The organism is Streptomyces aurantiacus JA 4570, from assembly GCF_000414115.1.
Classification (GTDB): domain Bacteria; phylum Actinomycetota; class Actinomycetes; order Streptomycetales; family Streptomycetaceae; genus Streptomyces; species Streptomyces aurantiacus_A.
The window spans coordinates 57,672-111,255 of the sequence record NZ_AOPZ01000316.1 but is presented as its reverse complement, the minus strand read 5'-3'; the positions used below and the strand labels follow the sequence as shown (position 1 = coordinate 111,255).

The 53,584-nt window shown below is 70.7% G+C and carries 48 protein-coding genes and 1 pseudogene (1 of these 49 running past the window's edge); 24 read left to right on the top strand and 25 right to left on the bottom strand.

What is annotated here, in order from left to right; translation table 11 throughout:
* Together STRAU_RS27875 and STRAU_RS44760 are read right to left on the bottom strand one after the other, a co-directional pair.
* Nucleotides 1-6,652: type I polyketide synthase (locus tag STRAU_RS27875; protein ID WP_259300000.1), on the bottom strand; the 6,652-nt coding region annotated here is incomplete at its 3' end.
* 237 nt (nt 6,653-6,889) lie between these two features.
* A pseudogene (locus STRAU_RS44760) lies at nt 6,890-7,696 on the bottom strand (GNAT family N-acetyltransferase); the annotation flags it as partial.
* 392 nt (nt 7,697-8,088) lie between these two features.
* Between STRAU_RS44760 and STRAU_RS27870 the strand changes: the two are divergent.
* Together STRAU_RS27870 and STRAU_RS27865 are read left to right on the top strand one after the other, a co-directional pair.
* A complete protein-coding gene (locus STRAU_RS27870) occupies nt 8,089-8,844 on the top strand; it encodes a thioesterase II family protein (protein WP_016643751.1) in 756 nt (251 codons plus the stop codon).
* 121 nt (nt 8,845-8,965) lie between these two features.
* Entirely contained in the window at nt 8,966-10,348 is a 1,383-nt protein-coding gene (locus STRAU_RS27865; RefSeq protein ID WP_016643750.1) for an amidase, read from the top strand.
* A gap of 431 nt (nt 10,349-10,779) precedes the next feature.
* On the opposite strand, the gene STRAU_RS27860 is transcribed toward STRAU_RS27865, so the two are convergent.
* From STRAU_RS27860 to STRAU_RS39255, 5 genes are all read right to left on the bottom strand, one after another.
* Complete coding sequence (locus STRAU_RS27860) at nt 10,780-11,499, bottom strand: SGNH/GDSL hydrolase family protein (RefSeq protein ID WP_016643749.1); 720 nt, start codon at nt 11,497-11,499, stop codon at nt 10,780-10,782.
* Nucleotides 11,496-11,963: a cupin domain-containing protein gene (locus STRAU_RS27855; protein WP_037662345.1), complete on the bottom strand. Its 468-nt coding sequence runs from the start codon at nt 11,961-11,963 to the stop codon at nt 11,496-11,498. The genes STRAU_RS27860 and STRAU_RS27855 overlap by 4 nt, the downstream gene beginning before the upstream one ends.
* Nucleotides 11,964-12,045: 82 nt before the next feature.
* Nucleotides 12,046-12,882, bottom strand: coding sequence for an AraC family transcriptional regulator (locus tag STRAU_RS27850; protein ID WP_037662343.1), 837 nt, complete (start codon nt 12,880-12,882; stop codon nt 12,046-12,048).
* 294 nt (nt 12,883-13,176) lie between these two features.
* Nucleotides 13,177-13,425: a hypothetical protein gene (locus STRAU_RS27845; protein ID WP_037662308.1), complete on the bottom strand. Its 249-nt coding sequence runs from the start codon at nt 13,423-13,425 to the stop codon at nt 13,177-13,179.
* A gap of 179 nt (nt 13,426-13,604) precedes the next feature.
* Nucleotides 13,605-14,237 carry a TetR/AcrR family transcriptional regulator gene (locus STRAU_RS39255; protein WP_016643745.1) on the bottom strand — a complete coding sequence of 211 codons (633 nt, stop codon included), beginning with the start codon at nt 14,235-14,237 and terminating at the stop codon, nt 13,605-13,607.
* 151 nt (nt 14,238-14,388) lie between these two features.
* Here STRAU_RS39255 and STRAU_RS27835 point away from each other — a divergent pair, with 151 nt between their 5' ends.
* The 5 genes from STRAU_RS27835 to STRAU_RS27815 all read left to right on the top strand — a co-directional run bounded on the left by STRAU_RS27835 (nt 14,389) and on the right by STRAU_RS27815 (nt 20,875).
* The gene (locus STRAU_RS27835) at nt 14,389-15,597 is read left to right on the top strand and encodes an MFS transporter (RefSeq protein WP_016643744.1); all 1,209 of its coding nucleotides are present in this window, start codon (nt 14,389-14,391) and stop codon (nt 15,595-15,597) included.
* Nucleotides 15,598-16,012: 415 nt separating this feature from the next.
* Nucleotides 16,013-16,747: a formylglycine-generating enzyme family protein gene (locus tag STRAU_RS27830; RefSeq protein ID WP_016643743.1), complete on the top strand. Its 735-nt coding sequence runs from the start codon at nt 16,013-16,015 to the stop codon at nt 16,745-16,747.
* Nucleotides 16,748-17,163: 416 nt separating this feature from the next.
* Nucleotides 17,164-18,354 (top strand): lipase family alpha/beta hydrolase, encoded by a 1,191-nt coding sequence (locus tag STRAU_RS27825; protein WP_016643742.1) that lies wholly within the window; start codon nt 17,164-17,166, stop codon nt 18,352-18,354.
* A 572-nt stretch (nt 18,355-18,926) separates the two neighbouring features.
* Nucleotides 18,927-20,453: a carboxylesterase/lipase family protein gene (locus STRAU_RS27820; RefSeq protein WP_037662305.1), complete on the top strand. Its 1,527-nt coding sequence runs from the start codon at nt 18,927-18,929 to the stop codon at nt 20,451-20,453.
* Between the two features lie 20 nt (nt 20,454-20,473).
* Entirely contained in the window at nt 20,474-20,875 is a 402-nt protein-coding gene (locus tag STRAU_RS27815; RefSeq protein WP_037662303.1) for a helix-turn-helix domain-containing protein, read from the top strand.
* Here STRAU_RS27815 and STRAU_RS27810 read toward each other — a convergent pair.
* Both STRAU_RS27810 and STRAU_RS27805 read right to left on the bottom strand, forming a co-directional pair.
* A complete protein-coding gene (locus STRAU_RS27810) occupies nt 20,872-21,270 on the bottom strand; it encodes a DUF6463 family protein (RefSeq protein WP_037662301.1) in 399 nt (132 codons plus the stop codon). The genes STRAU_RS27815 and STRAU_RS27810 overlap by 4 nt on opposite strands.
* Nucleotides 21,267-21,866, bottom strand: coding sequence for a DUF2867 domain-containing protein (locus STRAU_RS27805; protein WP_016643738.1), 600 nt, complete (start codon nt 21,864-21,866; stop codon nt 21,267-21,269). The genes STRAU_RS27810 and STRAU_RS27805 overlap by 4 nt, the downstream gene beginning before the upstream one ends.
* Before the next feature lie 107 nt (nt 21,867-21,973).
* Here STRAU_RS27805 and STRAU_RS27800 point away from each other — a divergent pair, with 107 nt between their 5' ends.
* Nucleotides 21,974-22,543 carry a TetR/AcrR family transcriptional regulator gene (locus STRAU_RS27800; RefSeq protein WP_016643737.1) on the top strand — a complete coding sequence of 190 codons (570 nt, stop codon included), beginning with the start codon at nt 21,974-21,976 and terminating at the stop codon, nt 22,541-22,543.
* An 18-nt stretch (nt 22,544-22,561) separates the two neighbouring features.
* Here STRAU_RS27800 and STRAU_RS27795 read toward each other — a convergent pair whose 3' ends face one another.
* A complete protein-coding gene (locus tag STRAU_RS27795; protein WP_203227469.1) occupies nt 22,562-24,196 on the bottom strand; it encodes an amidase in 1,635 nt (544 codons plus the stop codon).
* Between the two features lie 783 nt (nt 24,197-24,979).
* On the opposite strand from STRAU_RS27795, the gene STRAU_RS43950 reads away from it, so the two are divergent.
* Nucleotides 24,980-25,102 carry a hypothetical protein gene (locus STRAU_RS43950; protein WP_016643735.1) on the top strand — a complete coding sequence of 41 codons (123 nt, stop codon included), beginning with the start codon at nt 24,980-24,982 and terminating at the stop codon, nt 25,100-25,102.
* Between the two features lie 78 nt (nt 25,103-25,180).
* On the opposite strand, the gene STRAU_RS39250 is transcribed toward STRAU_RS43950, so the two are convergent.
* Nucleotides 25,181-25,939, bottom strand: coding sequence for an MmyB family transcriptional regulator (locus tag STRAU_RS39250; protein ID WP_052029314.1), 759 nt, complete (start codon nt 25,937-25,939; stop codon nt 25,181-25,183).
* A gap of 321 nt (nt 25,940-26,260) precedes the next feature.
* Here STRAU_RS39250 and STRAU_RS44490 point away from each other — a divergent pair, with 321 nt between their 5' ends.
* Nucleotides 26,261-27,970 (top strand): dihydroxyacetone kinase subunit DhaK, encoded by a 1,710-nt coding sequence (locus STRAU_RS44490; RefSeq protein ID WP_016643733.1) that lies wholly within the window; start codon nt 26,261-26,263, stop codon nt 27,968-27,970.
* Nucleotides 27,971-28,484: 514 nt separating this feature from the next.
* Entirely contained in the window at nt 28,485-28,907 is a 423-nt protein-coding gene (locus tag STRAU_RS27775; protein ID WP_052029313.1) for a hypothetical protein, read from the top strand.
* Between the two features lie 312 nt (nt 28,908-29,219).
* On the opposite strand, the gene STRAU_RS27770 is transcribed toward STRAU_RS27775, so the two are convergent.
* The 3 genes from STRAU_RS27770 to STRAU_RS27760 all read right to left on the bottom strand — a co-directional run bounded on the left by STRAU_RS27770 (nt 29,220) and on the right by STRAU_RS27760 (nt 32,139).
* A complete protein-coding gene (locus STRAU_RS27770) occupies nt 29,220-30,203 on the bottom strand; it encodes an AraC family transcriptional regulator (protein WP_158692137.1) in 984 nt (327 codons plus the stop codon).
* A gap of 213 nt (nt 30,204-30,416) precedes the next feature.
* Nucleotides 30,417-31,622 (bottom strand): helix-turn-helix domain-containing protein, encoded by a 1,206-nt coding sequence (locus STRAU_RS27765; protein ID WP_259299998.1) that lies wholly within the window; start codon nt 31,620-31,622, stop codon nt 30,417-30,419.
* Between the two features lie 283 nt (nt 31,623-31,905).
* Entirely contained in the window at nt 31,906-32,139 is a 234-nt protein-coding gene (locus STRAU_RS27760) for a DUF1963 domain-containing protein (RefSeq protein ID WP_016643729.1), read from the bottom strand.
* 403 nt (nt 32,140-32,542) lie between these two features.
* Between STRAU_RS27760 and STRAU_RS27755 the strand changes: the two genes are divergently transcribed.
* Nucleotides 32,543-32,968 carry a DUF6299 family protein gene (locus STRAU_RS27755; protein WP_037662298.1) on the top strand — a complete coding sequence of 142 codons (426 nt, stop codon included), beginning with the start codon at nt 32,543-32,545 and terminating at the stop codon, nt 32,966-32,968.
* An 82-nt stretch (nt 32,969-33,050) separates the two neighbouring features.
* Here STRAU_RS27755 and STRAU_RS27750 read toward each other — a convergent pair whose 3' ends face one another.
* The 4 genes from STRAU_RS27750 to STRAU_RS27735 form a co-directional block, all read right to left on the bottom strand.
* Nucleotides 33,051-33,482 carry a VOC family protein gene (locus STRAU_RS27750; RefSeq protein ID WP_016643727.1) on the bottom strand — a complete coding sequence of 144 codons (432 nt, stop codon included), beginning with the start codon at nt 33,480-33,482 and terminating at the stop codon, nt 33,051-33,053.
* A gap of 142 nt (nt 33,483-33,624) precedes the next feature.
* On the bottom strand, nt 33,625-34,116 hold the full coding sequence (locus tag STRAU_RS27745; RefSeq protein ID WP_037662296.1) for a DinB family protein: 492 nt from the start codon (nt 34,114-34,116) through the stop codon (nt 33,625-33,627).
* Between the two features lie 217 nt (nt 34,117-34,333).
* The gene (locus tag STRAU_RS27740; RefSeq protein ID WP_016643725.1) at nt 34,334-35,089 is read right to left on the bottom strand and encodes a PIG-L deacetylase family protein; all 756 of its coding nucleotides are present in this window, start codon (nt 35,087-35,089) and stop codon (nt 34,334-34,336) included.
* A gap of 40 nt (nt 35,090-35,129) precedes the next feature.
* Nucleotides 35,130-36,116: a trypsin-like serine protease gene (locus tag STRAU_RS27735; RefSeq protein ID WP_016643724.1), complete on the bottom strand. Its 987-nt coding sequence runs from the start codon at nt 36,114-36,116 to the stop codon at nt 35,130-35,132.
* 100 nt (nt 36,117-36,216) lie between these two features.
* Between STRAU_RS27735 and STRAU_RS27730 the strand changes: the two genes are divergently transcribed.
* Nucleotides 36,217-37,833: a GMC oxidoreductase gene (locus STRAU_RS27730; protein WP_106968066.1), complete on the top strand. Its 1,617-nt coding sequence runs from the start codon at nt 36,217-36,219 to the stop codon at nt 37,831-37,833.
* 68 nt (nt 37,834-37,901) lie between these two features.
* Here the strand turns inward: STRAU_RS27730 and STRAU_RS27725 are convergent, their stop codons facing one another.
* Nucleotides 37,902-38,909, bottom strand: a complete 1,008-nt coding sequence (locus STRAU_RS27725) for an ArsR/SmtB family transcription factor (protein WP_037662294.1) — start codon at nt 38,907-38,909, stop codon at nt 37,902-37,904.
* A gap of 172 nt (nt 38,910-39,081) precedes the next feature.
* Here STRAU_RS27725 and STRAU_RS42530 point away from each other — a divergent pair, with 172 nt between their 5' ends.
* Nucleotides 39,082-39,444, top strand: coding sequence for a hypothetical protein (locus STRAU_RS42530; RefSeq protein ID WP_158692136.1), 363 nt, complete (start codon nt 39,082-39,084; stop codon nt 39,442-39,444).
* A gap of 539 nt (nt 39,445-39,983) precedes the next feature.
* Here STRAU_RS42530 and STRAU_RS27720 read toward each other — a convergent pair.
* On the bottom strand, nt 39,984-40,427 hold the full coding sequence (locus STRAU_RS27720; RefSeq protein WP_016643720.1) for a MarR family winged helix-turn-helix transcriptional regulator: 444 nt from the start codon (nt 40,425-40,427) through the stop codon (nt 39,984-39,986).
* Between the two features lie 104 nt (nt 40,428-40,531).
* Between STRAU_RS27720 and STRAU_RS27715 the strand changes: the two genes are divergently transcribed.
* Nucleotides 40,532-40,924, top strand: a complete 393-nt coding sequence (locus STRAU_RS27715) for a nuclear transport factor 2 family protein (RefSeq protein ID WP_016643719.1) — start codon at nt 40,532-40,534, stop codon at nt 40,922-40,924.
* An 85-nt stretch (nt 40,925-41,009) separates the two neighbouring features.
* Here STRAU_RS27715 and STRAU_RS27710 read toward each other — a convergent pair whose 3' ends face one another.
* Nucleotides 41,010-41,405 carry a DUF6223 family protein gene (locus tag STRAU_RS27710; protein WP_016643718.1) on the bottom strand — a complete coding sequence of 132 codons (396 nt, stop codon included), beginning with the start codon at nt 41,403-41,405 and terminating at the stop codon, nt 41,010-41,012.
* Between the two features lie 232 nt (nt 41,406-41,637).
* Between STRAU_RS27710 and STRAU_RS27705 the strand changes: the two genes are divergently transcribed.
* Both STRAU_RS27705 and STRAU_RS27700 read left to right on the top strand, forming a co-directional pair.
* Entirely contained in the window at nt 41,638-42,765 is a 1,128-nt protein-coding gene (locus STRAU_RS27705) for a sensor histidine kinase (RefSeq protein WP_037662291.1), read from the top strand.
* Nucleotides 42,762-43,424: a response regulator gene (locus tag STRAU_RS27700; protein WP_016643716.1), complete on the top strand. Its 663-nt coding sequence runs from the start codon at nt 42,762-42,764 to the stop codon at nt 43,422-43,424. Before STRAU_RS27705 ends, STRAU_RS27700 begins: the two co-directional genes overlap by 4 nt.
* A gap of 67 nt (nt 43,425-43,491) precedes the next feature.
* On the opposite strand, the gene STRAU_RS27695 is transcribed toward STRAU_RS27700, so the two are convergent.
* Together STRAU_RS27695 and STRAU_RS27690 are read right to left on the bottom strand one after the other, a co-directional pair.
* Nucleotides 43,492-44,553 (bottom strand): hypothetical protein, encoded by a 1,062-nt coding sequence (locus tag STRAU_RS27695; RefSeq protein WP_037662289.1) that lies wholly within the window; start codon nt 44,551-44,553, stop codon nt 43,492-43,494.
* A gap of 277 nt (nt 44,554-44,830) precedes the next feature.
* Nucleotides 44,831-45,769, bottom strand: coding sequence for a LysR family transcriptional regulator (locus tag STRAU_RS27690; protein WP_037662286.1), 939 nt, complete (start codon nt 45,767-45,769; stop codon nt 44,831-44,833).
* A 73-nt stretch (nt 45,770-45,842) separates the two neighbouring features.
* On the opposite strand from STRAU_RS27690, the gene STRAU_RS27685 reads away from it, so the two are divergent.
* The 3 genes from STRAU_RS27685 to STRAU_RS27675 all read left to right on the top strand — a co-directional run bounded on the left by STRAU_RS27685 (nt 45,843) and on the right by STRAU_RS27675 (nt 48,042).
* On the top strand, nt 45,843-46,025 hold the full coding sequence (locus STRAU_RS27685) for a hypothetical protein (protein WP_016643713.1): 183 nt from the start codon (nt 45,843-45,845) through the stop codon (nt 46,023-46,025).
* Between the two features lie 10 nt (nt 46,026-46,035).
* Nucleotides 46,036-47,430: a CynX/NimT family MFS transporter gene (locus STRAU_RS27680; RefSeq protein WP_016643712.1), complete on the top strand. Its 1,395-nt coding sequence runs from the start codon at nt 46,036-46,038 to the stop codon at nt 47,428-47,430.
* Nucleotides 47,431-47,571: 141 nt separating this feature from the next.
* Entirely contained in the window at nt 47,572-48,042 is a 471-nt protein-coding gene (locus STRAU_RS27675; RefSeq protein ID WP_016643711.1) for a DoxX family protein, read from the top strand.
* Here the strand turns inward: STRAU_RS27675 and STRAU_RS27670 are convergent.
* Both STRAU_RS27670 and cynR read right to left on the bottom strand, forming a co-directional pair.
* Nucleotides 48,014-48,961, bottom strand: coding sequence for a bile acid:sodium symporter family protein (locus tag STRAU_RS27670; RefSeq protein ID WP_016643710.1), 948 nt, complete (start codon nt 48,959-48,961; stop codon nt 48,014-48,016). The two genes, STRAU_RS27675 and STRAU_RS27670, sit on opposite strands and share 29 nt — an antisense overlap.
* A 105-nt stretch (nt 48,962-49,066) precedes the next feature.
* A complete protein-coding gene (gene cynR, locus STRAU_RS27665) occupies nt 49,067-49,960 on the bottom strand; it encodes a transcriptional regulator CynR (RefSeq protein WP_016643709.1) in 894 nt (297 codons plus the stop codon).
* A gap of 137 nt (nt 49,961-50,097) precedes the next feature.
* On the opposite strand from cynR, the gene STRAU_RS27660 reads away from it, so the two are divergent.
* The 4 genes from STRAU_RS27660 to STRAU_RS27645 all read left to right on the top strand — a co-directional run.
* A complete protein-coding gene (locus STRAU_RS27660; RefSeq protein ID WP_016643708.1) occupies nt 50,098-50,700 on the top strand; it encodes a carbonic anhydrase in 603 nt (200 codons plus the stop codon).
* 118 nt (nt 50,701-50,818) lie between these two features.
* Nucleotides 50,819-51,289 (top strand): cyanase, encoded by a 471-nt coding sequence (gene cynS / locus STRAU_RS27655; protein ID WP_016643707.1) that lies wholly within the window; start codon nt 50,819-50,821, stop codon nt 51,287-51,289.
* A gap of 81 nt (nt 51,290-51,370) precedes the next feature.
* A complete protein-coding gene (locus STRAU_RS27650) occupies nt 51,371-52,108 on the top strand; it encodes a polysaccharide deacetylase family protein (RefSeq protein WP_037662284.1) in 738 nt (245 codons plus the stop codon).
* A gap of 255 nt (nt 52,109-52,363) precedes the next feature.
* Nucleotides 52,364-53,584: the 5' portion of an ABC-F family ATP-binding cassette domain-containing protein gene (locus STRAU_RS27645; RefSeq protein ID WP_016643705.1), read on the top strand. 429 nt of this gene lie beyond the right edge of the window; 1,221 of the gene's 1,650 nt are visible here — the first part of the coding sequence; the start codon lies at nt 52,364-52,366; its stop codon lies off the right edge, out of view.

Sequence of the window (53,584 nt, the reverse complement as noted above, 5' to 3'; positions counted from 1 at the left end):
GGGGGGCGGGAACCGCCACTGCCGGTGGCGCCGTCGCGGCCGTGGCGGCCGCGGCCGCCGAGCGCGGCGTGGCAGGCATCCGGTGCTCCTCCGGTTCCGCCCGCGGTGCCGTCGGCGCGGTCTCGGGTATCCAGTGCCGCTCGCGTGCGAACGGGTAGGTGGGGGCGCTGATCCGGCGCGGGGCGTGGGCCGCCGTGGCGTGCAGGGCTTGCCAGTCGGGCGCCGCGCCGCGCGACCACAGTTCGAGGAGCTCGACCGCCTTGCCGCGCCGCGCCAGCGTGGCCACGGTCTCGGCGAGTTCCTCGGCGGGGACGATGGCGAGCGCCTTGCGGTCCCGCTTGGCGTTGCCGCGGCAGACGCCCTCGACCGAGGCGTCGCCGCCCAGGTGCCGCTCCAGCTTCTCGGCGAGCGCGGCGAAGGAGTCGGCGACGACACCGAGCCGCTCGTCCATGGCCTCACGGCCGGTCTGCAGGGTGTACGCGAGGTCCGCGGGGGTCACGTCGGTCGCGCCGTCGCCGGCGGCTGCCCGCTCCCGGGCGAAGCGCAGCAGTTCCTGGGCGTAGGCGCGCAGCCGCTCGGCGTCCTTCGCGGAGAGCGGGAACACCTGCGGGCCGCGTCCGGCCGGGGCCGGGCGCCGGTCGGCGTGCTCGGCCACGATCAAGTGCGCGTTCGCGCCGCCCGCGCCGAAGGAGGAGACTCCGGCGACCCGGGGGTGCCGGCGGCCGTCGACGACGGGCCGCTCCCAGTCGCGCAGTTCCTGGTTGACGACGAACGGGGTGCGGGTGAAGTCGATGGCGGGGTTGAGCGTCGACGAGTGCAGGGAGGGGGCGATCCGGCCGTGCTGGAGCTGGAGGAGGACCTTGGTGAGCCCGGCGATGCCGGCGGCGCTCTCGCAGTGCCCGATGTTGGACTTCGCCGAGCCGAGGTAGCAGCGCGTCCCTTCCCCGGCGCCACCCGTTCCCTCCGTGCCGTTGGGGCCCTGCGGGGAGTCCGTGCCGTTGGGGCCCTGTCGGGAGGCGGCGGCGAATGCCTGGGTCAGTCCGGTGATCTCGATGGGGTCGCCGAGCTTGGTGCCGGTGCCGTGCGCCTCGACGTAGCTGATGGTCCGCGGGTCGACGCCGGACTCGCTCAGGGCCTCCCGGATGGCGGCCTGTTGGGCGCGCGGGTTGGGCACGGTGTAGCCGTTGGTGCGACCGCCGTGCGACACACCGCTGCCCTTGATGACGCCGTAGATGTGGTCTCCGTCGCGCTCGGCGTCACGCAGCGGCTTGAGCAGGACGACGCCGACGCCCTCGCCCGGGATGTAGCCGTCGCCGCCGACGCCGAAGCTCTCGCAGTGACCCTTGCTGGAGATGAACTGACCTGCGCTCAGGCCCAGGTACTTGTTCGGGTGGACGGTGACGTTGACGCCTCCCGCGAACGCCAGCTTCGTGCGGCCGCGGCGCAGATCGCGGCAGGCCAGCTCCACGGCCGTGAGCGAGCTCGAGCACATGGTGTCCACGGTCATGCTGGGGCCGTGCAGGTTCAGCACGAAGGAGACGCGGTTCGCGACGCTCGCGTAACTGCTGCCGAGAGCGTGGGGGTTGCCACGACCGGCGCCCTCGCCCGGGAACAGCAGCTGGTACTGCCCCCACATCACCCCGGCGTACACGCCGACCTGCCCGGCACCGCCGTCACCCGTGGCGCGCGCGAGCCGCTCACGGGTGTACCCGGCGTCCTCCATGGCCGTCCAGGCGTGTTCCAGGAACAGCCGCTCCTGCGGGTCCAGGTAGTCGGCCTCGTGGGGCGCGATGTTGAAGAACAGCGGGTCGAAGCGGTCCACCTCGGCGATGAAGCCGCCCCACTTGCTGTAGTGCCGCCCGGGCACGGTGCGGTCCCGCTCGTAGTGCTCCCGCCAGTCCCAGCGGTCTTCGGGGACCTCGACGACGCAGTCGCGTCCGGCGCGCAGGTTGTCCCAGAACTCCCTGACATCACGGGCTTCGGGGTAGCGGCCGGACAGGCCGATGACGGCGATGTCGAGGGCGGTGCTCCCGCCCTCGGCCCGGCCGGGCTCGTCCTCGACCCGGCCGTGGCCGTGCGCCGGTTCGGCGACCGGCGCCGCGGGCGGTGTCGGGTCGGGTCGCCGTGCCGCCCCCTGCCCGGGGCCGGTGGCGAACAGTGCCTCCAGGGCGGGCCGGTGATCGGCGAGGAAGTAGCCGGAGAGTTCCGTGAGGGTGTGGTACTCGAACAGCAGCGTCTTCGGCAGGGAGCCGAACGTCTTCTCCAGTCCGGCCGTCAGCTCGGTCGCGAGGATCGAGTCCATGCCGTACGAGCCGAGGGGCTCGCTGTCGTCCACCTCGCCCGGCGGCAGCTGGGTGAGGCGGCACAGCTCGTCCTTGAGGAAGGCCACCGTGCGGGCGCTCAGGGCGTGTTGGTCCGGGACGGTGTGCGTCCGCTCGACCGACTCGGTAGCGGGCGCGGACACCTCTTCCGAGGGAACCGCTCGCGCCAGCGCACCTGCCGCGGGGACGGCAGGCGCGGACTCCCCTGCCGCGGGGACGGCACGCGCTGACCCCCCGTCGAGAAGCGTCACCCCGGCCTCCGGGTCTCCGGCCCACACGACCACGTGGGGCTCGCCGCACTCCAGGGCGCGGTGGAACGCGTCGACACCGGCCTGGGTGGCGAGCGGCAGGAGTCCGCTGCGCAGGCGCAGGGTCTTGCGCGTCGCCTCGTCCGCGCCCATGCCGCCGCTGTGCCACAGCGGCCACGCGACCGACAGGGTGCGTCCGCCGCGCTCGCCCGCGTCGACACGGGCGCCGCGCTGCCGCGCGAACTCGTCGAGGTAGGCGTTGGCCACGGCGTAGTCGCCTTGTCCCACGTTGCCCGTCGCGCCCATGACGGACGAGAACAGCACGAAGAAGTCCAGGTCGACGTCCTGGGTGGCCTCGTCGATGGCGTGGCAGCCGTCGAGCTTGGGGGCGAGGACGCGGCGGAACTCGGCGACGGGCTTGCGCTGGAGGAAGCTGTCGTGGATCACGCCTGCCGCGTGCACGACGCCGTGCAGCGCCCGGTGACGCTCGATCAGGTCGGTGACCAGCCGCGCGGTGGCGGCTCGGTCCGTGACGTCCAGTACGTGGTACTCGGCCCGCGCGCCCGCGGCGCGCAGGGCGTCCAGCTCCGCCTCGATCGCCGGGCTCAGCGGGGACCGGCCCGTCAGGCACAGCACGGCTCCCGGTGCGCGGCGGGCGATGTCCGCGGCGAAGATCCGGCCGAGGCCCCCGGCACCGCCGGTGATGAGGTACACGCCGTCGGTGCGCCACGGCACGGGCGGCGCCGGTGGCGCGGTGGGCTCGGCGAGGGGCTCCCAGCCGAGCACCCTGCGGACCTCGCCGTCGTGGCGGATCCGCTGCTCGTCCGTACGACGGCTCTCCGCGTCGAGGGTCTGGGCGAGGAAGGCCGCCGACGCGTCGGCGGGCACCGCGACGAGCTGCCCGACGAGGGCGGGATTCTCGAGGCGGGCGGTCCGCAGCAGGCCGGACAGGGCCTGGTGGACCGCCTCCGCGCCGTCCGCGGGCGTCAGCACCTGCAGGAGCACCGGGCCCGCCGGCCTGCCGAGCAGCAGCCCCTGCACGGCGCGGAGCAGCTCGACCGCGTAGGTGGCCAGGGCGTCCGTGACGGGAGCCAGGGAGGGAGTCGTTCCGGGCTCCAGGAACGTCACGTCGGGCGCGAGGGCGCGCAGTTCGTCGAGCCGGTCGTCGAATCCGCAGGCCAGCACGAGCCGCGCCGTGTGCTCGCCCTCATGACCCGCCCCGTCCCCGAGGGCGCTCTCGCGCCATACCGGCCGGAACAGTGTCACGTCGTGCGTGGCCCCCGTCTCGGCGGACCCCGCGGTCTCGCGGAGGGAGTAGCCGCGCAGCTGCGCGAAGATCCTTCCCTGTGTGTCGCAGAGGTCGAGGTCCCAGCGGCGCACCTGGCGCGAGGCGCTCGGAGCCTCACGTATCCACGCGTGGGCGGAGCGCGGGGTGGGCCCGTGGACGTCGATGCGGTCGAGGGCGAAGGGCAGGGCCGTACCGCCCGGTCCGGTGGCGTCGATGTGCGGCGCGAACGCCGCCTGGAGAGCGCCGTCGAGCATGCTGGGGTGCAGCACGTAGTCGCCGAGCGTGTCCGCCACGGCGTCCGGGACGGCGAGTTCGGCGAGGAGTTCGCCGTCGCCCAGGCGGATGCCGCGGAGCGCCCGGTGCGCGGCGCCGTAGTCGAGTCCCGTGGCGCGCAGGGCGGCGTAGAAGTCGTCGATGTCGACTGTCGCGGTGTCGGTGCGGGACGTGAGGGCGTCGAGGTCGAGGGCCCGGGGCGGCGCGATCCGCGGGCGCGACGCCGCGCCGCGTGCGTGGACGACGTCCGTCGTGCCGGAAGTCTCCGTGTCGGTGCCGGTGGTGGTTTCGGGTCCGGCGCCGCGGGCGGCCGCGGCGCGGATCTCGAAGGCGACCGGGCCGTCCGGCGCCTCCGTCACGATCGTACGCACGGTCCGTGGCCCGTCCTGGACGGCGACGGGTCGCGACCACACCACGTTCTCCAGGCGCAGCACCGCGGCCTGCCCCTGCCCGTCCGCGCCCGTGACGTCGGCGGTGGGCAGCGTCCGGCTGACGGCCTCGCGCGCCATCTCCAGGGAGACGACGGCGGGCAGCACCGGCTCACCCGCGACACGGTGGTCGCGCAGGAAGAACTCGTCGGTGGTCAGGGTGGTGGTGAAGCTCGTCGCGCCGTCCGCCTCCGGCGTCGCCGCCCGTCGGAGCAGGGGGTGGTGGGGCGCGGGGGCCGCACCCGACTGGTCCGGTGCGGTGCCACCGCGTGACCGGTCACCGGCCGCCGGCTCGTCGTCGATCCAGTAGTGGTCGCGGTCGAAGGCGTGTGTGGGCAGCGGGACGCGGCGCGGCGACGGACCGCCGTCGTGGCGGGCCCGCCAGTGGCGGGCCCGCCAGTCGATCTGCGCGCCGCGCACCCACGCGGCCAGCACGTCCTCGGCCGCCGCGTGCGGGGCGACCTCGGGCACCGCGTCCCGCCGGGCGCGGCCGCGCACAATGTGGGTGGACGCGCCGTCGCCGGTGACGACGGCGTCCAGCAGCGCGGTGAGCGAGGCGACGTCTGTCGGCAGCAGGCCGAGCCGCTCGGGCAGTTCCTCCCGGCCGACCTGTGTGGTGTACGCGATGTCCCGCAGGTCGGCGTCGGTGGGCCGTTCCTGTCGGAGGTGGTCGAGCAGCCGTTGGGCCTGGCGCAGCAGTTGGGGCGTGTTCCGGGCGGACAGGACGACCATCGGGCGCAGTGCCTCGGAAGCATCCGCGCCCGGGACACCGCCCCCGGCGCCGCGGCGGTCGTCGTCGGACCCCGCGGCCACGGCCGTGGTCGCCGTCGCGGATCCGGTGAACTCGCCCACGACGACATGGGCGTTGCTGCCTCCCGAGCCGAAGCTGCTGATCCCGGCGAGGCGGGTGGCACGCCCGTCGAGGTCCCAGTCGGAGAGCCGGGTCACCACGGAGAAGGGCGAGGCGTCCAGGTCGATGTGCGGGTTGGGGCGTTCGTAGTGCAGCGTGGCGGGCAGCTTCCGGTGCTGGAGTGCCAGGACCGTCTTCACCAGGCCGGTGATACCGGCGGCCGCCTCCAGGTGCCCCAGGTTCGTCTTCACCGAGCCGAGCGCGCACGGCGCGTCGCTGCCGGCGAACGCCTTGGTGAGCCCCTGGACTTCGATGGGGTCACCCAGAGCAGTGCCGGTGCCGTGCGCCTCGACGTAGCCGATGTCGCGTGCGCTCACGCCCGCGTCGGCGAGGGCCGCCTCGACCAGGCTCGCCTGGAGGGCGGCGCTGGGCACGGTGAGGCCGCCTGCCTGGCCGCCGTGGTTGGTGGCGCTGCCCTTGATGACGGCGTGCACCGGGTCGCCGTCGGCGAGCGCGGCAGCGAGGGGCTTCAGGAGCAGGGCGACGCCGCCCTCCGAGCGGACGTAGCCGTCGGCCGACGCGTCGAACGTCTTGCAGCGGCCGTCGGGCGACAGCATGCCCGCCTGGTGGTAGGCGATGCTGGCGGCGGGGTGGGCCAGCACGTTGACGCCGCCGACCAGGGCCGTGTCGCACTCCCCCGTCCGCAGCGCGCGCAGCGCCGTGTGCACGGCCACCAGCGAGCTGGAGCACGCCGTGTCCAGCTGCACGCTGGGGCCGCGCAGATCGTAGAAGTACGAGACGCGGTTGGCGATCACGGCCATGGAGGTCGCCAGGCCGCTGTGGGCCCGCACGGGCAGCCGCCGGGTGTCCATGATCCGCTGGTAGTCCGAGCCGCTCGCGCCGACGAAGACACCCGTCCGCGTGCCCGCGATCGCGCTCGGCGGGTAGCCGGCGTCCTCCAGGCAGGCCCAGGTCAGTTCCAGCATCCAGCGCTGCTGGGGGTCCATGTGCCGCGCCTCGTACGGGGTGACGCGGAACAGGCCGGCCTCGAAGGCCCCGGCGTCGGTGACGAATCCGCCGCGGTCGATGCCGGGGTGGGTGGCCGGGCCGGTGCCGTCGGGCCACTCCCAGCGTCCTTCCGGCAGCGCCCCGATGGCGCTGCTCCCGGAGGCGAGCAGCCGCCACAGTCCGGCGCGGTCCTCGATGCCGCCGGGCAGCCGGCAGGCCATGCCGATGATGGCCACGTCCCGGGATGTGTTGGGGCCCCGGGGCGTGTCGGCCCTGCCGGACGTGCGGGGTGTGACCAACCTCTCGGGCTCAACGGCCCCTGGTGCGGGCGCTGTCGACACATCCCCTGTCTGGCTGGTTTCGCGCGCCGCCTCGTCCCTGAGGTCCGTCAGGCGGGAAATGATCAGCGTGCCGGTGTTGTGCTCGAAGAAGAAGAGAGGCGGGAGGGAAATTCCGTAACTGGATTCGATCTTTTCCTGAAGATCCAGCAGGCCCGCGGAGTCGAATCCCAGCTCGAACAACGGGCTTTGAAGTGGGTCCTCGACGCCTTCGCGGTCACGGCCGATTATCTCGTCGAAGAAATCTTGTATTTCCTCGGCGAGTTGCCCGGCGGGAGGAATGGCCACGGGCGCGGACGCCTCTTCGCCGGCCAGGAGCCGCACGCGTTCCTGACGCCCCGGCAGATCATAGGCGACGAGCACGCCGTTTCCCTCATTTACCAGATCAGCGGGCCGATATCCCGGGACGAGACCCTTGATCTCGGCACCGTGAAGCTGGTGCATGCGCAGCACGGTGTCCAGGCAGCGCCCCCGCGCGTTCGTCGCGCGCACGTACTCGGCCGGCTCGAACCCGGGGTGCCTGTCGAGGTCACGAAACCGCGTCACACCCACCGCGGTTCGCACCGCTTCTTGCTCCCCGGCCCATGTCAGCAGATGTTCCAGCAGGGTGTCGCCGAAACGGAAGCTCTGCTTCGATGGGTCGACGTTCAACGACAACACATGGGCGACCGGACCGTCGGGGCGGTGCAGACGGTCGGCGGTGTCGAACGAGACGGCGTACAGACCCTCCGGGCTCTCGATGCGCTGGGAGTAGACGACACCCTGGACCGCGCCGTCGGACTCGACGACGAACTGGCCCACCGGATGCGAGAAAAGGCGTTGCCGGATGACTTCTTCGGAGATCCGCAAACGCTCCGGCCAGCACAGCTCCTCAAGTTCGAGAAGCCGGGGTATATCAGAGAGGCGGGCGTGGCGAATGACACCATTGTGCTGCTGAACCATGTGTACGTACGCCCCGTCCCCCGAGCACCGGCGTTCCTCATCGTCGAACGGTCGTCCACTTACTCGCCGACGACTGTCCGCAACATTGAGGTAGGAATGGGCCGAACGTCAAGCTGTGATTGACGCACCTCGTCTGCTACCCCCTGCCCCCACTTGTCCGGAATTCACGTAGAAGTGCGGACCGAGCGGGTACGAGCTGCGGAGACGGCGACGCGCGCCAGTCGTTACAGTGGCTCGAAATATACCCCAGCGCACGAGACCCCCCTCCGGTGCCGAACCGTGTGCGGCGGGAGCTTAGAGTAGCCCCCGATCGACCATCAGTGACACACAATGGGCACACGACGTACACAAACGTCACCGAGGCAACACGAAGAAGAGGCAGAGGCAGCACGATGGCATCGACCGGCAGCGCCTGGATCCGGCGGTTCCATCCGGCCCCGGACGCGGACACCCGGCTCGTCTGCTTCCCGCACGCCGGCGGCTCGGCGACGTTCTACTTCCCCTTCTCCGCGGCGGTTTCACCCGCGGTGGAGGTCCTGGCCGTGCAGTATCCGGGGCGCCAGGACCGTCTGCGCGAACCGTGCGTCACGGACATTCCGACCCTGGCGGACCTCGTCACCGAGGCGCTGCTGCCCTGGGCCGACCGGCCGCTGACGTTCCTCGGGCACAGCATGGGGGCGACCTTGGCCTTCGAAGTGGCCCGGAGACTGGAGGCGCGGGGCGTCGTCCTGCTCGGTCTCTTCGCCTCCGGGCGCCGGGCGCCGTCACGTCAGCGCGAGGAGAGCGTTCACGTGCGCGACGACCAGGGGCTCGTGGAGGAGCTGCGGCGGCTGAGCGGCACCCACACGGAACTGCTGGACGACGAGGCCGTCCTGGCCATGGTGCTGCCGGCCATGCGCGGCGACTACCGTGCCATCGAAACCTACCGCTACCAGCCGGGACCGCCCCTGAACTGCCCGGTCCTCGCCCTGACCGGCGACGACGATCCCCTCGTCGACGTCGCCGAGGCCCGAGCCTGGGCGCAGCACACGGTGGCGCCGTTCCGCTTGCGGGTACTGCCCGGTGGACACTTCTTCCTGAGCGAACACATCGAGACGGTCGCCCTGGAGATCACCGACCACCTCGACGCCGTGGCCCAGCGCCGCTGACCGGCCCGGCCACCGCACGACCGCACGACCGCACGACCGCAACCGCACGACCGCACGACCGCACGGACAGACCAAGGAGCTGGGACCTCTGAAGCTCGACGAGTACGCGTCCTTCGACGCGGTGGGGCTGCGTGAACTGATCCGGACGCGCGAGGTGACCGCGGCCGAGGTCGAGGACTGTGCCCGGCGCGCGCTGGAGCGGGCGCACGACGAACTCAACGCCCTGACCCAGCCGCCGTTCGACCCGTCCCTCGCCCACGAGCCGGACGGACCGCTCGGTGGGGTGCCTTTCGTCATCAAGGACAGCGGCCCCTTCGCCCAGGGCGTGCCGTTCACCATCGGCAGCCGGGCCATCAACGGCGCGTACGCCCACGTCGACCACGATCTGATGGCCCGGTTCCGGGCCGCCGGACTCGTGGCGCTCGGGCAGAGCACCGCGCCGGAGTTCGGGCTGAGCTTCGCGACCGAGTCGGTGCGCTACGGCCCGACGCGCAACCCCTGGGACCCGAAGCGCGGCGTGGGCGGGTCGAGCGGCGGGGCGGCCGCCCTGGTCGCCGCCGGCGCGGTGCCGTTGGCCCACGCCAGTGACGCGGGGGGATCGATTCGCGTCCCGGCGGCGTCCTGCGGCCTGGTCGGCCTGAAGCCGGGCCTCGGGCGTACGCCGTGCGGGCCGGCCAGCGGCGAGATCGCCTTCGGTCAGCTGGTGGAGTTCGCCGTCACCCGCACCGTTCGCGACACGGCGCACCTCCTGGATGCCGTCGGCGCACCCACCGTCGGCGACAAGTACCAGGCGCCGGGGCCCCCGCGCCCGTACGCCGAGGCGATCCGCACCGATCCCGGTCGGCTGCGAATAGCCCTGACGACCGAGCCCTGGACGGGCGGCACCGTGAACGGCCAGGTCGCCGCCGCGGCGGTCACGGCGGGCCAGGTCCTGGAGTGGATCGGCCACGCGGTGACCGAGACCCGTCTCGATGTCGACGGCGAAGCGGTCGTGGAGGCCGCCATGCTGACGGTCGTCACCACCGGCGGCGCCGTGCTGCGCGGGACGCCCCGCAGGCCCGACCCCTCGAAGCTGGAGGGCGTGTCCCGGCGTGTGCTCGCCGAGACGGAGGAGTTCACGCTGCTCGACGTGATGAAGGCGACGGAGGCCCAGAACGCGGTGACGCGGGCGGTCGGCCGGTTCTTCCAGGAGTACGACGTGCTCGTGACGCCGACACTCGGCCGGCTGCCCGCACCGCACGGCACCCTCAATTACGACCATTCCGGGCACACGGGGCGTTCGTGGCTGCGCCGCCTGTTCACGTACGGCCCCTTCACCGCCACCTTCAACGTGTCCGGCAACCCGGCCATCAGCCTTCCGCTCGGCCAGAGCCGCGAGGGCCTGCCGATCGGCGTCCAGCTCGTCGCCGCACACGGCCGCGAGGACCTGCTGCTCCAGGTGGCCGCGCAACTGGAACAGGCAGTCCCCTGGGCGGACCGCACCCCACCGCTCTACGTCGGCTGATCCCGCCTACGCCGGCTGATCCCGCACGCCCAGCCCTGGACAGCGGGACAGACAACGGCACTCGAGCGGAAGCCAAGCAGACCTCCACCCACCCCCGACACCCTCATAACCACCCACCGGCACCACCCCGGCAACACACCGCCACACCCGGCAACACACACCAGGCACCACCGGATACCGGCAACCCCGGACACCGCGCACACCACCGCCTCCGGCCCCCACCGCGACCCGGCAGGACCGGAGGCACACACCCCTCGCTGGCTCAGCACCGAAGAGAGCCCCTGAACAGGTGCCTGACGACATCGTCTACCTCGACGAGATCTCCGCCGAGTTGACGACAGCATGGTCAGCCCATGACACCGCCACCGGGCAAGCGAGCGAACACAACCAACCGACTGCGGATCGCCAATGCCCTCCAGCGCGCGAACGGGCTACGCGCTCGGGGTCGACAGGCAGGTGTCGATGACCTCGGCGACAAGGGCGGCACCGCGGCTGTTCTGGTGGATGTGGTCGGTCGTGAGCACGAGGCCTCGGCGCCGCGAGATCGTGTCGAGGCTGCGGCGCAGCACGGCGTGCCGGACGAGGACGCCGACGCCCGCCGCGGGTGTCAGCTCCCGGTATGGGATCGACGGCGGGTCCGCTTGGCGTAGTTCCTCGATCTGGCGTTCGTGGAGAGGGAGGTAGGCCGCCTCGTAGGTGGTGGCAACCTCGGCGATCATCCGGCTGTACGCCTTCGATGCCTGCGCCGCCGCTCCGTCGAGTTGTTGGCCGAGGACCGGGAGCGACAGCAGACCGATCCTCGCGTCGGTCTCCTTTCGCAGCCGTTCGACGACGGCTCCCAGGCACTGCTGGAACCAGCCGGCCGACGGGCGCTCGGGGAGTTGTTTGCGCTTCATGGCCCGCTCGACGGGGTAGCCGGCGAGGCTCGCTCGGGCGTCATTGGTCCCGATCAACACAGTGATCACGTCGGGCGGGTCCGCGACGACGGCATCGAGGCGCCGCGAGAGGTTGTAGGCGAAGTCGCCGTTGGCGCCGAAGCGGGCGAGCCGCACGTCGCCGGGAGGGTGGCGTCGTTCGAGAAGATCCAGGTAGTCGACGCTGAGCTGCGCGCGGGTGAGGCTGTCGCCGAGGCACGCGATGCGTGTCGTCACGGCGCTTGCGGGCCGGGCGTGCCGACGTGCTCGGCCGGGCGGGCGTCGGTCCGGGGACGGTGGTCGGTGCCGAGGCCGGCGGTGATGGTCAGGATGGAGGCCGGCCCCGCCATGTCGACCGCGTGCCATGCCCCGGCCGGGTTGACGGTGGCCTCGCCCGGCCCGAGCACAACGCGGTCGGGCACCCCGTCCACGTCGCGGGTGACCGTCACTGACCCGCTGAGGCAGACGACCAGTTCGTCGCCGGCGGGGTGACGCTCCCAATGGTCGCCGGGGCCGTCGCCGTCGAAGATCGTCACCATCCGTCCCTCGGCGCCGTCCGCCGCGACCGCGGCGCTGTACGCCTGGAGCACCTCCGGGTCCCAGGCGAAGCCCTCGACGGGTTTCGCTCTCGATCCCAGCCCGAGGTGCACGGGGGTTGTCCGCAGGTCGATGGCGTTGCGTTCGTGGTTGACGAGTCTCATGCCGACGATCGTCACAGGGCGGCATCGGGTGGTCTTGAAGAAAAGGGAACGGAAGCTGACGCGACGGGCAGCCGGTCGGCGACTACCCGGTCCCTAGGAGGACTTCGCCGCGACGCCAGGCCGTCGGCGATCGGCCCGTGAACTCGCGCCAGTCCCGAACGAGATGGGCCTGGTCGGCGTAGCCGGAGACGGTCGCCACATCGGCCCACGGGAGCGGGCCGGGCGCCGTCGCCAGTTCGTGCGCGTGCTCGAACCGCAGAACTCGGGCGAAGGTCTTCGGCGACAGGCCCACCTCACCGCGAAACCGCTCGGTGAGGTACCGACGGCTCCAGCCCAGTTCTGCGGCGACCGCCCCGACCTGGACGCGGCCCCGCGCGGCGACGAGGCGGCGCCATGCCTCGGCAACCTCGGGGCCCACCCGGGGCACGCGGTCGTCGCCGGCGGCGCGGCCGACGGCTCGCAGGAGCAACTCGTCCAGCGCGGCGAACCGCGCGACCCATGTCGTCGCCGCTCGGACCCGGTCGACCAGTTCGACGCCGAGCGCTCCGAGAAGCTCGTCGAGTGGGACCAGTCGGTGGGCCAGCACAGCGGCGGGCATGCCGTAGACGGCCCGAGCCCCGAGTGGTGTCAGTGACACCTGCACGCCTTGCTGGCGTCCGTCGTGGTGAATCGCGACGGACCGGCGCATCAGCCCGCCGGCCACGCTGCCGAATCGGGTGACCGGTGACCCGTCGTCGACGCCCGCCGCCACCTCCAAAGGGTCGGACAGGCTGATCACCGCAGTGAGCACGCGGCCCGGCGGACCACAGTGCACCCCCGCCGGGAACCCGCGAAGGTCGAAACCGACATACGAGCTGACGTACCGCCGCAAGGCGGGCGCCGGACGTGCATCGATCCTGGTAGCCGAATGGTCCTCCACCCTCGTCAGTGTACGAACCGGCGAGCCCGGCAAGACCACCACCGGGCCGAACTCACCGCGCTCGCCGACCACTTCACCGCCCGCGGCCTGGTCCGGGCGTGGGCGATGCACGCCCGACGCCTGGTCAGGGACCACGAACGGCTGCCTGGCTGCGGCGAACTCCCGCTCCGAGCGCACCTGCCCGAGGTTCCACGTACCGTGACCGGACGAGGGTGATGAAGCCCGCCGGCACCGAGCCCTGCTGCCACGTCCCACGTGCCCCTGCACAGGTCAGATGGCCGACGTACGCGCAGGTCACATCACGCCACGGCTGATCAGCCATTTCGTGAGTTCTCCAGGGCGCAGCAGCGGGAGCTGCCCGTGCCACCGGTGCCAGTCCAGCCCTCCGCCCAGATGGTGGGACAACACACCCAGCACGATGCCGAGTTCACCCCGGACCGTGAACCTGACGTCTCCCAAGCACATGCAGGTGAAGGGCTCGGCGGTCAGGTCGACCTCCAAGAGCCCAGCCAACTCGGCGATCTCAGCGACAGCCCCCACCATGACGGACCGCTCACCTTGCTGAGGTTCCCGAGGAGCTACTTCGATGGAGCGGGCGGACGCCCACAGAGCATCCACGTGTCTCAGAGCGATGGAAGCCATGCCGTCTCCTTGGGCTATATCCCGCGGACTCAGAGGTCGGTGAAGACGCCGACCTTCACCCCTGGGCCGACCGGTCCGGGTCAGGCCGGTTGCGGCAGCGCCACATAGTCGTGGTCGCCCAGTGCGCGGTGCATCAGTTCCAGGACGACCGCGGTCACCTGAGCCTCGTCGAGGTCGGAGTCGCTCTGGGCGATGAGGTCGTCGAGCAGGCCGTCGGCCGCGTGGTAGGCCATGCGGAAGGCATGACGGGTGTCGAGGGCCTGGAAGGCTTCGGCCTGGGTGCCCTGGTCCACGTAGTCGCACATGAGGTCGATGGCGCGCTGGTTCGCCTGGCGGCACAGTTCGAGGGCCTTGGCGTTGGCCGAGCCGTAAACAATGCGGTGGAGCTCGGCGTTCTTGACGGCGTGTCCGATCAGGGCGCTCATCACCCGGTCGATCGTCGGCCACCAGGCGGCGCCCTCGGCGAGGATCTCCTGAGCGGTGGAGACGATGGCGTCGACGTACTGCTCCCACAGGGCGCCCAGCAGGTGGTCCTTGGACTCGAAGTACAGGTAGAAGGTGCCCTTGCCGATCTCTGCCGCGTCGGCGAGCTCGGAGATGGTTGCCCGCTCGAATCCCGTGGTGGCGAACACCCTCTCCCCCGCGCGCAGGATGTCGTCCCTGCGGTCGTCGGGGCTCTTGGTGACCCGTTTGCGTCGCGCCTTCGCCGGCATGCCCACCTCCGTCCGACTTGCTCTGTCCCCTCCAGCATATCTGACCGGTGGTCAGTCACCACATTGACTGACCACCGGTCACTTGGTTGACTGACCGTCGGTCATTGGTGTCAGATGCCGCAATCCACTTGCGAGAGGATCCGAGGACGAGATGACGACGGAACGACTGGCGGCCCCCGTCAGCACGAAATCCACCGTGGGCAGTCCAGGCCGCTTCTGGGCAACCGCCTACACCCTGCTCTTCCTGCTGACCGGCACGAACCTGCCCACGCCCCTGTACCGCGGCTACCAGCAGTCGTTCGGGTTCTCCCCGCTGATGGTCACGATGATCTTCGCGGTGTACGTGGCCTCGCTGATCCCCTCCCTGTTGATCGCGGGACCGCTGTCCGACTCCATCGGGCGCCGCAAAGTCGTACTGCCGGCATTGATCCTGGCCGCGCTCGGCTCCCTGGCGTTCGCGCTCGCGGACAACATCGGCTGGCTCTTCGCCGCCCGGCTACTGCAAGGCATGGCCGTAGGCGCTGCTTCCGGTGCGCTCACTGCCGCCCTGAGCGAGCTCGAGCCCAACGGCGACCGGCGGCGCGCCGCTCTGGTCTCCACCGTGGCCTCCGTCGGCGGCCTCGGCGCCGGCCCCCTGATCGCCGGCCTGCTCGCTCAATACGCACCCTGGCCCTACGTCCTGCCGTTCGCAGTGGAGATCGTGCTGCTGGTCCCGGCCGCCATCGCCATGGCGACCCTGCCCACGGCCCGGCCCACCACCAAGTGGCGGCCGCGCCGCCCCTCCATCCCGGCCGGCATGCGCGGCGTGTTCGTCTCCTCCGGCACCGCCAGCTTCCTGGCCTTCTCGGTGATCGGACTGTTCCTGGCCCTGGTGCCGACCTACGTCACCAAGCTGTCGGGCAGTACCAACCTCGCGCTCGCCGGCGTCGCAGTCGCCCTGATGCTCGCCTGCTCGGTCCTCGCCCAGATCACCGCCTCGGGCCGCGAGGCCCTCGGCATCCAGATCACCGGGCTGGTCCTGCTCGCGATCGGCCTGCTGCTGCTCGCCGTGGCCGGCGGCGTCGGCTCGCTGCCCCTGCTGCTCGTGTCCACGGTCGTCGGCGGCGTCGGGCAGGGACTGGCCTTCCTCGGCGGCATCACCGAGATCAACCGCGTCGCCCCCGAGGGCCGCCACGCGGACGTGATCTCCACCTTCTACGTCGTCGTCTACCTCGGCGTCGGCGTCCCCGTCATCGCCGTCGGCTTCCTGGCCACCGTGACCGGCCTGCTCACCGCGGTCCAGCTCTTCGCCTCCGTCGTGGCCGCGCTGTGCCTGCTGGACATGGCCGCGCTGACCCGTAAGCGCCGCCAACTCGCCTGAACTTTCCGACTCCGAACCACTTTGCACAGGACTGCGGATGGCGGCTGTGCCACATCGCCCTGGCCGACCGGATCATCGCCACCGCGGCCCGCGAGCAGATCAACGGGCACACCGCCACCGTGGACAACCAGCCGTCCATGGACCCCAACCGAATCGCGGTAATGATCAACACCACCACGCACGCCCAGCGCCCCCCAGCACATCCCCGGTCACCGCGATGCCCTGACCCAGGCTCCGACCGCCTGAGCCTCCGACTGGTACACGCAAACATGCACCGCTCGTTATGCCGGAGCACAGCTGATCCGTGGCCCGACGCCCTGGTTCCAAGGTCGCTGTCGAGGTGGGTCCATCGACCGATGTCCGCCCCGAGCCCCTAGGTGATCATGAGGTTGTCCGTTCGAGCCGAGGAGGAGCCATGCGGGTGGAGCAGGTGGACTGGGCGGAGGTTCCGGCGGGCTTGCTGCGTCGGGGTACGCCGGTCGACGAGGTGGCGGCTGTGGCCCGCCGCTATGCGGACACCGGGGTGCCGGCGGAGTGGTACATGAAAGAAGCTCCGCGCGCGGAGATCCACATCCCGGCGTTCCGGATCGCCCGCACCCCGGTCACAGTCGGCCAATGGGCACTCTTCGCAGCGGCCACCGGCCGACCGGTCCCACAGACGCCTGTGGACCACCCCGTCATCGGGGTCGCCTGGGAGGCGGCGACGGCCTACTGCCTTTGGCTCGGGGAGCGACTCGGCCTCGGCGTGCGGCTGCCCACGGAAGACGAGTGGGAGCGAGCCGCGCGGGGCGACGACGGTCGGGAGTTCCCGTGGGGCGAGGAGTACCGCACCGGCCTGGCCAATCTGGTGGACCTCGGCATCGGCACCACGATGCCGGTCGGGTCCTTCCCCGAGGGCGCCAGCCCTTTCGGGGTGCTGGACATGGCGGGCAACGCCGACGAGTGGACCTCTACCCTCTACGCTCCCTACCCTGGCGCGCCCGCCGGGGTGCCGAGCAGCGAGGACTGGGCCTTCGACCGGCACATCACCCGGGGCGGCTCGTTCCGCCACGACCGGGACCTGGCCCGGTGCGCCCGCCGCCACGGCGCCTATGAGCCGGACCTCGAAGCGATCGGCGTGGGCTTCCGCCTGGCCGCACCGGCCGAGTAAACGCGGGCACGGTGGTGCGGTGCACCCCGTTCCCGCCGCCCGGATCGCCAGTCTGCCGGTCTGCCGGTCACAGCGCGGCACCGCCGGCGCGATGCCGACGACCTTCCCCGCAGGCAGCGCACGCCACCGCGAGCCGAACTCAACTGCCTTCGGGGGACCGTCAGTTAGCGCCCACGTCAGAACCGGAGCCTCGATCACACGATCCGGACAATTGCGGCACTCGGTTTGAAGCGTGGCCAGCCGGCCGAGCGATCGACGCAGATCTACCTTCCGACCGGTCCCGACCGCAGGGCCATGTGTTCGCACAGGAAACACTTCGCTTCCGATCGGTCGACGGTCACATTCCCGCACGCCGGGAGATCGTAGCTGTCCGCATTCGATCCAGTGCAGACAGTGATGAGCGCGTTGTCATTGTCTTGCCGGAAACGGACGCGAAGCACAAAGCCCCGGACTCAGCGTGCGATCCGCAAGGCGGGGCCCCGCCCAACGACGTCTGGGACCTCCCTCACGGCACCGCCTGGGTCTACCACGGCGAGGGCAACGGCCAGCTCACCCGCCCGGTCCTGATGGCGGACGGCTTCAGCACCGGCCCCAGCGACCTCGGCCTCACCTGGGAGCACCTGGAGTACGGCCCGTACCCGCTCCTGAGCGAGATCCGCCGCCGGGGCCGCGACGTCGTTCTCATCGGCTATCACGAGCGCAGCGCGTCGATCCTCCAGAACGCCGAGACGGTGACGGCGGCCGTCATTGAGGCGGTCGACCGCCGTGTCGGCGACCACCCGCTGACCGTCGGCGGCTTCAGCATGGGCGGCCTGGTCGCTCGTTATGCCCTCGCCAAAATGGAGACGGTCGGCATCGAGCACCAGACGCAGCTCTACTACTCCTACGACAGCCCTCACACCGGCGCCTGGATTCCCATCGCCCTCCAGGCGTTCGCGCACTACATCAAGAAGCTCGACCCTCGCTTCTCGGACCAGATCAACAGCCCGGCCGCCCAGGAATTGCTCTGGAGGCACATCGCGCACTGGGAGGACAAGCCCTCCACCAGTGGGCGGCGCCTCGCGTTCCTGCGCGCGCTGGAGGAAGTCGGCAACTGGCCCCGGGCGAGGGAGACCCGGCTCATCGCCCTCGCCAACGGTCCGGACACCGGCGCCGGCAACGGCGTGGCTCCCGGGGCCGAGGCCGTCCTCGGCAGAGGGCCGGCCGTCACCGGCACCGAGCTGCGGACCCAGTCCGAGGGCGACGACCAACTGGTGGCCAAGCTCCGGGTGGTCACCGTGCCCACCCGTGAGGTCCGCACCAGCGCACTGCCCGACATCGACGGCGCGCCTGGCGGCACCCTTCACGGTTTCGGCCTCCTCGCCGACGCGTTGAACGAGGTCCCGGGCTTCGGCGTCAACAACCCGATCCGCGAGCACTGCTTCGTCCCGTCCGTCAGCGCCATCGCCCTGCGGGAGCCGGCCACCCACGACGACCTCTACACCCCGATCAGCGAGGAGGAGCTGGAGGAGACGCCCTTCCACGCCGTCAAACTCGCCTCGCAGAGCGATACGCACACCTTGATCACCGAGGAACTCTCCACCTGGTTCCTGGACCAGCTGCCATAAATCAGCTGGCCGTTCGGACCCGGATGCCTCGATGCGCGCCATCGTTTCGCCAGGACGGCAAAGCTGTCCTGGTCCTTGCGCCGGGGAACGGTCTGCGGGGTGATGCCGAGGAACGTGGACCCAGGGGTTCAACACCCGCTCCGCGATCGCCAGTTCATTCCACACGGCCTGGACCTCCTGGAGTTGCTTGGCCAACTCCACGGCGAGGGCGTTCAGTTCGCTCCGACGGGCGGTGATCCATTGCCGCTCCCCCGTTCCCCAGGCCCTCCCCCGCGTTCTCGCGGCCCGCCGACCTGCTGACGGCTCGAAGGCGGGGGCTGGTCGTTGGCGCAGCCGAGCCCGGCATCGCGGCGGAGCCGGACCTGCCCGATGATCTACGCCATGGGCCATCGGCCACTGACCGCGCACGAGCACCCGACTCGCCCTTCACACCAGGCCCATGACCTGCGACTTCACGATGCACACCGCTCACTGGGGCCGACGAGCACCATGCAGCCGAAGGTCACGGCGCCCCGCCCGACCCCCCGTATGCGACCTGGTGCCGTGCGCTCACTCGGCGGGACACTCTGTGCGTGACCGATTCCGGCTCGTGGCCAGCACCCGGCGTCCGTACCGTGAGCGGGAGAGTCCAGGGACAGTGGGAAGGCGGGGTGGCCGTCTTCCGGGGGATCCCCTACGCGCAGCCACCGGTCGGCCCGCTCCGTCTGGCGGCACCACAGCCCGCGCTCCCCTGGCGCGGCACACGGCGTGCCGACGCCTTCGGCGAGACCCCGCCGCAGTCCCGGGCGTTCGGCCCCATGGGAGGGCCCGAGAACCTGACGCGGTCCGGGGACTGGCTGACGGTGAACGTCTGGTCGCCGGATCCGGCCGGATCGGGGCTGCCCGTCCTGGTGTGGATCTACGGCGGGGTGTATCTGTTCGGCACCTCCGACGGTCCGACCTCCGACGGCACGGAGCTGGCCCGGCACGGCACCGTCGTCGTCACCTTCAACTACCGCCTGGGAGCGGAAGGTTATGGGCACTTCGAGGGCGCGGTGCCCAACCGGGGGCTGCTCGACCAAGTGGCCGCGCTGCGGTGGGTACGGGACAACATCGCGGCCTTCGGAGGCGACCCGGACCGGGTGACGGTCTTCGGGGAGTCCGCAGGTGCGGGCGCGATCGCGGCACTGCTCGCCATGCCGGGCGCGGCCGGGCTCTTCCACCGGGCGGTGGCGCAGAGCGTGCCGGGGACCTTCTACAGCACCGCGCTGGCCACGGACATCGGCGCTGCCGTGGCGGCCGAGCTGAACTCGGCCCCCACCGTCGCCGGCATCGCCGCGGCGACGCCCGGGGCTCTGCGCGACGCGGCCGACACCGTGCTGCGCACCATGGCCCGGTACGAGCGCCGGTGGGGGCGGGCCGCGCGTGCGCGCATGCCCTTCTCGCCGGTGGTCGACGGCGAGGTGTTGCCCCGCCCGCCGTGGGAGGCGCTCCGCACGGGACACAGCGCCCAGGTGGACCTGATCGCCGGTCACACGCGCGACGAGACACGGCTGTTCACCGCGCTGGCGGGGCAACTCGGCCGGGTGAGCGAGGAAGAGGTCACGGACACCTTGGAGTGGTTCGCGCCGGGTGAGGCCGGCCGGCGCGCCTATCGCCGGGCTCACCCGACGGCCGACCCGAGCACGCTGCGGGACCTTGTGATATCGGACTGGCTGTTCCGCATGCCCAGCCTCCACCTGGCCCAGGCACACGTCGAGGGTGGCGGCACCTCGTACACGTACGAACTCACCTGGGAGGCACCGGGGATGGGCGGCGTCCTCGGAGCGTGCCACGGACTCGACGTACCGCTCGTCTTCGGCACACTGCACGGCGGGATCGCGACGCAACTCCTGGGAGAGGACCCGCCGGAGGAGGCCGCCGCTCTCTCCGAACGGATGAGGGCCGCGTGGACGGCCTTCGCCGCGACGGGCGACCCCGGCTGGGCCCCGTACCGCGAGGGGGAGCGGCTGACCCGCCTCTTCGGAACGGAACCGCACACGGCTCCCTATCCGGAGGAGACGTCCCGCCTGATCTGGGCGGACCACGAGTTCACCGCACTGGACATCGCCCCGCCCTGAGAGCCTGGTCTCATGGGGTGATGGACGAGCTGACACCGATACGGGAGGTCGCGGACCAGTTCGGGCTGCCCCTTTCGACCTTGCACTACTGGGAGCGGCGCGGGCTCGTGGAGCCGCATCGGCGTTCCGGACGGCGGTACTTCGACTCCGAACAGGTCTACCGTGTGGCGCTGATCAAGCTGTGGCGGGAGACCGGTCTGATGTCCGTCGAAGAGATACGTTCCCTGCTCCACCGCGACGATTCCCCCGGCACCGACTGGCAGGCCACCGTGCACGGCCGCATCGGGGCGCTGGAGGCCCGCATCGCCCGGCTCGACGCAGCGCGCTCCTATCTCGGCCACCTCCTCTCCTGCGCCCACGGCGACGACTTGGAGCGGTGCCCGGATTTCCGGGCGACGGTCCCTGTGCCGCGGAGCGGCTAGGCGGTGGGCGCGGAGGCGTCGCGGTGGGTGGCGCGGCGGGCCCCCACCAGCAGCAGGACGTTCGCGAGCAGGAGGATCGGCCAGGGCGTCGGCAGGAGGATCACGGCTCCGACCACGGTCCAGACCCCCAGCGTCCACGCGATGAACGGCGGCGGCACGATGCCTCGGCGATCCAGCCAGAGCACCATGAGGCCGACCACGACCAGCGGCACGCCGAAGCTCGCGAGACTCAGCCAGTACGCGCTGCTGGCGCGGCTCATCGCGCCGAGGTCGTCTCCCCACAACTCCCCGCCGAACCACGCCCCGGCATGCCGTGCGGCGCCTTCCGCCGTCAGGGCCAGGAGCGTGTGCACGGCGCCGAACAGCACGATGAGCCGGCCCGCCCACTTGATCATCCGACTGCTCCGTTCCTGTCGCGCCACGCGCGTTCCCATTTGCGGGTCAACGCCGGGTAGACGATCAGGTACCGAAGCGGCTTGATCGCTGCCATGTACAGCCGCCCGAACAGGCCGTTGGGCTTGACCAGGGCCGCCATCCGCAGTTCGTACTCGCCGTCGTCGGTCGGTACCCAGCCCAGGTGGCAGATGTCGTGGGCGGTCTTGTTGGCGAGCTCGATGGCGCACTCGTCATGGAGCTCGTACACCATGGTGAACGGAGTGTTCGGCACCGCTTCCCCCGCCGCCTCCTGGCGCAGGTCGCGGGGCAGCCGGTCGCACAGCGTCTCGACCCGCCCCACAAGGCCCTCCGCGGGCTTGTCCCAGCCGAGCAGGGCGCCGAGCTTCCAGCGGACGGCGAACAGGAACCGGACCACCGGCGGGTTCTCGTCGAGCCCGCCGAAGGCGCGCAGCGCGTCCAGCATGGCGGGGAAGTCGTCCGGACCGGCACCCGGTGTGCGGTAGGCCCACACGTCCTCGATCCGGAAGTCGGGCGCGATCTCGTGGATCCGCCACGGGCGGGTGGTGTGCTCGGTGTCGGGGAGCCTCGTCGACATAGCAGCCGTCCCCTCCTCTCCTGGTGTTATACGCTTCCGTACAAGTTCAATGTAGACCGGTTATACGCCTCCGTATAGCTGGGCGTGAGAGTGAGGTCGGTCACCCCATGGGTGCGTTGCGTACACCGCGTGAGAAGTGGGTCGAGGCAGGGCTGCGGGCGCTGGCCGAGGGTGGTGTGGAGGCGGTGCGGGTCGAGGCCCTGGCCAAGGCGCTCGGCGTGACCAAGGGGGGGTTCTACGGATACTTCGCCGACCGCGGCGCGCTGCTCACCGAGATGCTGGACGCCTGGGAGCGCGAGAGCATCGACGACGTCCTCGAGCGGATCGAGCAGGAGGGAACCGACCCGCGGGACCTCGACGAGTTGGCCCGGCAATTCACCTTCTCCCTCGACCACTTGATCCCCATCGACCTGGCCGTCCGCGACTGGGCCCGCCGCGACCAGGCTGTCGCCGAACGCCTGCGCCGCGTGGACAACCGCCGCATGCAGCTGCTGCGCGACGCGATCAGCACGTTCTGTTCCGATCCCGACGAGGTCGAGGCCCGCAGTCTGCTGGCCATCTGCGCGGCCATCGGCAGCCACTTCCTCGCCGCCGACCACCCCGGGCGCACGCGCGCCGAGGTCATCGCCCACGCCGGTGTCATCCTGAGCCGCCCGCCCGGCGACGCTGGCCGGTGATCGGCCTCGGCTCCGCGCTCAGCCCAACTCCCCGTGGTCGTGCGGCGGTACGAGGACGTCCGGGTGCAGCACAGGGGCGGCGCAGCGCGCCTCGGGCATCTCGTGGAGCGCGTCCACGGCCGGGCGCTGCGCCGCGTACGCGGAGACGAGCCCGGCGATCTGTCCCTCGTCCGCGGGTAGTCGCGCGGCGGACAGCAAGGTGCGCACCCTGACGCCGACGTCGTGGTGTGCGGTGGTCTCGTCGGGGCGGATCGGGGCCACAGAGGTACGGTCCGCGCCCGTCGCGTCAGCCGCGTACGTGACCGGAACGGGTGTGCGCAGGTGCCAGTCGGTGTACCGCTGGAAGGCGTCGCCGACACGCAGGATCGTCGCCTCGCCCGCCACCGGGCCCGCGATCTGCAACGACAACGGCAGCGCGGCCGCGGTGACGCCCATCGGCACCGCCAGCACGGGGTTGGCCAGCGGATTCCAGTACGGCGTATGGATCTTGCCGAAGACGCCCGCGTGGTCCTGGTGACCCGCCGCGTCGGCGAGGGCGCCGAACGGTGGAGCCCCGATCGACGCGGTCGGGCAGACGACCACGTCCACGTCGGCGAACAGGACGTCCACGGCCCGCTGCGCCACCGTGCGCACACGCTGCGCCTGGACGTAGTCCGCGCCCGACATGAGCGCGCCCGTCGCGAGGAGGCCGCGCGAGGCCACGCAGTAGTCGTCCCAGCGGCGGGACAGGTCGGTGCGGTGGTGGGCGAGGCCCTCGCAGGCCGCGGTCACGAATGCCGTGGTGATCAGCTCCTTCCAGTACGGCAGCCGTACCTCCACCGCGTCGGCGCCGAGGCCGGTGAACACCGATACGGCTTCGTCGAACGCCCCGGGCAGCGCCGGATCGCCGCCCTCGGGGAAGTGGTGCTCCCGGACGACGCCGACCCGCATCCCGGCCAGGTCGCCGCCGAACGGGGGCTCGGTGAACGGGACTTCAAGGCAGCCGGACGCGGCACGGACGCCGCCCGGCGGGGCAGCGATCACGTTCAGCACCGCCGAACAGTCCCTCGCGCTGCGGGCGAGCGGGCCGACGCGGTCAAGGCTGTGGCCGAGCGGTACGCAGCCGGCCGCGGGCACCCGCCCGAACGTCGGCATCAACCCGGTGACGCCGCAGAACGCGGCGGGCATGCGGATGCTTCCCCCGGTGTCGCTGCCGAGGGCGGCCGCGAACATGCCCGCCGCGATGCCGCTCGCCGAGCCCGAACTGGAGCCCCCGGCCCAGGACTCGGTCCGCCAGGGGTTGCGCGGGAACGGGAACGGCTTGTCCTCCTGCGGCAGTCCGCAGCCGAACTCCATCGCCGTCGTCTTCCCGGTGAGCACCGCGCCCGCCGCACGCAGCCGGGCCACGACCGGGGCGTCCCGCCCTGCCCACCAGCGGCGGTCATGGACCAGGCTCTGCGCGGTGGTCGGCCCTTCGGCCGCCGCGATGGTGTCCTTCACACCGAAGGGAATCCCGTGCAGCGGCCCCCGGTCGATCCCGCGCGCCAACTCCTCGTCCGCGCGGGCGGCCGCGGCCCGCGCCCGCTCGTCGAAACGCGTCAGATACACACCCAGCGAGCCGTCCGAGCGCTCGGCCTCGGCAAGGGCCGCCTCGGTGAGCCCGACGCTGGTCACCCTGCCCTCCCGCAACGCCCGCGCAGTCTCGGTCAGAGTCGACGCTCCGCCCATGGCCCACCTCCCCATACGCCGCCGCTCTTTGGCCGGCGGCGGGTGGAGGGCGACCCTTTCAGCTCAAGCCGGGTTGAACGCAAAGGGCACAGTCGGTATCCCTCGGAATGCTCGGCGACCTCGCCGCCGATGCGGAGCTCTTGGTCCACTTCGAGGACGGCGGCACGAGCGAGGTAGCGCTCATCCTCTCCCCTGCCGAACTCGAGCGGATCTACGCGCACGCCGACCGCATCCTGCGAGCCCGTTCGTCGCCGGTTCCTGCGGCGCCCCGACACCTTCGATCCAACCAGACAGCACTGACAACGCCCCCGCCAACGACTTGTACGGTTGGCCCATGACCGGCCTCTGTCCTCCAGGCAACTCGGCAAAGAACCAGCAAAGCGTCCGCTAAGCCGCAGGCCGGGAAGTGTCCTCCCCGCCGAAGCGGTGGTGGCCCCATGGAGGGCCTGCCCCGCACCAGGGGTGGGGCGTGCTCCCGGAGGAAGGCGCAGAGGCAGCCACGTCCCGGCCCGGGTGGATGGGCTGGTCAGCGCAGGGAAGGCAGACCAGTTGGGCTGTTCGCCGGGACGGCGCAGCAGAGGCCATACGTCCCGTGCTCGATCTCCCACCCAGCCACCGCAACAACGGCATCGTTGTGTCCAGCTACTGCTCGGCCTCGGCTTCGAAGAGCTCAACCTTCACCGCGTCCGGGGTGCCCGCTCTCCCCTCAACTCCGCCTCCGCCAAGACGATGGCCCAGGCAGGAATGATCGAGGACTACACGATCCGCGAGCACATCAAAAAGGGCGGCCGGTGGCGAGACTCCATCGTCCACACGATCCTCCACCGTGAGTGGCGGGACCAACAGGCATAAGAGCCTGTCTTTGAACCCCCGCCTGCGGAGCGACGCCCGGCACGCACGCTTGCCGCACGTCGCCGAACGACATGCCGTTCACGGGAAGATGATGGCGCTGTCGGCGGGCGTGAGCATGATCCAGCGCAGGGTCGGAGCGTCGCAGGGTACGCAGGCGGCGACACGAACCTCCGTCGGACGCGGTGAGACCGTCGGCAGGTACATCGGTCGTGCCGAGCCGAGCGGGAAGCGGCCCGCGGGCGCGTGGGATTGCCAGAGCCGTTCCACCTCCGGTGCCCGGCGGATGGCGTGCACGACCTCGTCGAGGCGAGTGTTCTCTCCGCCGTGCTGCCAGGAGAGCCGCAACTGTCCCAGCAGCGGCTCGGCCCAACTGCTCTGCCATGCGCGCAGTTGGTAGCGGGCGTCCTCGGAGAACGCCCAGAGCATGACGTTGGCCTGCGGGCGCACGAGCCAGGGGCAGTGGCGAGCGGCGATGTCGTTCGCGTGGATGACATCCCATGCCTCATCGCACAGAAAGCTGATGCAGCGCTGCCGACGCACCAGCTCGAGCAGTTCGGGTGCGGGGTCCACGTGCCCCGCCTGCGGCTCGGTGTGGCCGGTGCCCCGGTAGAGCGCGGCCGCCTGGGCGGGACCGAGTCCCAGGATGCGCACGACACCAGCGATGAACTCCCGGCTGTAGGGCCGGTCCTCGCCGCTCTCCAGCGCGCGGTACCAGCGCTCGGTGACGCCGAGGAGCAGGGCCATGTCGAGCTGGGTGAGGCGAGCGCGTCGGCCACGCCCCGGCACCAGGGTCGGAACCGCCTCCAACGGCCGCGCCGCGCGCCAGGCGCGAAGCATCCGTCCGAGGTCCTGACGGCGGGCATCCATAAGGCAAAGCTCCAGTAAATTCAGCGGTGCGCCCGGGCGCGGCCAGGGCGAGTGGGGCCCGGGCGCGGCCAGGGCGAGTGGGCTGGTCAGAGCGGTCGAATTCCCACAGGTGGGGACAGTACGTCGGCGCACCAGAACCGGAACCTCACAGTACCGGAACCACACGGTTCCGGTGGTGGCCCGTCGTCGGCGGTCATGGTGTGGGCCGCAGCGGCGCCGGGCCGGGCGGCCACCACGTCGCCCATGTGTTCCGCATGCGCCCTGCCCGCACGCCCTTGGAGGTTCTTTTCGATGACCTACTTCCTGCCCGAGACGGACCCGGTGCTGACCGCGGCCCGGGGCCTCGCCGTGACCCACCCGGAAGCGATCGCGGTGCACGACGCCCCGCTCTACCTCACCGCGCGCTCGCCCCACCCCGGCCGGCGTGTGGCTCTCGTGTCGGGCGGCGGGTCCGGTCACGAGCCGCTCCACACCGGCCTGCTCGGCCGTGGCGGCCTCGACGCGGTGTGTCCGGGACAGGTCTTCGCCTCCCCGCACAACCGGCAGATCTACGAGGCGAGCCTGGCGACCGCCAAGCGGGACGGTGTCCTGCTCATCGTGAAGAACTACACCGGCGACGTCATCAACTTCCAGATCGCGGTGGAACGCCTGCGCCACGACGGCATCCCCGTGGCGACGGTCCTGGTCGACGACGACCTCGCCACCGACATCGCGGACAGTGCGACCGGCCGCCGCGGCACCGCGGCCACCGTGGTGGTGGAGAAGCTGCTCGGCGCCGCCGCGGACCGCGGCGCGACACTGGAGGAACTCGCCGCTCTCGGCTCCCGGATCGTGTCCCGGTCACGCAGCCTCGCGGTCGCCGCCCGCGCGCAGACGTCGCCGACCACCGGGGAACCCGCCTTCGACCTGCCCGCCGGAATCCTCGACTACGGCGTCGGCATCCACGGCGAACGCGGCATCCGCACCATGGTCCGCCCGCCGGTCGGCACACTCGTACGACAGATGACGGACGAACTCCTCGCCGCGCTTCCTCCCGGCCCCGACGAGGTGCTCGCCCTCGTCAACGGCCTGGGTGCCACCACCAGCCTGGAACTCCACTCCATCAGCGCTCTGCTGGTGGACGCACTCGGCGAGCGCGGCGTCCGGACCGCCCTCGTCGTCCCCGGCACCTACACCTCCGCCCTGGACATGGCCGGCTTCTCGCTCACCCTGACGCGGCTCGAGGAAGGCTGGACGGACCTGTGGGCCGCACCCACCGACACCCCGCTCAGTTTCCCGAAGCACGTCATCGCCGTGGACTCCGGCGCGCCCTCTCCGGCGCCGGTGGCCACCCCGCCCCTCGCCGATGACCGACAGGGCAGCCGTGCGGTGCTCGACCGCTACGCGCTGATCGTCACCCAGGTCCGCGACAACCTCACCAAGCTGGACCAGCTCGTCGGTGACGGCGACTTCGGCGACAACCTCGCCGGCGGCGTGCGACGCGCCGGTCGCCGCGCGGACGAGACCGGCGTCGAGGGGACCGCCGCACTGGCCGACGTCTTCCTCAACGAAGTGGGCGGCACCAGCGGCCCGCTGTTCGGGCTGCTCTTCCAGCACTTGGCCGCGGTCTCGCCGGCCGACGGCCAGCCGCCGTCCCTGACCGCGCTGGCCGATGCCACCGGTGCGGCGCTCGCCGCGATTCAACGGGTCGGCGGCGCGGCCCCCGGCGACTGCACCCTCGTCGACGCCCTCGCCGCCACCGCCGACACGCTCGCCTCCCCGCCCCCGGAAGCCGCCGAGGCTCCCTTCACCTGCGCCGCGGAAGCAGCCGTCCGGGGCGCTCTGGCCACCGCGTCGCTGCGGGCCCGGCGCGGCCGGGCGAGCTACGTCGGCGATCACGCCCTGGGCGTTCCCGATCCCGGTGCGCTGGCGGTTGCCCTCCTCTACACCGCGCTGGCCGATGTGTACGAGCCGTCCACGGCCACCCGCCTGCCGGCCCCTGGATACATCACGGCGCACTGACCGGTGGCCGGGCGGCCGTGAAGAGGTGACCGCCTCCGGCTCGCGATTCAGAACCCGTCCTCGATCCCTTGATCATGCTGTCTTGCAGGGCGACTCCGCGCGTGGCGCGTCGTTGCGGAGGTGTGCTGATGGGTCGGCGAAGACCAGCCCCGGGTGATGGGCGTAGGAGATGTCGTGCCCGGGCCAGTCGGCTCCATTGTCGGCTGGGGCCAGCGCCATCCGGTGATGCGAACACCGTCCAGGATGCAGGAGGTATCTGCACGAGCACATCCTGGCGCCCAGGGCTAAGCAGCTGGCGCGCAGTGCTATCCCCACGCCCACCACGGCCGGGGAAGATTCTGGTCACAGCCTCGGCTGAGCGCTCGTTGGATGATCCACCACCGCATACCGTCCTGGTCTACCCGCTATCGCGTTGGGAGTGGAGGGCCATACGACCGCGGGACACTATACGAGTGGCTCTGTCCGCAGCTTGCTGTGTTGACCGCATCACCCGTGATGAGACAGGGGGAACACGTTGCAAAAGCTCAAGATCGCATCGTTAGCGGCATCTGCCTTGCTGCTCGGAAGCGGCATCACCGCCGCGACGGCAGGGCCGGCTGCAGCCTCGGACACGCCCATCAGCGCAGCGCGAGACTGCACGCAGAACGCGCCGCGTTTCACCAGTTGGCCGGGTACCGGCCCCAACGACCCCGCGTTCTGGCCCGCCAGGGGAACCTACGCAACCACCACTCCCAGGTGCAAGGACATCAACCTCAAGCTGGACAGCCGCCGCGAGGTGAGGACCTGCTTCAAGAGGGGAGCGGGCTGGAACTGCAACGGCTGGCGGTGGCTGGCGGCCGACCGCTGGGGGCTAGCCGCCGATAACGTGCTTGATGGCACCAAGTTCTTCTTGCAGTTCAAAGGAACGAGCCGCGCCGCGGGCCTGATCGACTACTGAAGCCCTGAGGCGCAATGAGGGACAGAGGGCCACCTGGTTACAGCCCGTGTCTTCAGAGTCCCGTCCGCTGGGCAATGCCCGCACGCCTCCGTGCCCGAAAGGCACGGAGGCGTGCGGAGCCGGAGCGGGGCAGCCGGTTCTCAGTGCCTGTGCGGGCGGGCTGAGCGGGATGGACAGCTCATTCAGCGCCAGCTCCGGCACGGCGCTTCGCGCCTGCGCTGATGCCGACGGAGTTGCCTCGACCCCGTCGACCGCTGTTCCACATCCTTCTCGCGTGACGGCGCCGGGAGAGGCGCGGTGGGTGCCTGCCGCTTAGCGCTGAGTGCCAGGAACCGCGCGCAGGAAGGTGTGCCGGTACTCGGTGGGGGTCGTGCCGTAGGCGGCACGGAAGGCGCGGGTGAAGTCGGCAGGACGGCCAAAGCCCCAGCGGGCCGCTATGGCGTGGACGGGCCGTGCGGCCAGGCTCGGGTCGGCCAGGTCGCGGCGGGCGCGTTCGAGGCGTTGCCCCTTGACGTAGGAGGCGACGGTGACCCCGTGCGCGTGATGCCGGAAAAGGCGGTGCAGGCCGCGCAGCGAGATGTGATGAGCGGCCGCGACGCTGCCAGGGGTCAGTTCGGCGTCGCCGAGGTGCCTGCGGATGAAGTCCTGGATCTCCAGGACCCGCACACGGTGTCCCGTCTCGCCCGCCGGCCCGCCCTCGGTGTCGATGACGTGGCAGAGCCATGCGGTGATCAAGTCCGTGAGGACGTGGCCAAGGCGCCCGGCGTCGGCGGGCCGGTACGGGCCGGTGTCCGTGGCCACGGTGGTGAGGAAGCTCGCGAGCACTCGCCCCACCCCCTGTCGCCCCGGGATCCGGGAAGCGAGCACGCGGTCCAGGCGGTCCGGCGACAGCGGCACCTGGGCTCGCGGGATCTGCGCGACCACAGAAGCTGCCGGGCCGCACTGGGCGTCCACCACGGTTTCGAAGGGATGCGAGGTCGAGTACACCACCAGATCGCCCGCCTGGCACGCCGCTTCGCATCGCTCCTGGAGGATGCCCTGCCGGCCTTGCAGGATGAGGCCCACCGCGTACATCTCGGGGTCGGACCGCCGGATCAGCCGTGGCGTACGACGCGTCTTCATGGACGCGTACGTCATGGCGGTCACTTGGACAGCACCCATCTCCGCGGCCCGTAACGACGCGTGAAAGTCGGATGCGCGCTCGACGCTGAACTCATTGGGGATCAGCGCGCTCGCCGTGACGGCACGCCAGGCTTCGACTCGGTCCACCGCCGGATGGCCTTGGCTGTCAAACACGTGCAGCAGCATCACTCTCATCCCCCCACGCTTCTGCTCTGTACGGTCGAACGGGCTCTTCGCGTGCGTGCACGCATGTGAGGAACGGCCGTCCACTTGTCGGCTGTCCTTCCCTGATGTGAGCGGGCTTGGAAGGGAGGACAGTAGAGGGCAAGGACAGGCCGGACCCGGAGGAATTTTCCGGGTCTGTTTTCAACTTTCCGAAGGTGCCGGTCATGTGAGCACGCCGAGCGCCAGAGCGAGCTCGCGGACATCCCGGCGCGCGCTCTGTCGGTGCAGGCGACGCGCCAGCTCACGGGCGAGCCCATGGGCCCGCATCTGTTCGGGGGCTGCTCTGAAGGCCCGCTTCAGTTGGTCTGCCGCCTCATCCGTCCTGCCGGCCGCCCCGTAGGCCCGAGCGACATCGAGGCGGGCCCGCGCCCGCCGCTCCACCGGCAGGTCTCTGCCCAGCGGCACTCGGGGCGCCAAATCCACGGCCAGCTGCACATCCTCGAACTCGAGCGCCAGCGCCAGGCGATGACACTCCACGTTTGCCGGGCCGAAGGAGGTCCACATCTCGTTGGCGTCGGCGCCCAACTGGTCGGCTGCCCGCCGGGCCTGCGCCATCAGGTCACCGGCCAGGGACCGGTCAGGCAGGCGAGCCGCCGCGACCGCTCCGTTGAGGCACAGCGTTCCGTACAGGGACAGTGCTGTAGGCGACGAACCCGACCAGGTACGCGGCAGGCCATCGGCGGCATGCAACACGACGTCCACGGCATCCGCGGCCATGCCGGCCCCCAACTGGACATGTGCGACGCACCGGCGCAGCGCAAGGATCACGGCCGGATCCCCGGAATCGCTCGCGGCGACGTCCCCCTGATCCGCGGCCGTCCAGGCAAGGCTGGTCTCACCCAGGCTGCGCAGCAGGACCGCCGTGACGTGACAGGTCACGGCGAAGAGCCTGAGCGCCTCAACCCGCTCCCGTCCCGCCGCATGCTCGTGGGTGGCCAGCCGTGCATCGGCCAGCAGAGCCGGCAGGCGTTCAGCCAGCCGCCCATACGCGGACGCCTGAAACAGCCCCCAGGCGGCATCGACCTCCACGCCCAAGCGCTCCAGCCGCGGCGGCTCCCGGCCCGCGTAAAGGGCACCGGCCAGATGCCGGGAGTGCATGAGAGCCGACCGAATAGCGCTCACACTGCCCGGGTGGCCTCTGCGGTCCTCCAAAAGCACCGGGGCCCCCTGCAGGTCCACCACGGCAACACGCAGGGCCTGCGCCAGATCCGCCAGCATCTTGACGCTGTTCACCGGGATCCGACCAGCCTCCACCCGGTACACCCAGTCCTCCGAGCGATCCAGCAGCGCTCCCAGTTCCCACTGACGAAGACCTCGACGCTTCCGATAGAACCGCACCCGCTTACCGAACGAGAACGCGTCCGCCATGCCACACATCGTGCGCCTCGACACCCTGCTCCGCAGAGTCCCCTACGCGCCCTCTCGATCCTCCTCAGCCGCCGAGGCGGAGCGCGGGCGCAGCGGCTTAGCGGAGCCCTGCTGAGCGGAGTCGAAACTTGGGGAAGTGCGTGCCGGGCGTCGGGCGCAGGCGGGGGTTCAAAGACAGGCTCCAAAACCCGCTGCCGGGCCACTGCGAACGGAGAGCCCTCTGCGTACGAGGTCCTCCACCGTGGCGCGTGTACGGGATCAACAGCAGTTCAAGGATGGGCTCTCAGGCCATTTCGACGTAGCGGTGGACCCTGTCGAAGCGCCGGGCCGCCACGTCCCGGCGGCGGACCACCCAGTGGGCCACGCCGGAGTCCAGTTCCGTGACGTCCTCGCCGCACCTCCAGCTGGCCAGGAGAGCCCAGTCGTCGGCGTCCTCTCCGTGAGCCGTAACGTCCTGCGCGGAGGGACCGGCGTCTTCGGGATCACGGGCGTAGTGGACGGGGTCGTGCGGCCGCACGCTCCGCCACCGCCGTCTGCTGCCGCACCGCGCCCACGGTTACCTGCAGACACGTCGCCACCGAGAATGACAAGGCTCTCGGCCGGAACACCCCGCGGTCGCGGGGGTGTTCCGCAGCCGTTCAACATCCCGCAGTCCCGCTCCCTGTCCCCCCGTCGACACGTGGTGTTCCGGTCCTGGGCAAGGTGGTGGGTGTCCTCGGCCGGTCCTCCCCGCCGACACAGCGGTGTTCGCCGCTGTTCGAGCCGGGCTCCTGGAAACGACCCCCACCGGCGGCCGCGGACACGGGCATGCGGGCGACCCCCGGAGAGCGACGCGCCGCGAAAGGAGTGGCGGTCACGCCCGGATCCGCGACTGTCCAGTATCAGTGGAAACCTCCACCCCTGAGAACCGGAGGTATTCCATGCCCGTGCGCCCCGCCCTCACCACTGCGCTCTGCGCTGCCGCCTTGCTGTGCGCGGCCCCAGGCCCGGCCGCCGCCGCTCCCGGCGAGAGCATCACCGTCGACCCCACCGGCAAGGTCGCCGAGGACGGCACCGTCACCCTCTCCGGCACCTACCGCTGCACGCGTGCCGCCGGACCGGTGTTCATCACCTCCTCGATCAGCCAGAGCCGCCTCGACACCAGGCGATCCATCGGCAGCAGCCAAGCCCTGTGCGACGGCGCCGAGCACCGCTGGGAGAACACCGGCAAGGCCCCGTCCAACTCCGTCAAGCCCGGCAAAGCCAACGTAGAGGCGACCCTCATGGAGCTGCGCCTCACCAAGGGCCTGCCGCTGCCCTTCTTCCACGCCGCCCAGCGCCAGGACGTCGCCCTCAGCAAGGGATGAGAGTGTTTGCCTGCCCCTCCGCGGCGGCGGTGCGGTGCGGCGGTGCGGCCCCCGGCGGTCAGCCACTGGGGGCCTTCGCCGGTCAGGTGGCGAAGACCTGGGAGTCGTCGGCGAACGCCTTGAACTCCAGGGCGTTGCCGGCCGGGTCGAGGAGGAACATCGTCCACTGCTCGCCCGGCTGCCCCTCGAAGCGCACGTAGGGCTCGATGACGAACTCGGTGTTCGCCGCGCGAAGCCGCTCTGCGAGCTTGTGGAACTCCGGGATCGCGAGGATCAGACCGAAGTGCGGTACGGGAACGTCGTGGCCGTCGACCGGGTTGTGTATGCGCTGCGCGCGCTCCGGCGCGAGGTGGGTGACGAACTGGTGGCCGTGCAGGTTCCAGTCCACCCAGGTGTCCGCACTGCGGCCTTGGTCGAGGCCCAGGACGTCGCCGTAGAAACGGCGCGCGGCATCCAGGTCGTCGACCGGCACGGCCAGGTGGAACCGCGGAATCGGAGAGTCGAGAACGGTCACGGCACTGCCTTCCTGAGAGATGACAGGAACGGAGGTCGGGGCGGCACGCCCAGACCCGGTGTCCGCATATTGACATGGTGACGTCTGCCGACACTGCGCCTGGCACCGCGGTACGACGAGGCCGGGCCGTGGGTCGCTGCGGTCAGCGACCCGTGGTGCCGTCGATGAGTTCGCGGAGGATGTCCGCGTGGCCTGCGTGGCGGCCGGTTTCCTCGATCATGTGGGTGAGCGCCCAGCGGACGCTCGGCGAGGCACCTGAAGGCCCCGGCCGGTGGAGAGGTGCGCCGAGGTCGGTGCATTCGTCGAGAACCTTGTTCGCGCGGTCGACGGTTGCGCGGTAGCGGGCGACGACGTCGGCGACGCTGTCCTCAGGCGCAGGTTGGAATGTCGCTTGCCAGTCGGTCGCCCGTTCGCCGAGAAATGTCGCCTTCTCCACGGCGATCAGATGGTTGAGCAGGCCGAGCAGGGTCGTCCCCGACGGCACTGCCGATGTCCGGACCTGAGGCTCCGCGGCTCCGTCGACCTTCGTGGCGATCGAGGCACGCAGATAGTCGAGGAATCCGCGCAGGACGTCGGCTTCGCTGTTCGCGGTGCGGGGCGGAGGGGTGTCCTTGCGGCGGGAGGAGGGGGGCATCGCGTTCTCCTTGTGTGGTGCTTGCCGGGGCGGCATCACACGGTCCGGCGGCAGCTTTACAGGCCGTGGCCGACGGGCTGCATTCCTTCCGCGCGGTTTCCGTGTGGTCATTCTCAGCCGACGTACCGCGAAGCGGGGCCGGTCCTTGCTGTTTCGGCAAGCTGGCCCCACGTGGTGCCTGGGTGGAGGGCGTGCTGGGAGTTTTCGGTGGTCCCGGTCAGAGGTCCGTTCGAGCGGGCTCCGTGGCGTGCGGGTCGTGGCGGACGTACCACTCGGTGGACAGCAGCCTCGCCCGCTCGGCGGGTGCAAGGCTCGCGAGCCGTCCCGGCAGGGCCCCCCGCTCCACCTCGCTGCGATGCGCCAGGATGGCGCTGATCTTCTGCTCGAGCCAGGGGCCGACGTCGACCGTCACGGTGACCGACTCGTCCGGGACGCTGTACAGCGTCGTGTCCTGACGGACGAGGCTCTGGCCCAACACCCGCGCGGCGGAGTGCGGGTGTGTGGCCAGGTAGAGGGAGCTCGGCCGCCAGGGGGCGCCGGCGTCCGGGTAGAGCTGGTCCAGCGCGGCGGCCTGGACGGCGAGCGTGGTCACCCGGTGGGCGTGGAGGTGGTCCGGGTGCCCGGTCAGGTTTCCATAGGCATCGTGCGTGACGACGATGTCCGGGCAGAACTGCCGGATGTGCACGACCAGCCGATGGACCACCTCATCCAGTGGCGCGTCCACGAAGCGAGGGCTGCCCGGCGCCGACTGTGGCGCCCGGGCATCGGCGTAGCCGAGCAGCCGCGGTCCCTCGGCGCCGAGAACCCGCAGCGCGTCGGCCAACTCCGCCGCGCGCCGGGTCTCCGGTGCCCAGGTCGCCGTGACGACCGCGGTGCGAGCTCCCCCGGCCGCGTGCCGGGCCAGCACTCCGCCCGCCGCAAGAGACTCGTCGTCCGGATGCGCGAACACCGCGAGGAGGCTCGGCAAGGTCATGCGTCACATCGCCTTTCCGTACCGGCCGGTGACCGTGCTACTACCCGGTCGCGGCCGTCCGAAGGGTGCCGGGCAACGGCGATTCCAGGGCCTGGTACACATCGGTCCACAACAGAGTGCAGAGCTCGAACCGCCCGGCCCACTGGTCACTTCCGCCGCCGCTGCCACCGCTGATGATGCCCTTGGCGTTGATGCTTCCGTCGCTGTTCACGATGTACGCGGGGCCGCCGGAGTCCCCACGCTTTGAGCACTGTCCGCGTTTGGTGGCGGTGTTGACGCCGCGCACCATCGCGATGGTTCCGAACACATTGTCATTGATGAACCGGTTGACCCGGGTGTACCCGGTTGTCCAGCCGCAGACCTCAGTGGTCTTGAACCCGCCGGTGCAGAACTCGTCACCCCGCTGCGCCGGTCGGCTGAACACACCGCGAATACGGCGGCCTTCGGTGTTGCCGACGCCGTAGACCATGCCTTCGCTGAACTTGGGCACGGTGGCGTCCTCACCGTCGGGCATCTCCACGAGCGCGAGATCGCCGCGGTACTCGTCGTCGTTCGGGAACCGCTCGGTACCGCGACGGGCACCGTTGCCGTCCCAGTTCTCTCGCATCCCTTCGACCACGTAGCCCATGACGTCGTGACGAGTGGTGACCGAGCCACCATTGGGGACGCAGTGCGCGGCTGTCAGCATCATGGAGACGTCCCCCGCCACCCAGGGCAAGCCGCTGCTGCAGTCCCCGCCCTTCGGGGTGATGATCTGCGCGCCGCCCCAGAACGGGGACCTGTCGTCGATTCGACTGCCGCGGAACAGCGCGTCCTGTGGCGCTTCGGGAGCGTGCACCACGCTGATGGAATCGGCTCCGAACGCGTCGGCGAGCGACGACACGAGCTCATCGCTCACCGTCCGCGTGGTGATCTTGACGCGGTTCTCCTCGCGGTCCGGAGCCGTCTCGAAGATGTCCGCGTACTTCCCTCCACGGAACGGGAGTTCCATCGCCCGGTGGGCGATCCGGATCGTCGCCGACCACACGGCACAAGGTCGGACAGAAGTTACTTTCAGGTATGCCGTGACTTCCCAAGCGGACAGCAGTAGAACACGTTTCAATCAAGCCAAACGTGAGGAAGGTCACATGAGTGCTACACTCCTGCGCAATGCGCCACCTGATGGCCCGTCACGTCGAAGATTTCTTGCTGGAACGAGTTCTATTCTGGGCTCCCTCGCACTTGCCTCACAGGCGCTCCCGGCCCGGGCGATCGACGCCGTCCGCGTGCCCGCCCTGGTGATCGGCACGGGATACGGCGGCTCCGTCGCCGCTCTGCGGCTCGCCGAGGCGGGCGTGGATGTGCACATGGTCGAGATGGGCATGGCCTGGGACACTCCGGGCTCCGACGGCAAGATCTTCGCCAACACCACGAGCCCTGACGTCCGTTCCTACTGGCTGCGCACCAGGACCAAGCAGCCCCTCAGCAACTTCCTCGGCTTCCCGCTCGACAAGGACGTCCCCCGCCACACCGGGATCCTGGACGCCGAGGAGTTCGGCGGCATCATCGTCTACCAGGGCCGGGGCGTGGGCGGCGGCTCACTGGTGAACGGCGGCATGGCGGTCACGCCGAGGCGCGAGAACTTCGCCGCCGTGCTGCCCTCGGTCGACGCGGCCGAGATGTACGGGACGTACTACCCGCGCGCCAACGCGGGCCTCGGAGTGAGCACCATCGACCCCGCCTGGTTCGAGACGGCCGAGTGTTATCGGTACGCCCGGGTCGGCCGCAAACACGCGCAGCGCTCCGGCTTCCCCTTCGTCTTCGTGCCCGATGTGTACGACTGGGACTACATGAAGCGAGAAGCCGCGGGCACCGCCACCAAGTCGGCCCTTGCGGGCGAGATCCTCTACGGCAACAACCACGGCAAGAAGTCGCTGCAGCAGACCTACCTCGCCCGCGCCAAGGCCACCGGCCGAGTCACCATCTCGCCGCTGCACAAGGTCACTTCGGTTGCCCCGGCGACCGGGGGCGGCTACACGGTCACGGTCGAGCAGATCAACACCAGCGGTGACACCACCGCCACCAAGGCCATGACGGCCGACAAGGTGTTCTTCGCCGCGGGCAGCGTCGGCACCAGCAAGCTCCTGGTCAGGTTGAAGGCGACCGGTGCGCTCCCCCGCCTCAACGGCGAGGTCGGCAAGGGCTGGGGCGACAACGGCAACGTCATGTGCGGGCGCGCCAACCACATGTGGGACGCGACCGGAAAGCTCCAGTCCTCCATCCCCACGGCGGGCATCGACAACTGGGCCGCGGGCGGCGCGTTCGCCGAGGTGGCGCCGCTGCCGACCGGGATCGAGACGTACGCCTCGTTCTATCTGTCGATCACCAGGAACCCGCACCGCGCCCAGTTCTCCTGGAACGCGGCGACGGGGCGGGTCGAACTGAACTGGCAGACCGCGTGGAAGCAGCCGTCGATCGACGCCGCCAAGACGATCTTCGACAAGATCAACGCCAAGGAGGGGACGATCTACCGCACCGACCTCTTCGGCACGTACAAGATCTGGGGAGATCACCTCACGTACCACCCGCTCGGCGGCGCGGTCCTCGACAAGGCCACCGACAACTACGGCCGTCTGTACGGCCATCCGGGCCTCTACGTCATCGACGGCGCGCTGATTCCCGGCAACACCAGCGTCAACCCGTTCGTCACCATCACGGCGCTCGCCGAGCGGAACATCGAGAAGATCATCACGACCGATCTGTGAGCAGCGGCGCGGGTGGCATGGGCGGCCGGGCCCTCAGACCCAACGACCCACCGTTCCAGCGGAGTTGCCTAGCCGAAGGTCTCGGAGCGGCTGAGAAGGGCGTTGGCCGCGGGTGATCGCTGGTAGAGGACGCTGCGTCCTTTGCGCTGCCGGATGGCAAGACCTGCGCCGTGCAAGCGGGTGAGGTGGTAGGAGACTGTGCTGGCGGTCAGGTGGTGCAGTTGTGCGAGTTCTGCGGTGGTGCGGGGCTTATTCAAATGGTGCAGCAACGCCAGACGGGTGTGGCCGATGACGTCCGCCAATGAATGGCCGTCGGGCTCTGCGGGGTCCATGACGCGGACGGGGTAGATGAGGAGACTGTCGCCCTCTTGGAGGGGAGCACACAGTGCCAGTCTTCCGGTGAACGCCGACGGCACCAGTAACACCGTGGGCGTACCGGTGACATGTCCCTCGTAGCGGGTGTCGATCTCCAATGCCTCCTGCTCCCAGCTCAGAGAGGGGTGCAGGCTGGAGAAGACAGCGCCCACTCCGTGCCGGGCGATGATCTGGGACTGGCGGGTGATGTCCGACTCCAGCGCACGCTCCAGAGCCGCCCACCGCGGGGCGACGGCGTGCTGCCAGAACCGGTCGAGTTCTTTGGCGAGCCGTTCTGCGAGATCGCGTTCCTCCACCTCCAGGCGCCGGCGTACGGCATCGCTGACTTCCTGCAACTCTGCGGGCGGCAGCCAGGGACAGCGGTGTTGGCGCCACCGGCCACCGCTGAAGAACGCCGTCATCTCCTGGCGGATCTGGCCGGTGGGCGCTGTGGCGATCTGGTGCAGTTGCTCGTGCACGCCTGGCGCGTAGGAGGGCGGGCGGGGGGTGAGGAACTCGGGGAGGTAGGCGGAGTACCCGTTGCACAGCGCCGCCAAGTGGCCGAGCCGATGCTCCCTCAGCACCCGTCTGGTTTCGCGGCCCAGACGGCTGCGCGCGGGCGGGAGGGCCCCGGCGAGCACGGCGGATGTCACCTCGACAGCAGGCGAGAGGGCGAACCGTACGCCGGCCAGCTGCGCGGCAGGCAGGTCGATGCGTAGCACTGCACCCCCAGCGCAGGACGACTGTGTGAGAACTCTCGAATCGTTTGCTCCGCGCTTCGACGTTAAGGCCCCATAGGTGGTGAAGACAGGCAGCATCCCGCCATCACACTCAACCGAACGGCCCGTCCCGGTGATGTGCGGCGGCAAGCCTCCTCCAGAAAGGGACTTGTACATGCGCATCAACAAATGGTTCAAAACCACAGCTATGGCGGCTGCTCTCGGGGCGGCGGCGGTGGCTACTGCATCCGCTCCGGCTGCGGCGGATGTCAGCGCAAAGTTCTGGGATACCAAGTGCAACTTCGGCAGGGCCTGCGTCTACAAGCTGCATGGCCCCGAAGGACGCAACTGGTGGAACATCGAGCACTGCGGCTACACCCCTCTCAACGACTACTTCACCCATGCCAAGGCGCATGGGAACTCGTTCCGTGTCTACTACAACGACAACCCGAATCAGTGGGACTACGTAGCGGCGGGGACGGATCGCCCCATCGGCCAAGGCGGGGACAGGGCGAGCGGAGTAACGGTCTACTGCTGACCGAGGGGACCGAATCCTCCTCGCCTCTGTCTGCTCCTTGCAGAGGGCCAACCGGAATACGACCGGAACAGGCGACCGCAGTAAACGCGGGCACGTGGCCTTGACCAGGAGCCGTGTTCCCACAGGCCGTCGCGACCGCTGCCGCGGTAAATGCGGGCATTTACCGCGGCAGTTGCGGCCGAGCCGCTGGGTGCCGCTCTCCAGCAGACGACCGCCTGCCAAGGGCATCTGACGGGCCTCGCGGGCCAGGGCCGGGTAAGTCTGCGGCTCATAAGCGTGACCCAGCGCCTGGATGCATCAGCCGGAGCGGGAAACGGGCTTCGCGGGGGCGACGCTGTCGTGCGTGCCGGCCGGGGTGACCATCACGAACCGCGGGAGACCTTTGAGGTCCAGGATGATGTGTCTCTTCCGGCCAGGCGTCTTTTCCGGCGTCGTATCCGGACGTGGAGCGCGGGACGGTGGCGGCGACCACCATTGATCACCCAGGACTCGATCACAAGCACGACGATCACCTCACGGCCGGATCTAACAGAGAGTCCCTAGGCGAATGGCCCCTCGGTGACGAACCGACGGAGTTGACAGGCGAAGGCTGACGCTTCGTCGGCCGGCCACGAGGCCAGGCTGGTCGTGATGTGGTCGGACAGGCGCTGGCGCAGTATCTCGACGGCGCGTTCACCCTCGTCGGTGAGGGCGAGCAGGGTGGCGCGCCGGTCTGCGGGGTCAGGTTCGCGTCGTACGAGTCCGGCCGTCTCCAGTCGGGTGGCGCGGCGAGTGACGCCGGACCGGTCGAGCCCCACCTCGCGCGCCAAGTCGGCCGCGCTGCGGGGCCCGGTCCTGTCCAGCCCGCTGAGGACGGGATAGGTCAGTTCGTCCACTGCCTCCCCCATGCCGACGGTCAGGGTTCGGTACAGCCCTGCGCGCGTACTGCGCTTGAGCAGCACGCCGAGGGCGTCGGCGATCTCACGTCCCGCATTGCTCTCCACACCCCCACGATAGCGTGCGTGACGCACGCATGTGGGCTACACTCTCGCAGATGCGTGCGCAACGCACGCACTTTGTGGACGCAAGGCCCTGAAGGAATCCCGCCATGAACCGAACCACCATCGTCACCGCGCTCACCGACCTGATCTTCAACCCTGGCCTCGACCTCCACGAGGCCGCCGACCGGCACTTCGCCCCCGATTACCGTCAGCGCACGAACGGGCAGTGGGACGACCGTGAAGGCTTCCTCGAGCACATCGCCCACCTGCGTACCGTTGTGGCCGAAGGCTCCATCGAGGTCCACGACGAGCTGTCCGACGGCATCCGCTACGCCGACCGCCACACGGTCCACGTCACCAAGAAGGACGGATCCACCGTGCGTACCGAGGTCTACCTGTTCGGCGAATTCGCACCCGACGGCCGCTTCAGCCGCATCGAGGAAGTAACCCTCATGCTCGAAGGCGCCGAGGCCGACCGAAACCTCGGCAGCGCCCGCTGAGAAGTGGGAGCGAGCTCTCTGCCGAACTACCGCCGACGGAGGGCCCTGTACACGCGGAGCCCTCCACCGTGGCACCTGTACGAGATCAGCGGAGGTTCAGAGATGGGTTCTCGGCGCGTCGGGAGCGGGTGAGGGCGCGCCGGCCGAGTGCCACGGCGATCAGTCCCAGCGGGATGGCCGCGATGGCTCCCACGATCCCGTTGCCGGTGCCGGGGCCGCCACTGGAAGTGGCCACATGCAGCGCGGCGAGTGCCATGCCGGTCAGTCCCGCCGCCATGGCCGACAAGGCGCCGGTGCGCGCGTTGCCGATGCTCATTCGGGCGGCGATACCCGCTCTCAATCGGCCGGCGACGCGGGCCAGGGCCAGCCAGCCGATGGCCACGCCGACCAGTCCCACACCGAGGGCCAGGTTGGCCCCCGTCCGCCCGTCGCCGACGGCTCCGCCCTCGGCGGCCACCATCAGGGCCGCTGCTGCGCTCATGTCAGTCTCCTTCCGTCGCACGTGGCGAATTCCCAGGTGTCGCTGTGACTTGAGCGTGCCTGCCGACCGCGCTGCCGGTCGTCCGGCAGGTGCGGTCTTTTCGGACTGCCGTCGGCACGGCAGTCGACTGCCGCGGATGCGGCAGGCGGCGGGCGGATACCGCACGTGCGGTAGTCGGCCGCTCGTCCGCCGGCGGGACTCGCCCGCTGGGGCGCCCGGCTAGGGTGCTCGCATGGACACAGGACGTCTTCGTGTCCCGGCCGGTGTCATGGACTGGGCAATTGCCGTCAGCGTGGCGGCACTGCTGCTGGGCACCGGGTTGTCCGGTCAGCACCCGGCCAGGGAGCGCGAGTTGCTCGGCTCCGTGCTGCTGGCGGCCGGCGGTCTGGTGCTGGTCGCGCGCCGTAGGGCTCCGATCGCCGTGCTGGCTGTCACCGGCCTGTGCGCGGTGGGGTACCAGGCAGCCGGTTTCGAGGTGCTCGCCGTGTCGTACTTGGTCGCGGTGTACGGCACCGTGCGGGCCGGACACCGGACCTTGGCGGTGGCGGCGTCCGTGGCCCTGCTCCTCGTCCTCCCCCTCACGGCCCTGGTGTTCCACGACGGGCCCGCGCGCGAGGCGTTCGCGCAGGCACGGAACGTACTCGAACTCGCCTGGCTCATCGCCGCCTTCGCCGCCGGTGAGGCACTGCGGCAGGCCGAGCGGCGGGCGGACGAAGCCGAGCGCACCCGGGAGGAGACCGCGCGGCGGCGCGCCGACGAGGAGCGGCTGCACATCGCGCGGGAGCTGCACGACGCGCTCACCCACCAGATTTCGATCATCAAGGTGCAGTCCGAGGTGGCCGTCCACGTGGCCCGCAGGCGCGGCGAACACGTACCGGACACCCTGCTGGCGATCCAGGCGGCCGGACGTGAGGCGACCCGGGAACTGCGCGCGACCCTGGAAGCCCTGCGCGACGACGACACGGCCCCGCCGCACGGCATCGGGGACGTCCCGGAACTGGTGGAGCGCGCCCGCTCGATGGGCCTTGACGCGACGCTGACGATCGACGGGCAACGGCACGACGTGCCGGCCGCGGTGGCCCGGACCGCCTATCGCATCGTCCAGGAGGCGCTCACCAACACCGCCCGGCACGCCTGTGCCACCGCCGCGTCGGTCCGGATCGAATACCGGGCCGACTGCCTTGCCATACAGGTGGACGACGACGGCAAGGCCACCCCTGAAGGCGTGCCGTCCCCCGGCCTCGGGCTGCTCGGCATGCGCGAACGCATCACAGCCCTTGGCGGCCGGCTGCGCGCGCATCCGCGCGCCGAGCACGGCTTCACCGTCCGGGCCGAACTCCCCGTGGAGCGAAGATCATGATCCGTGTCCTGCTGGTCGACGACCAGCCGCTCATCCGCAGCGGCTTTCGCGCACTGCTCGACCTCGAGGACGACATCGAGGTGGTGGCCGAGGCCGGCGACGGCACGCAGGGCTTGGCACTCGTCGAGGAGCACCTGCCCGACGTCGCGCTCATCGACATCCAGATGCCGGTCATGGACGGGATCGAGGCGACCCGGCGCATCGCCGCGGACCCCGCCCTGGCCGGCGTGCACGTCGTGATGCTGACCAACTACGGCATGGACGCGTACGTCTTCGAAGCGCTGCGCGCCGGCGCCGCCGGGTTCCTGGTCAAGGACATCGTGCCGGAAGACCTCCTGCACGCCGTGCGGGTCGCCGCCCGCGGCGACGCCCTGCTCGCCCCGTCCATCACCCGCAAGCTGATCCACCGGTACGTGGCCCAGCCCCTCTCCACCGCCACCGGCGCCGCGCTCACGGAGCTGACCAGCCGGGAACGCGAAGCGGTCGCCCTGGTCGCGCAGGGCCTGTCCAACGACCAGATCGCCGACCGCATGTCGATCAGCCCGATGACCGCCAAGACCCACGTCAACCGGGCGATGGCCAAACTCCACACCCGCGACCGCGCCCAACTCGTGGTCCTCGCCTACGAGTCCGGCCTGGTCGTCCCGTACGGCCACTGAGCAACGGATGCAGGATGCCCACCGCGGCCGCGTCACGGCCGCCACGATTCCCGGCGGAGTCAGCTGCTCAGCGGCAGTTCCAGACAGTCGGCGTGATGCGACCGTCAGGAATCTTCCAGCTCCGGCCGGCGACGCTGCCGTCGCCACTGGTCGCAGCGAGATCAAAGCCGAGGTCGGATGCCTGCTTCAACGTGGACCCGAGCGTCGTCAGCTGCCACACGCCGTACTCCTGCGTGCCGGAAGTGTCCGTGCGACCGAGGATCTGACCGTTGCGGTTGATGCCCCGGATGCCCTCGTTCCGCGGCAGCACGCGCGGCTGGCCGTCGCGGTCCCACAGCACGCCGCGCAGCGCGTAACTCGGGCTGTAGGTGGTGACTTCGGCGACGACGCGGCCGTTCGATATTCCGCGTGTGACGACGTTCTGAGCCCCATCGGGGAGGGGGAGGGCGCGCGCCGTGCCGTCCTTCCAGAGATAGGGGGCCCTTACGTTGCCGGATTCCGCCGCGAGCAGCACGGTGCCGTCCTGGTCGATACCGTGTGCCGTCGCCGACGCGTTGGGAAGTCCGGTCAGCGCGACCACTTTCCCGGGCTGGTCGGCAGGCCAGATCACCGGATGGAAGCGCAGTATGTTGTCGACCACCATGCCGACGTTGCCGACGACATCTCCCTTTTCGTTGATGCCCTTCGCCGAAGAAACGTAGGCACCGGCCGGCTCGGGCAGGCGCTCGATCTTGCCGTTGCGCGAGCGTACGGCGTTGTAGTATCCGTCCTTCCGCCGCGCGATTCCGACGACCGTCCCGGCGTCGTTCACCGCGTCGATTTCGACCCCCTTCACGTAGTTGGGGTCGACGAGATAGCCGTAGTCGGTGAGCTTTCCGTTCTTCCACACGACGGCGTGGTTGTCTTTTCCGTAATTCGAGCCGTCCGTGGTCGTGCCCGCGTAGCCACCGCTTCCGTCAGCGGCGGAAACCGCGCCGGTCACCGCCCCGGCGGGCAGCGGCAGGGTGGCCGGCGTCCACGCGCAGGCTTCCGATTCAGCGGCAGTGGCGGTGGGCGCCGCGACGCCGACCATAGTCGCCATCAGTCCCGCCGAAAGCAGGAAGCGGGCAACTCCATTGGTACGTCTCATGATTCTCCTCGGGCAGTGCAGCAAGGACAACGCATTGCGTTCCCGGCCAAGTATGTCGACCAAACCCTGAACCGGGTGAGTTGGCGGCTGCGAAAGGCCATGGAATAGCGCAGGGACAGAAAAGCACGGCCTCTTCACCAGTGGGCGGTGTGCCGGTACGCGATCACGTGTGTTGTCCTGCCACCAGGACACCCCAACACGCCGTTGTGGCTTAAAGGATGCGGGTCGAGTCCTCGCGCTCTCAATGCGATCAGCACGCCGAAGTGGGTTAGCGCCGTCAGGCGGATCGGGGCCAGTCGTCCCTGCTCCGGTGGTCGCGCACCGCCTCTTCCAGCGCGCGTATCCCGAGGTCGATGAGCGGGTTACGCCGACTGCCCCGGCGCACGCAGGTGAGGATCCGCCGCATCGGCAAGTTCTCGCTCGACACCGGCACCCGCACCACCGCCTGGCCCTCCGGACCCTCGGCCAGCCGCGGGACCAGCGAGACGCCCAGCCCGTTCGCGACCAGCGCCCAGATCGCCGGCCACTGGACGGCGGCGTGCGCGATCCGCGGCGAGAACCCGGCCGCGGCGCACAGCATCCGTACCCGCTGGGCGTGGTCGCAGGTGCCCGGGTCGGCGACGATCCAGTCCTCGGCCGCCGCGTCCTGCAGCCGCACCGACGCCGCCCGCGCCAGCGGGTGATCGGCAGGCACCAGCATGATGTGCGGCTCCTCCAGCAGGGGGCTCTGCTCGAACCGCGCGTCGTCCGGCGGCGGCCCGCCCTCGACAGGCTCCACGACCGCGAGATCCACCTTGCCCGCCATCAGCAGGTCCACGCTCTCCTCGCTGTCGCACTCGCGCACCTGTACCTGGAGGTCGGGATGGCTGTGCCGCAGTCGTCCGGCCGCGGGGGCGATCAGGCCGCTGATCGCGGTGTTGAAGCCTCCGATGCGCAGCGGTCCGGCCATGCCCGCCCGGTAGGACTCCAGGTCCGCCCGGGCCTCCTCCCACCGGGCCAGCAGCGCGTCGGCGTGGTCGACGAGCAGGCGGCCGGCCGGGGTCAACCGGACGCCGCGGCCCTGCGGTTCCAGGAGGGGGACCTTGAGCTCGCGCGCGAGTTCGCGCACGTGGTGGGAGACCGCCGACGGGGTGAGGTGCAGGGCCTCGGCGGCCGCGGTGACCGTGCCCTGCTGGTGCACCACGCGGAGCATGTGAAGTCGACGCAGGTCAATCATGAAACGATTTTGCACAGTTGGCCTGCAAAACATGCAATGGACCGCAACGTTCGGCCGGAGTCATCCTGCTGTCATGAACGCCAACACCAACACCAACACCACCGTCGTTTCCCGGCACACCACCAGCGAGGGCGTCGTGATCTGGAGCAGGTGCGCCTGCGGACGGCTCCAAATGGCCTTGGTTCCCTACGGCGTTGACGGCAAGGGGCTCGCCGCGGGCGGGCACGACGTGCACTGCCCCCGCTGCGGTCGTTAGTGCCGCCGAGATGCCCTCCGCTCCCCGTATCACTCGTTCCACGGCGATCTGGACCGTCGTCGGCCTGGTGCTGCTGACCCTCAACCTGCGGGCGGCCATCACCGGCGTCCCCCCTGTCCTGGGCGAGCTCCAGGACGAGTTGGGGCTCACCGGCGTCGAGGCCGGCGTGCTCACCACCCTGCCGATGCTGTGCCTGGGCGTCTTCGCCGCGTTGGCCCCCGTGCTCGCCCGCCGGGTCGGCGCGGAGACGGCGATCACCGGAGCTCTCCTGCTGATCACCATCGGGGTCCTGCTGCGCGTGGCCCCCTCCCAGGCGGCGCTGTTCACCGGCACGGTGCTTGCCGGAGCCGGCGTGGCCACGGGCAACGTACTTGTGCCTGCGGTCATCAGGCGCGTGTTCCCCCACCGCGTGGGACCGCTCACCGGCATGGCGATGATGCTGATGTCGGTCAGCGGCGCTGCCGCGGCGGGCCTTGCCGTCCCGCTGGACCACATGGGCGGCTGGCGGCTCGCCCTCGCCGTGTGGGCGGCTCCGGCTCTGCTCGCCGCCCTGGTGTGGTGCCCGCTCGCGCTCGGCGGGCGGAAGCGGTCGCAGGCGGGGGCGGCCGCCCGCGCTCGCGTGTCCACGTCCACCGCTCGCGCGCAAGAGCAGCCGAGCGCTCGCGCGGAGGATCGGACGCGGGCCCGGACGGAGGCGCACGCGGAGGATCGCACGCGGATCCGGACGGAGGCGCACGCGGAGGCAGGATCGCTGCTGCGCTCGCCGCTGGCGTGGTCCCTGACGGTCTTCATGGGCATGGCCTCGCTGATGTTCTACACGCTGATGTCGTGGCTTCCCGAGATCATGCGCGATCGCGGGGTCGCGCCCGCCACCGCCGGGCTCATGACCTCACTCGTGGTGGTCATCGGCATCCCTCTCGGCTTCGTCCTGCCCGTGGTCGCGGCCCGGCTGCCCGACCAGCGGCCACTCGTCCTCGGGGTCGCCGCCACGACGGCGACCGGACTCGGCGGGCTGCTGCTTGCTCCGGGGGCCGGATGGGTCTGGGTCACGATCCTCGGGGTCGCCACGGGCAGCGCGTTCCCGCTCGCCTACACGCTCCTCAACCTGCGCTCCCCCACTCCCGCGGTCGCGGCGCGGCTCTCGGGCATGGCCCAGTCCGGCGGGTATCTCCTCGCCGGTTTCGGCCCGCTGGCCTTCGGCGTCCTGCACAGCGTCACCGGCGGCTGGGAGGTGTCGATCGGGCTGCTGCTCCTGCTGGTGGTGCCCGAGGTGGTGTGCGGCCTGCTGGCCGCTCGCCCCGGCGTCGTACGGATGAGCCCTACGCGGCCGGAGGGGCACATGGCGCATCTCACCGGGCCCGCGGAGACCTCCGCCCGGTCCGCCGGAGCGGACTGTTCGCGCTGAACTCGAAGCCCGCCTCCCTGGTACTACGCAGGGAGTACGACAGCAGTCGTCAGCCGTACGACGCGTGGTGATGACGCCTCGGGCGAGGGTGGAGCACAGCGGTTCTCACGCGCCCGACTGGCCCCTACAGGGAGACGCCCCATGCATCCCACATCCACCGCCCCGTCAACGGAACGGTCTGCTGCGATCGCCAGGCGGATCGACACCTTACGCCCCTACGCCCTCTCCCTCTTCCGGATCGTTGTCGGGCTGCTCTTCGCCTGTCACGGCCTCGGCTCGCTCTTCGGAGTGATCGGTCCGGCCGCGGGGCCCGAGGTCGAGACCGCTGCTCTGGGCTCCTGGCCCATCTGGTACGCCGCTGTCATCGAACTCGTGGGCGGCACGCTGGTGATGCTCGGCCTCGGTTCCCGTACGGCGGCCCTGATCTGTTCTGGGGAGATGGCATACGCGTACTTCGAGACTCATGCCTCCCAGGGCTTGATACCCCTGGACAACGGCGGAGAGTCCGCCGCGTTCTACTGCTGGGCGTTCCTGCTGCTCGTCTTCACCGGGCCGGGCCCCCTCTCCCTGGACCGGCTGATTCTCAGTCGGCGTGCCCGTCAGAACCCGTGAGCCGCCTCGCGGAAGTGGACGCCGGGAGCGCTACGGCCGTGTCGGCCGCGCCCTCGGGCGGCGCGATCCGGCGCAGGAGGAAACCGGCGGCCATGGCCATCGCGAACATCTCCACCGCGTACACCGCCGAGGGGATGGCCATTCGGGAGCTGTCCAGCAGCGAAGGGCTGAGGGCGATGGCCAGCGACAGCGTGGTGTTGTGCATGCCGATCTCGAAGCAGGTGGCGACGGACTGCCGGTGGTCGCCGCGGGCCAGCCGGGTCGCCCCGTAGCCGGTGATGAGGGAGATCGCGGCGAAGAGGAAGACGACGAGACCGACGTCGGCGAGATAGCCGAGCACGTTCTCCCGCTCGGCGGCGACCGCGACGATGATGATGCCGATGAGCACGGTCACCGCCGTCACCTTGACCGCCTGCGTGGAGCGCTCCGCGAAGCGCGGATGGCGTTGCCGTACCAGCATCCCCGCCGCGACCGGCACCAGCACGATCAGGAAGACCTGCAGCGTCTTGTCGAAGCGCAGGCCCAGCGCCTCGTCCGAACCGGCCATGAAGTGGTCGAGGGAGAGGTTCACGACAACCGGCAGCGTGAAGACGGCGATCACCGAATTGATGGCGGTCAGCGTGACGTTGAGGGCGACGTCGCCGCCGAAGAGATGACTGAAGATGTTCGCCATCGTGCCGCCGGGCGAGGCCGCGAGCAGCATCATGCCGACGGCCAGGGCCGGGCTCAGGTCGAAGGCGAGGACCAGGCCCAGGCAGGCGGCGGGCAGCAGCACCAGCTGGCAGACGAGAGCGACGGCCACCGGCCACGGACAGGACACGATCCTGCGGAAGTCCGCCGCGGTCAGGCCGAGTCCGAGACCGAACATGATCACGGCGAGGACGACAGGCAGCAGATAGGTGGTCAGCGGCGAGTCCACAGGAACAGGCTCCAGGAGCCTGATTGAAATGTCCACGACTGTGCGATGTCCGCGACTGTGCGATGTCCACGGCCGTGCGTGCGCCGCAAGCGGTGAGCGTCGGTCTCAGTCGAGGGACCGTGCCCACTGGCCGGCCAGCTCCGTGAAGGCGCGAACTGCGGCGCTTCGGTAGGCGCTTTCGCGGCGGAGCAGGGTGACGGTGCGCGAGGGGATCGCGGGAGCGAGAGGCACGGGAGCCAGGTGGGGGTGGTCGCGGGTCACCGCGTCCGGCAGGACGGTGGCCAGCGAAGTGCGGGCCACGATCTCGATGAGAGCGTTGACGGAGTTGGCCTCGATCGCGATACGCGGCCGAACGCCGTGAGCGGTGAAGTGATCGTCGATGTGCCGACGCGTCGCGAAGTCCTCGCTGAGGAGGGCGAGGTGACGCTCCCTCAGGTCAGTGACCGGCAGGGGGCCGGGGCGGTCGGCTTCCGGGTCCCCGGCGCCCACGACGAGGCTGAGGCTCTCGGCGCACAGGGTGTCCGCCTCAACGCCCGGCAGGTGCGCGCCGCTGAAGGCGACGCCGAGGTCCAGCCGGTCGTCCAGGAGCTCGGCCTCCATGCGGTCCTGCGTCATCTCTCGCACATCGAGGGTGATGCCGGGGTGACGGTCGTAGAACCCGGCGACGAGCGGGCCCGTGAGGTACGCGGTGAAGGTGGGGGTGACGGCGAGGCGGAGGTGGCCGCGGGAGAGGTCGTGCACGTCGAGGACGGCCCGCTCCCCCGCCGCCAGGTCCCGCAGCGCGCGCCGGGCGTGGTGGACATAGGCGGACCCGGCGTCCGTGAGGCGTACGGAGCGGCCGGTGCGGTCCAGGAGCTGCACGCCCAGAGCCTTCTCCAGCTGCCTGACCTGCTGGGAGAGGGTGGGCTGGGAAATGCGCAGCTCTTCCGCGGCGCGGGTGAAGTTCGCGTGTTCGGCCACGGCGAGCAGATAACGCAGGTGACGCAGCTCCGGCTTCATGACTTCGACTATAGACGTAGCTATAGGTGTCACCGATGGCAGACAGAGGTAGCACGTCTTGGACGCTATAGGTGCAGCTCATGCACAGTGAATGACGTCGGGCCCCACCGACAACCCGATCGAAGGGAGTTTGGGCCGTGCGTCATCTCTCCGAAGGAGTCGACCGCTTCCAGCGGGAGGTCTTCCCCGCCAAATCCGGGCTCTTCGCCCACCTGGCAGCCACCCACCGGCCCGGCACGCTGTTCATCGGCTGCTCCGATGCCCGTGTCGTGCCCGAGCTGATCACCCAGACCGAACCCGGCGAGCTGTTCGTCGTCCGCACCGCCGGCAACCTCGTGCCCGCCTACGCCCCCGGCGCCGACGCGGTGGCCGCCGGCATCGAGTACGCGGTCGCCGTCCTCGGTGTGCGGGACATCGTCGTCTGCGGGCATTCGGGCTGCGGCGCCATGACCGCCCTCGCCGAGGGCCACGACCTGTCCGGCGCACCGGCCATCGCCGACTGGCTGCGCCACGCCGACGCCTCCCGGGCCCGCACCACCGCTCCGGCAGCGGGCGAGGACGCCGTCGCCGCGCTGGTGCGGCAGAACGTCGCCGCGCAGTTGGCCAACCTCGCCACCCATCCCTCGGTCGCCCGCGCACTCGCCGACGGCGATGTCCGGCTGCACGGCTGGGTCTTCGACATCTCCACGGGCGCCGTCGACGAACTCGACACCGGGGCGCGTCCGCTACTGGCGGCCTGACCCACCCGCCCCTCGCTCCCCCTATGGCCACACCCCTTGATCTCGTCCGGGCCCCCGGACGCCCCGAACCCGCCGTCCCCGCCTCGGTGGACGGTGCCCACACAAAGGAAAACGCCTCATGATTCACGCCCAGTTCGACAACACCGCTCGCCAGCAGCTCGCGATCGCCGCCGTCGAGGCCAAGACCCGCAAGAACCTCTCCTGGCAGCAGATCGCGGACACCGCCGGTCTGTCGGTCGCGTTCGTCACCGCCGCTGTCCTGGGCCAGCACGCCCTGCCGGAGAGTTCGGCGACGGCGGTCGCCGAGTTGCTGGGGCTCGACGAGGACGCGGTGATGCTGCTGCAGACCATCCCGACCCGCGGTTCGATCCCCGGCGGCATCCCCACCGACCCGACGATCTACCGCTTCCACGAGATGCTCCAGGTGTACGGCACCACCCTCAAGGCCCTGGTCCACGAGCAGTTCGGGGACGGCATCATCTCCGCGATCAACTTCAAGCTGGACGTGCGGAAGGTCGCCGACCCCGACGGCGGTGAGCGCGCCGTCATCACCCTCGACGGCAAGTACCTGCCCACCAAGCCCTTCTGAGGCACTGGCGGACGAGGATCACCCGGTTGCGCGGCACGGGAGCGCGGAGCCGGGGGACTCGTCCACGCAGACTCGCGAAGTATGAACTCGACACGACGGGCTGTGCTGGCGGGGATGGTGGGCGCGGGGCTGGCGCCGTGCGCGGCGGGACGGGCCGCCGCGGCGCGGCCCCGGCCCCCTGCGTCGCTGCTGGGGCGCGAGATCCGCCGTCTGCCCACCTCCCGCAAGGTGGTCGCGCTGACCTTCAACGCGGCGTGGGACGAGAGCGGTGTGGACGTTGTCCTGGCCGAGCTGCGGCGCCGCCGGCTCGCGGCGACGTTCTTCCCCACCGGAAAGTTCGCCGAGGCCCGCCCCGCGGCCGTGCGGGCCATGGGCGCCGAGCACGGCCTCGGCAACCACTCCTACAGCCACCCGTACTTCGACGACCTGAGTACGACGGCCCGGGAGCGGGAGGTGCGGCGCGCCGACAGGGCGATCCGGGCCGCGGCGCGGACCGAGCCGCTGCCGTTCTTCCGTTTCCCCTACAGCTCCACCACGGCTGCGTCGGTCGCCGACGTCAACCGTCTCGGCTACGCGGCGATCGAGTTCACCACCGACACCAACGGCTACCTCGGGCCGGGCCGCGGCATGACCGTGGAGCGGGTGGTCGAACGGGCCATCGCCGCCCTCGCCCCGGGCGCGATCATCCAGATGCATGTGGGCAGCACCAGTGACGGGATCGTGCTCGACGCCCAGGCACTGCCCCGCATCATCGACGCCATCGGTGCGAAGGGGTACGGGGTCGTGGATCTGCGCGAGTTCCTGGTGACTGAGGAGTGAGCGAGGTGCGCCCCGCCTCCCACCAGCGGTCAAAAGGAGGCGGGCAGGTCCGCCGTGCGACAGCGAAAACCGGTGGCCCGCGACGCGCCGGCGCTGTTACCTTGATCGGCATGGCACGAGGTATCTGGTCGCAGAAGGTCCGCTCCGCCCGCTGACGGCGGCGCCCTTTCCCTGCTGAATCCGCGCTCGCCGTCCCGGTCCCGCCGGGCGGCCACTTCCTGCTGCCCGGCTCCCCTGCGAGCCGCGGAGCATCCGTTGAACCTCACCCCGACCCCTGAAGCCATGTCCCTGCCCGTCGAGGCGGGCGGCAGCGCACATGTCCGTGCCGAGGGCGTCACCGTCACCCGCGGGTCCCGGCGCGTCCTCAGCGACGTCTCGGTCACCGTCTCGGCCCGCTCGCGCGTCGCCGTCGTCGGCGAGAACGGCCGCGGCAAGACGACGCTGCTGCACGTACTGGCCGGGCTCATCACACCGGACGAGGGCACCCTGCACCGGGCAGGCACGATCGGCCTGGCCCTCCAGGAGCTGTCCGTCCGGGACGGCGCGACCGTCGGCACCCTGACGTCCGAGGCGCTGGCCGCGTCACTCGCTGCCCTTGCCGCGCTGGACGAGGCCGCCCTCGCCATGACCGAGGGCGACCCCGATGCCGACGACCGCTACGCCGCCGCGCTCGACGCCGCCACCCGGCTCGACGCATGGGACGCCGAACGGCGCGTCGACGTCGCCCTCGATGCCCTTGGCGCCTGCGCCGACCGGGACCGTCCGCTGTCGACGCTGTCGGTCGGGCAGCGCTACCGGGTCCGGCTCGCGTGCCTGCTCGGCGCGCGGCACGACGTGCTGCTGCTCGACGAGCCGACCAACCACCTCGACGCGGCCGGCCTGGACTTCCTGACCCGCAGGCTGCGCGAGCACGACGGCGGCCTGGCCGTCGTCAGCCACGACCGGGCGCTGCTGCGCGACGTCGCGGACCGGTTCCTCGACCTCGACCCGACCCGCGACGACAAGCCGCGCCTGTACGCGGGCGGCTACGACGCCTGGCAGGACGCCCGGCGGCGGGAGCGCGAGCGCTGGGAGCAGGACCACGAGGAGCAGCAGGCCGAGCACCGGCGGCTCCAGGACGCGGTGTCCAGGGCCCGCGACCGGCTCTCCACCGGCTGGCGGCCCGACAAGGGAACCGGCAAGCACCAGCGCCAGTCCCGCGCACCGGGCGTCGTGCAGGCCCTGAACCGGCAGCAGGAGGCCCTGCGGGCGCACCGGATCGACGTGCCGGAGCCGCCGCCGACGTTGCGGTGGCCGGATCTACGGGTCCGGCCGGGCGCGCCGCAGCTGCGGGCGTACGGCGTCGCGGTCGAGGGGCGCCTCGCCGGGCCGGTCGACCTCACCCTCGACGGTGGCGACCGGCTGCTGGTGACCGGTCCGAACGGTGCCGGGAAGTCCACGCTCCTCGCGGTCCTGGCCGGTTCGCTCGAGCCCACG

Excerpts from the sequence above, each read along its gene's own strand:
- STRAU_RS27855 (WP_037662345.1), bottom strand. The coding sequence starts at position 11,963 with ATGAGACTCGTCAACCACGAACGCAACGCCATCGACCTGCGGACAACC.
- STRAU_RS27810 (WP_037662301.1), bottom strand. The coding sequence starts at position 21,270 with ATGATCAAGTGGGCGGGCCGGCTCATCGTGCTGTTCGGCGCCGTGCAC.
- STRAU_RS27705 (WP_037662291.1), top strand. The coding sequence starts at position 41,638 with ATGGACACAGGACGTCTTCGTGTCCCGGCCGGTGTCATGGACTGGGCA.
- STRAU_RS27745 (WP_037662296.1), bottom strand. The coding sequence starts at position 34,116 with ATGCCCCCCTCCTCCCGCCGCAAGGACACCCCTCCGCCCCGCACCGCG.
- STRAU_RS39255 (WP_016643745.1), bottom strand. The coding sequence starts at position 14,237 with ATGCCGGCGAAGGCGCGACGCAAACGGGTCACCAAGAGCCCCGACGAC.
- STRAU_RS43950 (WP_016643735.1), top strand. The coding sequence starts at position 24,980 with ATGGCCCAGGCAGGAATGATCGAGGACTACACGATCCGCGAGCACATC.
- STRAU_RS27870 (WP_016643751.1), top strand. The coding sequence starts at position 8,089 with ATGGCATCGACCGGCAGCGCCTGGATCCGGCGGTTCCATCCGGCCCCG.
- STRAU_RS27680 (WP_016643712.1), top strand. The coding sequence starts at position 46,036 with ATGCCCTCCGCTCCCCGTATCACTCGTTCCACGGCGATCTGGACCGTC.
- STRAU_RS27830 (WP_016643743.1), top strand. The coding sequence starts at position 16,013 with ATGCGGGTGGAGCAGGTGGACTGGGCGGAGGTTCCGGCGGGCTTGCTG.
- STRAU_RS27800 (WP_016643737.1), top strand. The coding sequence starts at position 21,974 with ATGGGTGCGTTGCGTACACCGCGTGAGAAGTGGGTCGAGGCAGGGCTG.
- STRAU_RS27815 (WP_037662303.1), top strand. The coding sequence starts at position 20,474 with ATGGACGAGCTGACACCGATACGGGAGGTCGCGGACCAGTTCGGGCTG.
- STRAU_RS27755 (WP_037662298.1), top strand. The coding sequence starts at position 32,543 with ATGCCCGTGCGCCCCGCCCTCACCACTGCGCTCTGCGCTGCCGCCTTG.
- STRAU_RS27740 (WP_016643725.1), bottom strand. The coding sequence starts at position 35,089 with ATGACCTTGCCGAGCCTCCTCGCGGTGTTCGCGCATCCGGACGACGAG.
- STRAU_RS27765 (WP_259299998.1), bottom strand. The coding sequence starts at position 31,622 with ATGGCGGACGCGTTCTCGTTCGGTAAGCGGGTGCGGTTCTATCGGAAG.
- STRAU_RS44490 (WP_016643733.1), top strand. The coding sequence starts at position 26,261 with ATGACCTACTTCCTGCCCGAGACGGACCCGGTGCTGACCGCGGCCCGG.
- STRAU_RS39250 (WP_052029314.1), bottom strand. The coding sequence starts at position 25,939 with ATGCTTCGCGCCTGGCGCGCGGCGCGGCCGTTGGAGGCGGTTCCGACC.
- STRAU_RS27685 (WP_016643713.1), top strand. The coding sequence starts at position 45,843 with ATGAACGCCAACACCAACACCAACACCACCGTCGTTTCCCGGCACACC.
- STRAU_RS27730 (WP_106968066.1), top strand. The coding sequence starts at position 36,217 with ATGAGTGCTACACTCCTGCGCAATGCGCCACCTGATGGCCCGTCACGT.
- STRAU_RS27675 (WP_016643711.1), top strand. The coding sequence starts at position 47,572 with ATGCATCCCACATCCACCGCCCCGTCAACGGAACGGTCTGCTGCGATC.
- cynS (WP_016643707.1), top strand. The coding sequence starts at position 50,819 with ATGATTCACGCCCAGTTCGACAACACCGCTCGCCAGCAGCTCGCGATC.
- STRAU_RS27710 (WP_016643718.1), bottom strand. The coding sequence starts at position 41,405 with ATGAGCGCAGCAGCGGCCCTGATGGTGGCCGCCGAGGGCGGAGCCGTC.
- STRAU_RS27700 (WP_016643716.1), top strand. The coding sequence starts at position 42,762 with ATGATCCGTGTCCTGCTGGTCGACGACCAGCCGCTCATCCGCAGCGGC.
- STRAU_RS27695 (WP_037662289.1), bottom strand. The coding sequence starts at position 44,553 with ATGAGACGTACCAATGGAGTTGCCCGCTTCCTGCTTTCGGCGGGACTG.
- STRAU_RS42530 (WP_158692136.1), top strand. The coding sequence starts at position 39,082 with ATGCGCATCAACAAATGGTTCAAAACCACAGCTATGGCGGCTGCTCTC.
- STRAU_RS27715 (WP_016643719.1), top strand. The coding sequence starts at position 40,532 with ATGAACCGAACCACCATCGTCACCGCGCTCACCGACCTGATCTTCAAC.
- STRAU_RS27690 (WP_037662286.1), bottom strand. The coding sequence starts at position 45,769 with ATGATTGACCTGCGTCGACTTCACATGCTCCGCGTGGTGCACCAGCAG.
- STRAU_RS27835 (WP_016643744.1), top strand. The coding sequence starts at position 14,389 with ATGACGACGGAACGACTGGCGGCCCCCGTCAGCACGAAATCCACCGTG.
- STRAU_RS27845 (WP_037662308.1), bottom strand. The coding sequence starts at position 13,425 with ATGGTGGGGGCTGTCGCTGAGATCGCCGAGTTGGCTGGGCTCTTGGAG.
- STRAU_RS27805 (WP_016643738.1), bottom strand. The coding sequence starts at position 21,866 with ATGTCGACGAGGCTCCCCGACACCGAGCACACCACCCGCCCGTGGCGG.
- STRAU_RS27650 (WP_037662284.1), top strand. The coding sequence starts at position 51,371 with ATGAACTCGACACGACGGGCTGTGCTGGCGGGGATGGTGGGCGCGGGG.
- cynR (WP_016643709.1), bottom strand. The coding sequence starts at position 49,960 with ATGAAGCCGGAGCTGCGTCACCTGCGTTATCTGCTCGCCGTGGCCGAA.